Here is a 57,063-nt window from a genome sequence, read left to right as displayed (position 1 = left end):
GGTGACCGGCGGGGTCGGCGTAGACCCAGAAGGAGTTATGGGACTTGTCCAGCAGCCGGGCGCCCAGCCCGAAGGCGCGCTCGTGCGCCGCTTGGAGGTCGGCGACGTCGAAGTCCAGGTGGGCCATCTGCGGCAACTCCGGGGACGGCCAGGTCGGCGGGCGGTAGTCCGCGGCCTGCTGGAAGTCGAGGCGGGCGCCATCGCCCTTGATGGTGGCCCAGGAGTTGTCCGCGTTGACGTCGGTGTCCGACCAGTCGAGGAGGGCGGCGTAGAAGCCCGCGAGGGCGCGTGGGTCAGGGCAGTCCAGCACGGTCGTGCCCCACTTCGGGATGGCGGCGGTCATGGTCGTCCTCCTGTAACCAGTGAAAGGAGTATGAAGGTTAGTTCGACACGGAACAACCGGTATTCGCCCTACAGTGGTGTTGTGGTCAACACCGACCGGGATGTGGATCTGGTCCTCGACTTCCTCAACACCGTGGACGTCGAGTTGGCCACGGACATCCTGGGCGACCCGATCGGGTGGTCCAGGTGGCTGGCCGACCGCGGGCTCGGCGACGAGGACATGGTCCACGTCCGCGCGGTGCGCGACGGTCTGCGAGCGGTGGTCGGCGGCGCGCCCGCGCCCGCGCCACCTCCGGTTCCGGTGCGGGTCGAGCTTGTCGACGCCGCGCCGACGCTGGTGGCCGCCGAGGTCACCGGCGCGGTCCTGGCCGCCGCGTCCCGGCTGGTGGTGCTGGGCGAGTGGGCGCGGATGAAGATCTGCCCGGCCGACGCCTGCCAGTGGACCTTCTTCGACCGGTCACGCAACCGCTCGCGCACCTGGTGCTCGATGCGGGTCTGCGGCAACCGCGAGAAAGCCCGCACCTGGCGCGAGCGCGCCAAGGTCGTCGACTGACTCCCGTCGGCGGTTCGAAGTCGTGGGCTCGCGGCGACCGCCGCGGACGGGGTGAGTCTGGATGGCGGCGGGCTTGCGGCTGTCGCATGCCAGTGGAAGTCGTAAGCCGTGGGCATGGCGTGCTGTTGGACGACGCGCTGTTGGGACCGTGGCGGAGCCGTGGCCTGGCAGCGGCTGTCCGGCGGGTGGTGGCGACCGTTGGGGCGCCACCACCCGGTTGGGCGGCCTTGGGTGGCTGGCGGGGTCAGGCGATGAGTTGGGCGATGGTGTAGATCAGCAGGCCCGCGAGGGCACCGACGACGGTGCCGTTGATCCGGATGAACTGCAGGTCGCGGCCGACCTGGAGTTCGATCTTGCGGGAGGTCTCCTCAGCGTCCCAGCGCTGGACCGTGTCGGTGATCAGGGTGGTGATCTCGTCGCGGTAGTTGAGCACCAGGTAGGCAGCGGCGCCCTCGACCCAGGTGTCGGCCTTGGTGCGGGTGGCCTCGTCGGTGGCCAGGCGGTCGCCCAGGGTGGTCAGGCCCGCGCGGACGCGGGTGCGCAGTTCGCTGGACGGGTCCTCGGCCGCGTCGAGGAGCATCTTCTTGGCCGACGACCAGGCCGAGCCGATGACGGTCTTGACCTCGGGGTGCTCCAGGACCTGGTGCTTGACCTCCTCGGCGCGCGCCATGACCTTCGGGTCGTGCTGCAGGTCGGCGGCGAACTCGCCGAGGAACTTGTCCAGGGCGAGGCGCATGGGGTGGTTGACGTCGGTCTTGACTGCCCAGGCGAAGGACAGGACCTCGCCGTAGACCTTGTCGGCGACCAGGGAGTCGAAGAACTTCGGCGACCAGGACGGCGCGCGGTTGGACACGACCGACATGACCTGGTCGTAGTTCTCCTTGACCCAGTCGTAGCCGCGGTCGCACATCACGTCGACCAGCTTGTGGTGCGAGCCATCGGCGAAGACGCGTTCCAGCAGCTTGCCCAGCGGCGGGCCCCACGGCACGGCCATGACCCGGGAGACGACGGCCTGTTCGACGACGGCCTGCACGTCCTCGTCGCGCAGCACCGTCACCGCGCCGCGCACAACGGTGGCCAGCTCGGAGGTGACGCGTTCGGCGTTGTCCGGTTCGCGCAGCCAGGCGCCGAGCCGGGCGGAGACGCCGATCCGGCGCAGGCGCTCCCGCACCACCCCCTCGGAGAGGAAGTTGGCGCCGACGAACTCGCCGAGGCTGTCGCCCAGCACGTCCTTCTTAGTCGGGATGATCGCCGTGTGCGGGATGGGCAGGCCGAGCGGGCGGCGGAACAGCGCGGTCACGGCGAACCAGTCGGCCAGCGCGCCGACCATGCCCGCCTCGGCGGCGGCCTTGACGTAGCCGACCCAGCCCGGCGCGCCCGCCGACTGCCAGAGGGTGGTGGCCAGGAAGAGCGCGGTCGCCGCGCCGAGGAAGGCCAGGGCGACCAGCTTCATCCGCCGCAGCGCCCGCTGCTTCTGCTCCTGTCCGGGGACCGGTCCTAGTTGCTCCACGGTGCCATTCTCCGTGAGGATGCGAAGCCGTGCCCCCAACCAACCTCGTGCCGCGCCTCCAGCCGTTCACCTCGACGATCTTCGCGGAGATGACCGCGCTCGCCGTCCAGGCCGATGCCGTCAACCTGGGCCAGGGTTTCCCGGACACCGATGGCCCCGACGGCATGCTCGCCGCCGCCCGGGACGCCATCTCGGCCGGGGCGAACCAGTACCCGCCGGGTCCCGGGCTGCCGGAGCTGCGGGCGGCCATCGCGCGGCGGCGGACGAGGTTCGACACCGAGTTCGACCCGGACTCCGAGGTCCTGGTGACCGTCGGCGCCACCGAGGCCATCGCCGCGTCGCTGCTGGCGCTGGTCGAGGCCGGTGACGAGGTGGTCCTGTTCGAGCCGTACTACGACTCGTACGCCGCGTGCGTCGCGCTCGCGGGCGCGACCCGCAGGGTGGTGCCGCTGGCCGAGGAGGCGTCCGGTCGGTTCGGGCTCGACGTCGACGCCTTCCGCGCCGCGATCACGCCCCGGACCAAGGTGGTTCTGGTGAACACCCCGCACAACCCGACCGGCACCGTCTTCAGCCGCGCCGAGCTGACCGCGGTCGCCGAGGTGTGCCGGGAGCACGACCTGATCGCGATCACCGACGAGGTCTACGAGGACCTGCTGTTCGACGACCGCGAGCACGTGCCGCTGGGCTCGCTGCCGGGCATGGCCGAGCGGACGCTGACCATCTCCAGCGCGGGCAAGAGCTTCAACTGCACCGGCTGGAAGATCGGCTGGGTGTGCGGGCCCGCCGGACTGGTGGCCGCGGTGCGCGCCGCGAAGCAGTTCCTCACCTTCGCGGGCGGTACCCCCTTCCAGTCCGCCGTCGCGTACGCGCTGCGCGAGGAGGACGTCTGGGTCGAGGGGCTGCGGGCCTCGCTGGCGGACAAGCGGACCCGGCTCTCGGAAGGGCTGGCGAAGGCCGGGTTCGGGGTCCGCGCGGCCGAGGGCACCTACTTCGTGTGCGCGGACGTGCGCCCGCTCGGGTTCACCGACGGGCACGAGTTCTGCCGCGCGCTGCCGGGGCGGATCGGCGTGGCCGCCGTGCCGGTGCAGGTGTTCACCGACGACCCGGACCGCTGGCGCCACCTCGTGCGCTTCGCCTTCTGCAAGCGCGACGAGGTCCTGGACGAGGCGATCACCCGCCTGCACCGCCTGGCCTGAACCCGCCCCACCATCGAGCAAGGAGGCGCTACCCGACAGCGTTGTCGAGCCCCCGCGCCGCGAGCCGGCGGCCGCCGATCGGCAGTCCGGACAGGGCCCGCCTGACCGAGGCGGCCGATTCGGCAACGGCCGTCCTCGACCAGCACCCCGAGCTCGTCACGGGCAACGGTCCGGATCAGGGGTGGCAAAGCGCGGTACCGGCACGGCCGGACTCGTCCTCGACCCACACTCACCACGGGCAACGATCCGGACCTGGGTGGCAAAGCGCGGTTCGGCACGGCCGGAGTCGTCCTCGACCCGCACCCGAACCGATCACGGGCGACGGTCCGGATCGGCGTGGCAAATCGCGGTTCGACGCCGCCGAACTTGCCCTCGACCAGCACCCCGAACTCATCGCGGGCGACGGTCCGGTTCGGCGTGGCGAAGCGCGGTCCCGGCACGGCCGGTTGTCGCGGGACGGGGCGGTAGCGGGCGAGTCGTCACTCCTTCGAGGGGCGCTGGGAGCGCTCTTTCCGTCGACGTCGTCTGACGCGGCGGAAGGGGGCTCAGCGAGGAGGAGTTATGGGGACGGAAGCGGAGTTGTTGGGCCGAGCTGTGGCCGGGGACCAACAGGCCTGGCGGGCGCTGGTGCAGCGGTACTCGCGGCTGGTGTGGCGGGTGGCGCGGGCACACCGGCTGGACGCGGCGGACGCGGCCGATGTCAGTCAGAACACGTGGATCGCGTTGACCGAGCACGCCGCGGCCATCCGCATGCCCGACCGGTTGGCCGGGTGGCTGGCGACGACGGCGCGGCGGGAGTGCCTGCGGGTGCTGGAGCGGCGTGGTCGTGAGGTGCCCGTCGACCGGCCGGGTGAGCTCGACCTGGCGCCGGACGACAGTTGGCCGGAGGTCGCGGTGCTGCGCAGTGACCGCGACGATCTGCTGTGGAGCGCGCTCACCGCGCTGTCGGAGCGCTGCCGCAAGCTGCTGGGCCTGCTCGCCTTCGCCCCGGAGCTGACCTACCCGCGGCTCGCGCGGGCCCTGGGCCTCTCGCCCGCGAGCGTGGGCCGCACGCGGGGTCGGTGCCTGGGCGACCTGCGCCGCAAGCTGGCCCTGCTGGGCATGCCCGAGGGGGCGGTGGGATGACCGACGCCGAACTGCTCGCCGAGCTGGCCGACCTGCTCGACCGCGCGGATCCCGTGCCGGAGCGGGTGTTCGCCGCCGCCGTGGCGGCCGGGGCGCTGCTGGGCATCGACTGGCTGCCGCTGGAGCTCGTGGCGCACGCCGGGGTCGCGGTGCGCGGGGCACGTGCGGTGTGGCGCGGTGACGACGTCTTGGTGGAGCTGGGGCCGCGGATCACCGGCCTGGTCGCGCCGGGTCTGGGCGTGACGCACGCGGAGGTCCACTCGCGGGACGGGGCCGAGGTGCTGCCGGTCGACGGGCTGGGGTGCTTCGACGCGCCGGTCCCGGATGGGCGGGTGCGGGTGGTGCTGCACCGCGAGGCCGCGGCGCCCCTGGTTTCGGACTGGTTGCGCGGGAGTGCGCGGTGACGTGGGCCGCGTTGCACGGCGAGGCCGTCGAGCTGCATGAACACGGGTCCACCCGGCGGGCGCGGTTCACCGCCGAGCGCGCTGTCGCCGCCGCGGGGGCGCCGGAGGAGGAGGCGGAGTCCCGGCTGGCGCTGGCCTGGTTCTGCCATCTGCTGGGCAATCCCGACCGGGCCCGGGCGCTGATCGCCGCGGCCCGGCCCGTGTGGCGGGAGCGCGCCGACGCGCTCACCGGCGTGCTCCTCTGCCACGACGGCGACCACGCGGCCGCGCTCCCCCGGTTGGAGGCGGCGGTCGACGCGCTGGTGGACCGCCCGCGCGAGGCGGCCAACGCGCTGGTCGCGCTCGGGGTTGCCACGACCCACCTGCGTCGGTTCGACACCGCGGGCGCGGCGCTGGCCCGCGCCCAGTCCCTCTACAGTGGACTCGGCGAGACCGGGCGGGCCGCGACGTGCACGCACAACCGAGGGTTCGTCGCAGCCCAAACGGGTGATTTCGCGGGTGCTCTGGCGCTCTACACCGAGGCGGGAATCGACGGGCGGCGCCATCCGGACGCGGTGGTCGACCGGGCGATGGCCCTGCTCGGCGCCGGTCTGCACCGTGAGGCGAATGCCGAGCTGACCAGGGCGAGCGCGCTGTTGGGTGCTACAGGCCGCGCACCCGGCTACGCGGACGCGGTGCTCACGCAGGGCTGGTGCGCGCTGCGCGCGGGTCGTCCGAGCGGCGCCCGGGCCGCGGTTCGGTTGGCGGCCACGTCGTCCCCGGAGGCGCTGGCGTTGGACGCGCACGCGCGCCTCGCGTCGGGAGAAGCGGTTCCGGAGGCGTCCACGCTCGCTGAAGGTTGCCAACCCGTGGTCGCCGCTCGATTGAGAATCGCCGCCGGTCGCCCGGAACTCGTTGCCCGGGAACGGTTCGACGGGGCGCCGGAACTGCGGGCGCTCGGTTGGCTCGCCCAGGCGCGGATAGCGTCGACCCCGCGTGCGGCGCTTACCGCGTGCCGGATTGGGCTGACGCTGGATCCTCGGGCTACCGAGCTTGCCGACACCGGTGTGGCTGTCGCGCTCGCGACCGGTCGCCCGCGTGCGGTGTTCCGATGGGTTGAACGGCAACGGGTGGCCACAACGCCTCCGCGCGCCATCTGGGATCCGGTAGCGCTATCCAAGCTGCGGACGGACTCTTCCAGCGACTGGACAACCCCATGTGGCGTTGTGGCACTGGAACGGCACAACGCGCACCCTGCGCGTCCCGAAGAGTTCTCGGAGGTACTCACGGATAGGGCCGCCCTGAACTTCTTCCTCCACAACGGACGAACCTGGGCGGTCTCGATCGTCGATCACCGATTCCGACTACACGACCTGGGATCGGTGAACGACGACACCGTGTACCGCGCTTTCCTCTTGGCGGCCACAACCGGAGACAGCGCAGTCGCGCGCCGGGCAGCGGCAGGGCTGGACGAGGCCATCTTCGCCAATGTCGGCAAGACAATCGGTGACCGCCCATTGGTGGTACTGCCCAGCCGCAACCTCACTCGGCTGCCATGGGCCGCGCTACCGAGCATGAGGGGTAGATCGGTGACGGTGGCGCCGTCGGCCGTGCATTGGCTTCAGGCGCAATCCGCCACCCGTAGACGCATGAATCAGGTCTGGGTGGCGGGCCCAAGACTCGACCACGCCGAGTCGGAGGTGGTGGCGCTGCACCGACGCCACGGCGGCACCCTGCTCACCGGCCAAGACGCAACCGTGGCCGCCGTTCTCGCCGCCATGGCCGACGCCGACACGCTGCACATCGCGGCGCATTGCGCGCACCGACCGGACGCGCCGCTGTTCTCCGCCATCGAGTTGGCCGACGGCCCGCTGTTCGGCCACGACCTGCTGCGCGTACCGGACCTGGTCGTGCTGTCGGCCTGCGAGTCGGGCCTGGACCTGCCCGCCGCGCTGCTCGACCGGGGTGCCCGCTCAGTCGTGGCGAGCACCCTCCCGGTGCCCGACGCGCGCTGCGCCCGCCTGGTCCGGGACCTGCACGACCACCTCGCCGACGGCCTCGACCCGGGTGCCGCCCTCGCCGCGGCACAACTGGCCAACGGCGACCTCGGCTTCGTCGCCTTCGGCGGCTGAGCGGGCCAACTCGGCGGCGACCCGGGGCGCGGCGAACGACGTGCCGCTCCACCGGGCCGCGCCGTGGACCCGCCGGTCACCCTCGACGCGCACGTGCGAGCTGACGACGTCCACCCCTGGTGCGTACCGGTCGACCCAGGAACCCCCGTTGCTGAAGGGAGCCACCGTGCCATCGGGACACAATGCGCCCACCGCGACGACCCCCGGCAGGGCGGCGGGCCAGAAGGGGCGCGTGGTGCCGAAGTTGCCCGCGGCCGCGACCGCCGTCGGCCAGTGGGCCAGTTCGCGGCTGAGGATCGTTGGGCAACGGTCGTCGACGGTGTGGCACCCGGCGGTCAGCAGGAGGACGTCGATCCGCTCTCCCCTGGCCGCCGCGAGGAAACGTGCACGTCGCAACGTGCTCGCGACCGTGCGGTCATCGGTCAACCCGTGGGACGACAGCACGGGGTGCTGGCGCAGCGTGACGCCCGGGGCGTGTCGCAGGAGGACGCCCGCGACGAACGTGCCGTGGCCCGCCTGGCGGTCGGTCACCCCGTCACCGTCGGCGTCCAGCACCTCGAGACCCCACTGGCCGAACCACGGACGGCCCACGAACCACGGGTGCGGGTCGAGACCGGTGTCGAGCATGAGGACGGTCGCGGGCCGTGACCACACTTCGCGCGGTGGCTCCGGTGGCAGCGGTACGGGTACAGGGCTCCTACCGGTGCCGTGCAGGATCGGCGAGCCCTCCATGACGGTGTGGACGTGGTTGACCGACACCGGGACGCGGTCGGCCATGTCCGCGGCCACTTCGACGCAGTCGACGCCCGCGCGCAACCGCAGCGTGGCGTGCTCGGCGGGGTCTACGGATTCGATCCAGCGGTCGAGCGCGCGCACCGCGGCGGGCAGGTCCGCGCGCGGTACGACCAGTTGGCCGCGACGGACCAGGCACTCGCCGTTGCCACCGTTGTCGTGCAGGAGGAGGTCCGGGTGGCGATCGGCCAGAGGGGACAGTGGACTCGTCCGGCCGAGCGCTTCATCGGTGTGCACAACGGACACCGTGGCGCCGTGCGCGCGCACTCGCTCGGAAGCGGCAACAGAATCACCCGGTCCAGCGGTTTCCACACACGGTGATCATCGTCATGGTGGTGCCTACTCACGCGGCACCGAGCGCCGTCTTTCCGGGTGGAACACACGCGGTTAGGGTGCGCAAGGGTGGCCGGGTCCTGGATAGTGGCCTGGTCACACCGGTCGGTGGCGGCTCGACGAGGTAACCGGGATGGCGGTGAGAACGTGGCACGGACATCGAACGCGTCGCGCCTGCTGCTCCGGTTCGCCGTCACCGCCGGGCTGGTGGTGGTCGCGTGGGTGATCGGGGTGCTGACCGCGGACTCCGCGTCCGCCGACACCGGCATCACCACCCAGCCCATTCCAGTGGTCCAAGACAGCGCCGTAGTCGCACAGGCAGAACTTGTCGGTACTACGACCAACCGGCTCATCAAGGTCACTGCGGTCACGGTTAGCGCTATCCACAACCTGGTACCCACAACGCACTCAGAGCCTGTCTACACGCTCGCCGGGCCATCGCCCGCCGCAGCGACCATGCAGGCGGCTCCGGAGCAGTCAGCGGCCCACGGGACCAACAGCGGGCCCGCGTCGGCGTCAGTGCACAACGCGGTCCCAGTCGTCGAGGTAGTCCTCGAAGTCGTTCCCGTCGTCGAGGTGCCCGAGCCCCAGCCGGTCCCGGCACCCGAGCCCAAGGTCGAGCAGCCGGTCAAGCACGTCCGGCAGGCCGTAGTGGCCAAAGCACCGCGCACGGTCCCCCCGACGCCCCAAAGACCCAACCTGACGGTGCCCGAGCAGGTAGCCCCATCCGTGCCGTCGACCGTCCCCGACGACGGTCCGCAGGCAGGTACGGAAAAGGCACCGAAATCGCCCACCGCACCGTCCGCACCCGTCTGCCCGGCGACCTCTGCGAGCACCGCGTCGCCCACGCACGACAACAGCGGCAACGCGCGCGCCTTCTCCGGCGCGATGACGGGCCGCCACCGGCTCATCCCGCCCCTCGCGCTCGGCGCGGCCGGGGACAGAGCGGTCGAGCCACCCGGTCATGAGGCCGGGCTGCCCACGTCGACACCCGACTGACCGGGTTCCGCGGGACCACTGTGCCCGCACACCGGCCAGTTTGCGCCGGACAACCGCACCCAGGTGCGCTGATACCCCTTTGAGCCATTCCCCCACCCCGATCAGCCGACCGCGCCCGGTCTGATCGGGACCTGGCCCCGGCGCCGCGATGCCCCCGCGGCGCCGGGGCTCCCCCTCGGTCCACCCGGTCGGCACAACGAGGGGCTGTGCCGGCGCGCGGGGTGGCACGCCGAGGCCGACGTGCGCTGGGTGGCGAAAGGTCCAAACCTCTACGCCATCCAGCGCACTGGCTTTCTACCGCCTCGGAACCGGTAAAGCCAGCTAGGCGACCGGGATTAGACCGTCGGAACCGAGCGTTCCAGACGATCCGGTGACCCCGGCGGCCACGCCCGCGACCCTCCGCACGCCCTCCACGAGCAGCGGCGGCGGCAACGTGAACGGCAGCCGCAGCCTGCGCTCCAGCCCGCCGTGCACGCTGAACCGGGCCGCGGGCGCCACCCGGACCCCCACGTTCTGCGCGGCGACCGCGATCCGCGTGCCGATCGGCGCGGGCAGCCCGCACCACAGGCTCAGCCCGCCGCGCGGCACCTCGAACGTCCAGTCCGGGCAGTGCGCGCGCACGGCGTCGACCAGCACGGACCTGGTGTGCGCCATCTCCGCGCGGCGCTGCCGCAGCATCGGCTCGGGGTCGGCGTAGAGCTCGGCGAGCACCAGCTGTTCGAAGACCGGCGAGCCGAGGTCGAAGGCGCGGCGGGAGGCGGCGAGCCTGCCGATGACCTCTTCGGTCGCCCGGACCCACCCCAGCCGCAGCCCGCCCCAGTGGGATTTGCTGGCCGAGCCGACGGTGATGACCTGGTTGGGCGCGAAAGCGGCCATGGGGGGTGGGCCGTCGAGGGGGTCGCCGTCGAGGTCCAGTTCGACCAGGGTTTCGTCTACGACCGCGTGGGTGCGTGCGCGCCGTAGTAGCGCGGCCAAGCGTTCACGGCCGGGGGCGTCGAGACGGCGTCCGGTCGGGTTGTGGAAGTCCACGATGAGGTAGGCCAACCGGGGCGCGGCTTGGCGCAGGACGGCCTCCATGCCGTCCAGGTCCCACCCCTCCTCCGGCATGGTGACCGGCACGGGGGTGACGTGCGCGGCGCGGATGGTCTCGAGAGCGTTTGTGTAGGTGGGCTGCTCTACGAGCACACGGTCGCCGGGGCCGGTCATGGCGCTGAGGACGAGCGCGAGGCCGTGGTGGGCGCCGTTGACGACCAGGATCTGGTCCGGGGTGGTCGGCAGTCCTCGGACGGTGAAGCGCGCGGCCAGGCGTTCGCGGAGAACGTCCAGACCGAAGCCCAGGTAGCCGTGTCCGGCCAGTTCCAGTGCGAAGGCACCCCGGACGGCGTCTACGGCCAATCCGACGCCGGGTAGCGCTGCCGGGGCCGCGGTGGCGAAGTCGATCGGCTGGTTGCGTTCGGGGAAGGGTGTGTGCGGGGGCGCGGCGGGGAGGGTCGTGCGGGAGCCGGAGCCGCGCCTGCTGACGATCAGGCCGTCGTCGCGCAGCAGGTCCCAGGCGGCGGCGACCAGCGTCCGGCTCACGCCGAGGGCGGCGGCCAGTTCGCGTTCGGCGGGCAGCGTGGTGCCCGGTGGGAGCTGGCCGTCGAACATCAGCAGGCGGATGCCCGCGGCGAGGGCGGCGGAGCCCTGTCGGCCGCCTTGATCCCGCCACTGGCCCAGCAGGCTGACCAATCGGCCACCAGAGACTCGTCCAGCCAGGGGAATCATGAGGCCAATCATTGCAGATTGGCTGTCGATTGAAAGCCAATCCCGGGTGACGATAGGGGCATGGCCGGTCCAATGTTGCACCCAGTTCCCGTTCGCCTCAGCCCCGGCAGACGGCTGACCCAGTTGACGGCGGGCCTCGCGCTCTACGGCGTGAGCGTCGGCATGCAGATCGAGGCGGCGCTGGGGCTCGCGCCGTGGGACGTGCTGCACGAGGCGCTGCACAAGATCACCGGGTGGAGCTTCGGCATCGTCACCGCGTTGACGAGCGTCACCGTGCTGCTGTGCTGGATCCCGATCAAGCAGAAGCTCGGTGTGGGCACGGTGGCCAACGTGGTGATCGTCGCCGGGTCGGTAGACCTGACGTTGGCGGTCTTACCGACGCCGGACAACCTCGTAGTGCGTTTGGTGCTCTTGGTAAGCGGTGTGGTGCTCAACGGGCTCGCGACGGCCGCTTACATCGGGGTCCGCCTCGGCCCCGGACCGCGCGACGGGTTGATGACTGGCGTCTCCGGCCGGACCGGGTGGGCGATCCGCTGGGTGCGGACCGCGATCGAGGTCACGGTGCTCGTGGTCGGGTGGCTGCTCGGCGGCACCGTCGGCGTGGGAACCGTGTTGTACGCCTTGGGGATCGGGCCGCTGGCGCAGGCGTTCCTGCCGTTCGTGACCTGGCGGCCACGGGTCGAGGGCGACGTCGGCGCGGGTGGCGGGGCGCGAACCGGACATTAGGGTCGGTGTATGACCACCGCCCTCGCCCTTCCCCGCTGGAGTCTGGCCGTCCCACCGATCGCGTTGGTAGTGCTGCTCATGTCCTACGGCCGCGACCTGGGGACCGTGCTGCTGATACTGGTCTGCCTCGGGCTCGCGGGCGCGGTCACCGCCGCGGTGCACCACGCCGAGGTGGTCGCGCACCGCGTCGGTGAGCCCTTCGGCACGCTGATCCTGGCGATCGCGGTGACCGTGATCGAGGTGGCGCTGATCGTCACGCTGATGGCGTCGGGCGGCGCGAAGGCGTCGTCGCTGGCGCGGGACACGGTGTTCGCCGCGATCATGATCACCACCAACGGGATCGTCGGGCTGGCGCTGCTGCTCGGCTCGCTGCGACACCGGGTGCAGGAGTTCCGCGCGCACGCCTCCGGCGGGGCGCTGGCGGTGATCACCGCGCTGGTGACGCTGAGCCTCGTGCTGCCGACGTTCACCGAGTCGACGCCGGGGCCGACGTTCTCGGGGGCGCAACTGGCGTTCGCGGGCGTGGCGTCGCTGGTGCTGTACGGGGTTTTCGTGTTCGTGCAGACCGTACGGCACCGCGACTACTTCCTGCCGAAGGACGGCACGGGCGACGACGACCACGCCGCCGCGCCCGCCAACCGGACCGCGCTGCTGAGCCTGGGGCTGCTGCTGGCGTGCCTGGTCGCGGTGGTCGGGCTGGCGAAGACCGTGTCGCCCACGCTGGAATCCGCCGTGGAGTCGGTGGGCGCGCCGGTGTCCTTCGTGGGTGTCCTCATCGCGTTGCTGGTCCTCCTCCCGGAGACGGTCGCGGCGGTGCGCGCCGCGTTGCGCAACCGGCTGCAGGTGAGCCTCAACCTGGCGCTCGGGTCGGCCTTGGCCAGCATCGGGCTGACCATCCCCGCCATCGCGGTGGCGTCGATCTGGCTGACCGGCCCGCTGACGCTCGGGTTGGGGGCCAAGGAACTCGTGATGCTGGTGCTGACGGTCGTGACGAGCATGCTGACCCTGGTCACCGGCCGGGCCACGCTGCTGCAGGGCTCGGTGCACCTCACCCTGTTCAGCGCGTTCCTGTTCCTCGCGGTCACCCCATAGGGGCTGTGGACAACTTCGTGCGGGCTTGACACGGGACGAGGAGACTGGGTCAAGACGAAAGGAGATCGCGATGTTCGCGAACACCAAAGCCTTCAGCGGGTTCTCTGTGGACGATGTCCCGGCCGCGAAGAAGTTCTACGGCGACACCCTCGGGCTCCGCGTGTCCGAGGCGAACGGCATGCTCACCTTGCACATCGCGGGCGACCGGGACACGTTGGTGTACCCCAAGCCGAACCACACGCCCGCCGAGTTCACGATCCTGAACTTCCCGGTGCCGGACGTGGAGTCCGCAGTGGACGGTCTGGTGGCGCTCGGGGTCCGGTTCGAGCGGTACCCGGGCACGGACGAGAAGGGGATCATGCGGGCGGTCGGTCCGCCGATAGCGTGGTTCCGCGACCCGGCGGGGAACATCTTGTCGGTGATTGAGGTGTGAGCCGCGCGCTGAGGTGACTGACCGAGACAGGTGCCTGCCACGCACCTTGGCCTTTTGGCCGAGGTGAGGTGCCTGCTTGTGGGCAGCCGCTTGGGCGAGGTAAGTGCGCACGCGGTTGATCGGCCAAGCCAGTCGACCACGCACATCGCCGCATCGGAAATTGTGCCGGCAGCGGGGATCGACACCTTGGGATCGACGACCTCGGGTCGCCGTCGCTTTGGTGTGCCGGTGGCGAGCTGAAACGGTGTCGTTCCCCCGCGTCCCTGAGCGTTCCCGCCTGACCTCGACGAGGGCCGGGCCTGGTTACGAGGCCGCGGCGAGGTAGGTGCGGACGCCGTGGTGGGTGACGCCGAGGGAGGCGAGGGCGTCGGCGGCGACGCCGCCCACGGTCAGGATCGCCAGCAGCAGGTGGTGGTCGCCGATCGACCGGTCGCCCAGGTCCAGGGCTTCGCGGAGACTGGTGGACAGGACACGCTTGGAATCGGAGGAGATCGGTACCCGCCAGCGGGGGCGGGTGGTGCGCGGGCGCTTGGGTTCGTTCCCCAGGGCTCCTGGGCCGTGGGCCTGTTCGACCGCGGTGACGATGGCGTCCACGTCGATGCCGAACTCGCTCAGCGCGGCGGCGTCGGCGTCGTTGAGGCCGCCGCGCCTGCGTACGGCCGCGATGGCGTCGCGGGCCGCGGCGGTGGTGACGGCGTGGTGTGCCAGCGCCGCGGTGGCGGGGGTGCCGTCTTGGCGGAGCATGCCCAGGAGCAGGTGCTCGGGCTCGATGCGTGCCGCGTGGTCCTGCTCGGCGATGTGCACGCCGTCGCGGACGGCGACGCGGGCTTGCTTGGTGAACCGCTCGAACATGTCACTGCCTCCCGTGTTTCTTGTGCACGGCCTGCCTGCTCACACCGAGCTCGGCCGCGATCTCCTGCCATGACCATCCGTTGACGCGCGCGCTGCGCACCTGCACCGACTCCAACTGCTCCAGGAGCTTGCGCAGTGCGGCGACCGCTCGGAGCCCCACCTGGGGGTCCTGGTCGCCCGCGGCGCTGGCCAACTGCGTTGCCTCGACCATGCCGTCAACATAGGTTGACATTGCCCCGGTTGTCAACCGGGGTTGACGCGAGGCAGGATCGACCCCATGCCGGAGATCACCTTCGCCGAGGCGGCGGGCCTCGGCGTGGACGGGAAGCCACGCCCCAGCGAGGACATCGTCGTGGTCCTCCCCGACGCCGTCGTCGTACTCGACGGCGCCACCTCGCTGCGCCCGGACCTGCCGAGCGGGGGTGCGTACGCGGCGGAGTTGGCGGCCCAGTTGGCGGGCAGGCTCAGCGCCGCCCCGGAACTGGACCTGGCCGACCACCTCGCCGCCTCGATCCGCTCGGTGGCCAGGGGCAACGGCTTCACACCGGGCGACAGCCCGGCCAGCACGGTGGCGATCGTCCGCTGGAACGCGGCCGAGGTCGAGGCCCTGGTCTTGGCCGACACCCCCGTCGTCGCCTTCACCCCGGAACCCCAGGTCGTCGCCGACCTCCGCCTCAGCCAACTCCCCAAGGGCAGCTACCGGGACCGCCTCCGCCAAGGCGGCGGCTATTCACCGGAGCACTTAGCCGCACTCCGCGCGTCATCGCGGAAAACCTCGGCCCTGCGCAACAAGGAAGGCGGCTACTGGGTCGCCGAAGCCGTCCCGGCGGCGGCCCGCCAAGCCATCCGCGCCACCTGGCCCCGCGATTCCGTCACCGCCACCCTCATAGCCACCGACGGCGTCGCCTGTGGCATAGACCAATACAACCTGTTCGACTGGCCGGAAGCCCTGCGGCTGTGCCAAACCACCGGCCCCCAATCCGTCCTGGACGCCGTCCGCGCAGCGGAATCCACCGACCCCCACGGCATCCGCTGGCCCCGCCCCAAACCTCACGACGACCAAGCCCTGGTCCTGATCACCTTCTAGCCACCCGTCGCGGTGCCGACTCACTCAATTCGGCCACGCCGACACACCAAAGCGCCGCACCCTGCCCAAGGCCAGGCGCACAAACCCTTGCCCACAAGCCAATCTTCACACCGCCAAGCCCCCGAGCGCCCGCCGGCCCCGCCGCGCGGAGCGCCCTGCCACGACACGACAGCCGTTCCCCACCCACCAGAGACCCGAACACCTGCTGACCTCCACGCCAGCTCACCCAAGTCGGCCACGCCGACTCACTGAGAGCGTGTTTGAGATCTTGGTCGGCGTGGCTGCTTGATCTTGCCCGGGTGGTCGGTCAGGGTGGGTGGGGTGGCGCGTGAGCAGCGGTATCCGTCGGATCTGTCCGATGCCGAGTGGGCGGTGGTGGAGCCGTTGTTACCGGCGCCGTCGGCGCATCCGCGGGGTGGTCGGCGCGAGAAGCATCCTCGTCGGGAGATCGTGGACGCGATCCTCTACGTGGTGCGCACGGGCTGTGCGTGGCGGGCGTTGCCCGTGGATTTCCCGCCGTGGGAGACGGTGTACTGGTACTTCACCAGGTGGGAGCAGCAGAAGCTGACCTTCCGGATGGTCGACGCCCTGCGAGCTCGGGTCCGGGATGACGCGGGACGAGACCCGGAACCGAGCGCGGGACTGATGGACTCCCAGTCGGTCAAGGGCTCCGACACCGTCGGTGTCGACACCCGAGGCTACGACGCGGGCAAGAAGGTCAACGGCCGCAAGCGGTTCATCGTGACCGACACCCTCGGCCTGCTGCTGGTGGCGCTGGTGCTGCCCGCCAGTGCGCAGGACCGCGACGGCGGCAGAAAGCTCGTGCTGGAACTGCGCCACCGCCAGATCATGACCAAGACGACTCGTCGTGTCCGACACCTGTTCGCCGATGCCGGGTTCGCCGGCGCCTTCGTCGACTGGGCCCGCACACTGCGGACCACGATCGAGATCGTACGCAAACCCCCAGGGCAGAAAGGATTCGCGGTCATCCCAAGACGCTGGGCCGTCGAACGCACCTTCGCCTGGCTCACCGCACACCGACGCCTCGCCCGCGACCACGAACGCCACCCCGCCACCTCCGAGGCCATCATCCGCTGGGCCGCTATCACCACCATGACCCGCCGCATCACCCGAGGACACGCCGCAACCCGCCCCGGACCACACCCACTCACCACACGGTAGATCTCAAACACGCTCTGAGGCGCCACGCACTGCCACAACACCCGGCACCGCAGCCCCTACACGCTTCGCCAAGCCCCTGAACGTCCCGCCGCCAACCCACCTCACGCGGCCGCACCAACTCGCCAACACAACGCGCCCTGCCACGGGATCAAGCGCCACACTTCAGCAAGCCGCACTCGCCAAGCCAACATGCCCCGCCACAACGCTTGGCCCGCAACTCTTACCACCCCGCCAAGCCGCGCCCACCAGACCCCGAACGTCTGCCCCCCGCGAACTCATCGCGCACGCCATTCCTGCTCGATCGGGCGCATCTTCTTTGTGTGGAGGTGCGAGTCTGCTCAAGCTTGCCCGCGGGGAAGGCGGCTTGCCCATCCCCACCGCTTTGCCCACCGCAGGCTCGCAGAGGCCCCGCGCAAAGAAAATGCGCCCAATCGAGCTTCGTACGCAATTCGCGTGGGGAGCCGCAGTGAAATCGACCGCCAGCCCAGTCCGCCGAGGCAACCAGAGAGGGCAAGGCGCCAAAAAACGATCTTGGGTGGCCGTCGGCCCCCCGTTTTCCATTCTAGTGGTGGGCACCGACAGTTCTGGGCGAAGGTGATCATGCCTGTGGATAACTCGGGCGGACGAAAAACGGCCCGGGGCGGAACGAGTCCGCCCCGGGCCATGGGGGTCTACGCGGCGCCGGTCAGGGCTTGCCGATGCCGATCCACTCGAATCCGGCGCGGCGGGCGACGGCCGGGTCGAGGAGGTTCCGGGTGTCCACGACGATGGGGTTGCGGACCGACTCGGCCAGGCGGGGCCAGTCGAGGGTGCGGAACTCGGGCCACTCGGTGAGGACGATGACGGCTTCGGCGTCCTTCGCGGCCTGGTACGGGTCGTCGGTGACGGTTACCGGGGCCAGGTCTGGGTGCTGGGAGTCCGGGCGCAGGGCCGGGTCGTAGCCGACCAGGTCCGCCCCCGCCTGCCGCAGCAGGGCCGCCACGGCCAGGGCCGGGGAGTCGCGCAGGTCGTCCGTGCCCGCCTTGAAGGTCAGGCCGAACAGGGCCAGGCGGCGGCGCGACAGGGAACCGTTGCGCTTGCCGGTAACCGCGAGGCGGACCTTCTCCACCATGCGCTGGCGCTGGCGGGTGTTCGTGTCAATCGTGGCCCTGATCAGGCGGAACTCGAAGTCCGCCGCGTCGGCCAGTTGGACCATCGCCGACGTGTCCTTCGGCAGGCAGGAGCCGCCCCAGCCTGGACCGGGCTGGAGGAACGCCTGGCCGATGCGCTTGTCGTAGCCCATGCCCTCGGTGACGTCGCTGATGTTCGCGCCGAGGCGGTCGCACAGCTCGGCCACGGCGTTGACGTACGACAGCTTCATCGCCAGGAAGCAGTTCGCCGCGTACTTGACCAGCTCGGCGCTCGGCGCGTCGGTCAGCACGGTGGGGGCGCCCAGCTTGGCGTACAGGGCCGCGACGCGCTCGGCGGCGTCCTGCTTGCTGCCGCCGACCACGATCCGGTCGGGGTTGAGGAAGTCGTAGACCGCGCTGCCCTCGCGGAGGAACTCCGGGTTCGACACGACGCCCACGTCCGGGCGGTCGAGCAGCTCGGCGGTGCGCTCGGCGGTGCCGACCGGGACCGTCGACTTGTTGACCACGACGCAGTCCGCGGGCAGCAGCTCCCGGACCTCCTCGACGACCGACTCGACGATGCTCAGGTCCGCCACGCCGCCCACGCCCATCGGCGTCGGCACGCACAGGAACATGACCTCCGGGCCGTGCTGCACGGCCGCCGCGGCACCCAGCACGAACGTGAGCCTGCCCGCGGCGATGCCCTCCGCCACCAGCTCGGCCAGGCCCGGCTCCAGGATGTCGACCTCACCGCGCGACAGGCGCGCGACCTTCGCGGCGTCCACGTCCGCGCACACCACGTCGTGGCCGAGCGAGGCCAGGCAGGCCCCCGTGGTCAAGCCCACGTACCCGGTGCCGACAACGGCGATCCGTCGTACGAACATCGTTCCCTCTCCCCTGCGTACGGAATTCAGCTCGCCGTCGGACCGGTTGCCCGCTCCGACTCGTCCTGGAGCGTCAAGGCGCGAGTGGCGGCGAACTCGCGCAGCGCCGCGTCGTCGCGAAGGTCGACCAGCCGGTTGCCCCACTGGTCGACGAGCTTCTCCGCCTGCTGGTCCGCCGACCGGCGGTCGACCGCGGGCCACCCGTCCGGGAACGGACCGGCCGAGGCGAAGCCGAGCAGCTCGTCGTAGACACCCACGTAGGCCTGGGCCTGCGGACGCCAGTCAAGCACCTGCTCGGCCCGGCGGCGACCGGCGGCACCCAGCTCGGCGCGCTTGGCCGGGTCGTCGGACAGCGCGACCACGGCGTCGGCCAGGCCGTCGCTGTCGCCGGGCTCGACGTAGACGGCGCACTCGCCGCCGGAGACCACGGTCTCGGTGAGCCGGTAGGCGACCACGGGCAGCGCGTACGCCATGTACTCCATGGTCTTGTTCATGGTCGACACGTCGTTGAGCGGGCTGCGCGGGTCCGGGGACAGACCCACCGACGCCGCCGACAGGTACCGCGAGATCTGCTCGGGCCCGACCCGGCCGGTGAACTCGACGTAGTCGTCGAGGCCCAGGTCGGTGCACTGCTTCTTCAGGTCGTCGAGGCAGTCGCCGAAGCCGAGCAGCACGAACCGGAAGTCGGTGCGGCCGTGGTGGTGCACGATCCGGTCGGCGGCCAGCAGCACGCCGTCCACGCCGTCCTGCGGGCCCATGATGCCCAGGTACGCGACCAGGTGCTTGCCGCCGCGGCGCAGGTCGGCGTCGGCGTGCGTGGGGCGCATGACGGAGGTGTCCGGGCCGGAGCGCACGACCGTGGTGTGCTCGCGCGGCACGCCACCGCGGCGGACCGCGATGTCCTGGTACGAGGTGTTGGTCGAGATGACGCGGTCGGCGGTGCGGAACGTGCGCCGCTCCAGCCACTTGAGGATGGCCAGCTGCACCTTGCCGCCGAGCTCCTTCGGCTCGCCGAAGCGGGACCTGAACACCTCGGGGTTGAGGTCGTGGTGGTCGAAGATGAACTTCACCCCGTCGAGCAGCTTCCACGGCAGGGCGAGCGCCCAGTAGGTGTCCGGGGGGTTGCACGCCTGCATCACGTGGAACCGGGCGCGCTTGCGGACCTTGAGGGTCAACGCGGCGGTGCGCAGCCAGCAGTAGACGAACTCCCACGCGTACCCGGCCAGGCCCTCGGCCTGCTTGGGCGGGGCGTACTTGTAGAGGTGGACGCCGTCCAGCACCGCGTAGGCGGGATCACCGGGCCCCTTCGGGCAGATGACCGACACCTCGTAACCCGCGGCCCTGAGCGCCTTGCACTCCAGCCAGACCCGCCGGTCGAGCGGGACTGGCAGGTTCTGCACGATGATCAGGACATGCGGGGCCCTCTGACGGCTCACGGGGACCTCTTCCTGGCCGAAGACAACTGTTGACGTAGTCGCTCGAACGGGCACTTCGGTTACCGGCAGTAGGAGTGAGCCGGTAAGCGTGCGCGAGTACCCACCAAAGATTCGGTCGAGTTCGCCAGCTTGTTACACACCGTGGTCATTTGCCGATACTCAGGCCGGTACCGGTTAATGCAGCGCCGCGGTAGGCGGTCTACCTGCGGAGGTGTTCGGTGTACGTCGCGTCGACCAGGCGTTCCAAGGCCGAGCGGAAGGCGTCCAGGGCGGGCGATCCGGCCCTGCGCAGCCGCGTTTCGACGACGGTCGTGCTCCTGGGCACGGTGAGTCTGCTCACAGACATCTCCTCGGAGATGGTGACCGCGTTCATGCCGGTCTACGTGCTGTTCTCCCTGCAGATGACCTACGTCCAACTCGGCCTGCTGGACGGCATCTACACCGGCGCGACCGCGCTGCTGCGCCTGGTGGGCGGCTACGTCGCCGACCGGATCCGCAGGCACAAAGGCGTCGCGGTCGCCGGGTACGGCCTGTCCACCGTGACCAAGCTCGCCTTCATCCCGGTCGGCGCCTCCGCGCTGGGCCTGGGCGGGGTGCAGACGCTGGACCGGGCGGGCAAGGGCCTGCGCACCGGCCCGCGCGACGCGCTGATCTCGCTGGTCACCCCGACGGCGGACCTGGGTCGGGCGTTCGGTGTGCACCGGACCATGGACACCATCGGCGCCCTGCTCGGCCCGCTCGTCACCTTCGCGGTGCTGACCTGGCTGACCTTCCGCCCCGGCCCGATCTTCATGATCAGCTTCGTGTTCGGCCTGCTGGGCGTGATCGTGCTGGTGTGCTTCGTGCGCCAGCCCCGGCTGGAGCGGGTGCCGGGCAAGGTCGTCACGGTCAAGGCGATCTTCGGGCTGCTGCGCAACCGCGGCATGCGCCGGACCACGATCGCCGCCGCGCTGCTGGGCCTGGCCACCATCTCCGACGCGTTCGTCTTCGTCGTGCTGCAGAAGACCGCCGACGTGCCGCCGAACTGGCTGGCGCTGATGCCGGTCGGCACCGCGCTGACCTTCCTGCTGTTCGCCACCCCGTTCGGCAGGCTCGCCGACCGGGTCGGCCGGTGGACGGTGTTCTTCGCCGGGCACGTGGTGCTGCTCGTGGTGTACCTGCTGCTGCTCGGCCCGTTCGGCGGCGTCCCGCTGGTCATCGTGACCGTGGCGCTGCACGGCCTGTTCTACGCGGCCACCGACGGCGTGCTGATGGCGCACGGCGCGACGCTGGTCCCCGATCACCTGCGCGCGGGCGGCCTCTCCATCGTGCAGACCGGTCAGGCGCTGGCCCGGTTCGCCTCGTCCGTCGTGTTCGGACTGCTGTTGCAGAACCTCGAGTTCGGCGCGGCGGTCACCATCGTCATCTGCGCGCTCGCGGCCGCGTTGGCCGGTGTCTACCTGCTCATCCGCCCGGAGGTTTCGCGGTGATCGACTGGCTTGCCCGCAACCGGATCGTCGTCGGCGTGGTCGCCATCGTCCTGGTGCTCGCCGCCGGGGTGTTCTACGTGGTGGCCGAACTGCGCGACCAGGCGGACGCCGCGACCAGACCGGGGCAGCCCGTGGCGACCGGGCTCACCTTCATCGACAACGCGGGCGGGCAGAACCTGGTGTCCACCATGGACGCTTCGGGGAACCGCAAGCCCGGGTCGCTCAAGTGCCTGCGCGTCTACACCGCGGGTGGGACGACGGTGTGCCTGCGGCTGAGCCTGCCGGGTGCGTACGAGGCCGCGGTGTTCGACTCGACCGGCAAGCAGGTGCGCACGATCCAGTTGCCGGGCACGCCGTCGCGGGCCCGCGTGTCGGCCTCGGGCAAGATCGTGTCGTGGACGGTGTTCGTCACCGGTGACTCCTACCTGGCACCGGGCGGTTTCTCGACCCGCACCGGCGTGCTGGACCTGCGCACCGACACGTTCATCGAGTCCCTGGAATCGTTCTCGATGACCATCGAGGGCGTTCCGGACAAGCGCCAGAACGAGAACTACTGGGGCGTCACGGTCGCCGACGACGACAACACCTTCTACGCGACCCTCGGCTCCGGCGACAAGACCTGGCTGGTGAAGGGCGACCTGAAGGCCCGGTCCATGGTGACCGTGCGGCAGTCCGCGGAGTGCCCGTCGCTGTCACCGGACCAGACGCGCGTGGCGTACAAGAAGCGCGGCGGGAAGCTGGGCAGCTGGCAGCTGTTCGTGCTGGACCTGGCTTCCGGCAAGGAAACCCTGCTGCCCGACTCCGACGGCGTCGACGACCAGGCGGCCTGGCTGGACAACTCGACGCTGGCCTACGCGAAGGTGCGGGACGGGCAGGCGACGATCTTCGAGTCGCGGTCGGACGGCAGCGGCGACCCCCGGGAGCTGGTCGTCGGCGCTTCCTCACCGGGCCCCGCCGCGACCGTCCCTTCCGGAACGTAGGCGGCGGCCGCTCACCGGGTCGCCGGTGAGCGGCCGCCGCTACCTCACCTCAGGTGCCGGGCGAAGAACCGCACCGCCGAGTCCCCCTCGAACGAGGGGACGCCGGTGTGCCCGCCCATGTTGGCGTGCAACGTCTTCTCCTCGGACCCGAACGCGTCGAACAGGTCCAGGGCCAGTTGCCGGTCGTTCCCCGCGTCGTCCCACTGCAGCAGGACCAGGAGCGGGGTGGTGACCCGCCGGGCCTCCTCGAACATCGCGCGGGGCACGTAGCTCCCGGCGAACAGGAGGGCGGCCGCGACGCGCGGCTCGACCGCCGCCAGCCGCAGACCGATGGCGATCACCCCGCCCGAGTAGCCGACCGGGCCGCGGACCTCGGGGAGCGCGAGGGTGGCGTCCATCGCCGCCTGCCACTCCGGGACCGCCGCGTCGACCAGCGGGCGGACGAGCCGCTCGACGATGTCGTCGCTGACGGGTTCGCCCGCCTGCAACGCACCGCGCAGGTCGGCGCGGGCCTGCTCGGCATCGGCGGACCGGGGCCGGTCGCCCGCCCAGGGCAGTTCGATGGTGACGGAGGCGAACCCCGCCGCCGCGGCGTGCCTGGCCCGGCCGACCAGCCGGGGGTACATCTTGTCCAGTCCGCCGGGGTGGCCGACCAGGATCAGCGGCGCGGGCGCGGAGGTGTCGGCGGGTGTCCACAGGATGCCGGGGACGTCGCCGAGGGTGAACCGGCGTTCGAGGACGCCGTCGTCGAAGCGCTGTTCGGAAGTGAAACGCATGGTCGTGCCCTTCGGGAGTGCTCGCGGCGCTCCCGGACGACCTATCGCCCGGCCGTGACCCCTGAGGGGAGCACCCATGTCGATGTGTTCACGGGTACCACCTCCTCGGTCTCCTGCACGGCTCACGACAAGGTAGCAGTGCTCAGCATCGGCCCACCAACGGGTTTTCGCCGGACGCGCGAACGGCCGCCGTCACCGGGGGAAATGACGGCGGCCGTTCGGGTGGGGGGTTACAGGGTTGCCCTGTGCGCCCTACTGCCTACTTCGGTTGGTTCAGCTGCTTGTTGGCGGAGCTCACGTTGTTGTTCCACGAGGTGAAGGTCGCCCCGTCGTCCACGGTGAACTCGCCGAAACCGCCCGCGGTGGTGCCGAACTTGTTGTCCGTCATGATCGCTCCCCTGGCGGAGGCGCCGATGCGGACGATGTAGCCGCCACCCGCGAGGTAGTTGCCGACGATCTGCAGGCCGCTGGTCGGCGAGCCGTCGCTGGTCATGATGAAGACCGCGGCGTTCTGGTGCGTGCCGTCGTAGGCCTTGCCGTCGGCGCTGATGTCGATCCGGTTGTACCGGATGACCGTGTTCGGGCCGCCGTAGGACTGGATGCCGTCGTTGTGGGTGTTGTTCGGGTACGTACCCGCACGGAGCATGTCGTGGATGTAGTTCTGCTCGATCGTGCTGTTGCCGGGTCCGTTCTGGATCCCGTCCGGGGTACCCGAGATGTCACACCGGATGACGGTCACCGTGGCGTCGCCGTGGATGGCGCCGTTGCCCCATTCCTTGCCGGGCCACTGGTCGTCCTTGTAGGTGATCGTGGTGTCGCGAACGTCGATGTGCCCGCTGTTGCCGAGCAGCGGCGCCCAGCTGTTGTGGTTGCCCTCGATCACCGAGTTGCGGATCGTGAGCGTGCCCTTGCCGTTGTACTCGATGCCGCCCTTGACGTAGACGCCGTCGAGGGTGACGTTGCCGCCGCCGAAGCGGAGGGCACCCGAGTTCCACGTGGTGCCGGGGGGCGCGGAGCCGGGGCCGTCGACGACCTTCAGCGCGGCCCGGTCGCCGCGGAAGCCGACCTGGCCGGGCTGTGGGGCGGAACCGTTCGCGGGGGGACCGCCGGGCGCCGGTGGCTGCTGCGCCGTGGGCTTGGTGGCGGTGGGCTTGATGGTCGACGAGGCCGACTGCTGCGTGCTCGACGCCGATGTGGGCGGAGCTGAGGTGGGGGTCTCGGTCGAGGGTGGCGCCTCGGTCGGCGCGGGCGGGACGGTGGTGGTCGTGGTCACGATGGGAGGGTTCGGCGCAGGTTTGCCCGCTACGGGCTTGCAGCCCGCCACGAGCACCAGGGCTCCGACGGCCACTCCGGTCGCGAGCACGGTGTGCACCCGTCTGGACCGGCGGCTCTGGCCTAACTCCGCAGACGTTTGAGGTCGAGCGGACATGAGATCCTTCCGGTTGGCAGTAAGTCGCCCCCGTTGCAGGACAAGGGTTTTCGGCCGCGGCACATCGGGGTTGCCCGCGAACCGGGGGCAGCCTATGCACAACCGCCGCCAGATCACAATGGAGTCACGACGCGACGGAGTTTCCGATTACCAAGAGTGGGATCCGTCACCCGTTGGAGCGAAGCGACTCTGCGTAACGATTCCGCCCGCAGCGCGATCCCTGTCGCGAGCACTTCTCTACGGCAGCCGGGAGCAGGGATGCGCACGAGCGCACGACCGACACCCGCCCCCGGACGGCCTGCCGCCGTCGCGGGCGCGGCGGGCAGACCGCGGGTCTGGCTGACGGCGACGCTGGTAGCCGCCGTCATCGCGATCATCAGACTGGCGATGGTGGTGTTCTCGGACTACCCCAGGGCCGTCGGTTTGTTCGATGACGACGCCTTCTACTACTTCGGCGTAGCCGGACACATCGCCGCGGGCGACGGGTCCACCTTCAACGGTTTGGACCCGACCAACGGATATCACCCTCTGTGGCTACTGCTACTCGTTCCGGTCTTTTCGATCACGAACGGTAAAGCCGCGCTGGTTGCTGTGACGCTCGTCTCATCGGTCCTGGCGATCGCGTCCGGACGGCAGATTGACCGGATCGGCACGATCACCGGCCGTCCGGTCCTGGTAACGCTGTGTGCCGCACCGCTCCTGGTCGTCGGCGCCGCAGGCCCCTCGTTCTGGTACTCGGGTATGGAGACGGGCGTCCTGCTGTTCGGGTTGCTCTGGCTCGCCGCGATTTATCTGCGGACCGACGGCTTCACCGCACCGGGCTTCGGCACCACCCAGGCCCGCGCGGTCGGCGCGCTCATCGCCATCGCCGTGCTCGCCCGGCTCGACACCGTCTTCCCGGTCGCCGTCCTGGCGGTGGTCGCCATCGCGACCTGGGTGCGCGCGGGCAAGCCGTGGCTGCGGCTGACGCTGTCCATGGCGACGTTCCCCGTTCTCGCGCTGGCCGCCTACCTCGTGGTGAACCAACTCCTCTTCAACACCCCGCTGCCGGTCTCCGGTCAGGCCAAGGCGCTCGGCGGCGGCGGGTTCAACACCGACACGATCGGACAGTTCCTCACCTCGCCGGTCCTGTTCGGCCAGTCGACCTGGCTGGGCACCGTCGCGCTGGTCGTCGTCGTGGGCGCGCTGCTGGCCAGGGCGACCGGTGGTCTGGGCCACGCGGCCCGGTTCGGTGGAGTGGTCCTGGCGGGTGGCGTACTCACCGTCGGTTACTACGCGTTTACCTCTTCTTGGCAGCTGTGGCCCTGGTACTTCTCCTCCGCGCCCCTGGCCATCGCCCTCGCCGGGCCCGCCCTGCTGAGCCGCTGGGCCGACCGGGTGCCCGCCCGTGCGGTGCTCGCGGGCGCGGGCGTGGTCGTCCTGGTGGCCGCGGTCGCGTTCAACGGGGTGCGGTCGACGACCAAGACCGTGGCCCGTTCGGCCTTCATCGAGGCCGGTCCGGCGGTGGCCGCGCAGATCGACGCGCTGGTGCCGGGCGAGGAGCCGATCGCGATGGGTGACCGGGCGGGCAGCCTGGGCTACCACCTGCGCAGACCCGTCGTGCACCTGGAGGGCCTGGTGAACTCGGCCGAGTACCTCGACGCGCTCAAGAACGGCACGGTGCACGAGTTTCTCGCCCGCCGAGGCGTCGCCCTCTACGCCCGCGGCGACAACGACCCCGGCAAACCGGACCCGGCGAACCCGGGTTGTGAACGTTTTGTGGAACCGCAGCAGGGCGGCGGCACAAAGGTCAACATTGTGGTGTGCGAGAAGGACCTGCTGCTCTCAACCCCGGTGTCGGACGGGACGTCATACCGGGTGTGGCGATACCGGACCAACCTCAATCGATAGAGACCCCGCTACTCCGGACGGCCCAGCGTGCCAGCGCGTAGGATCACATGGAGTAACGACATTCGTTCGAAACCGATGAATCCACAAGTAGGCGGCCGGACCTGTTGCTCGGCGTCACGTCGTGTGTTGGGGCGCAGATGATGGATTTCTTCAAAACCCTGCTCGTGCTGCTCAAGCGGTGGTACGTCGCCCTGCCGGTGTTCGCCGTCACGGTGGGCAGCGCGGCGGGGGTCTACGTCGCCATGCCACTGCACTACGAGTCCACGGCGGTCGTGGTGCTGACCTCACCCGCGGGCGGTGCCACCACCACCGCGGACAAGGTCAACGGTCAGACCAACCCGCTGCTGGCGTTCGAGAGCAGCTTGTCGATCACGGCGTCCGTGGTCATCCAGAGCATCAACACCCCCCAGGTGGTCAAGTCGCTCGGGGCGGACCAGCCGGACCACACCTTCGTGCTGACCGGCGGCTCCGACGGCGGCCCGTTCATCACCATCAAGACCGACAGCGCCTCCGAGCCGGGCTCCCGGGAGCTGGTGATCCAGGTGCTGGACAAGGTCAAGGACGAGCTGACCAAGCGCCAGCAGACCCTCGGCGCCGCGCCGAGCACCTACATCCGCGTCGACGACGTCGTCTCGCCGACCGTCCCCGAGCCGCTGCGCGGCGGCAAGCTGCGCGCCGCGGCCGTGGCGCTGGTGCTCGGCCTGATCGCCAGCCTCGCCGCGGTCTACGGGGTGGAGACCATGCAGGCGCGCAAGCGCAGGCGGGAGAACCCCGACGAGGACGACCTCGACGAGTTCGACGAGCAGGACGACCGGGACGACGTCCGGCGCGACGACCGCCGCGGTGACCTGGCCCGGGAGGAGACCCGCCGGGCCGAGGACCCGCAGCGGCCGGTCCCGCCGCCCGCCGCGCCCCGCGCCCCGCAGCCGCTGCGCGGCGACAGCCCGTCCGAGCGCACCCAGCGCGTGCGGCCCGCGCAGGTGGAGCAGCTGCGGCAGCAGCAGCCCGCGGCCGCGAAGTCGGACGGCAAGCAGGCCACCGGCACACCGGCCGCGCCCGCCAACGGCGCCCCGGTGAACGGCACCAAGAGCGGCCAGCTCCCGCCGTCGGGCAACCGCACCCGGCAGAGCGGCCAGCTCAACCGGCCGCAGGGGCAGGGCAACCGCTCCCCCGACGAGTACCGCGAGCCCCCGACGGTGCGGGTCAAGCCCGCCCAGGCGCCGCAAGAACCGCGCAGCTAGCCGTGGTGGGCAAGACCGCCGACAAGAAGTCCGGGGCAGGCGCCAAGCCCGGGGTGGACGGCGAGTTCATCGCGGGCGGCAAGTCCAAGGCCGACGGCGCGACCATCGCCTGCGTCTACGCGCTGGCCATGACGGTCATCCCGGCCGCCCTGGTCATCAAGGGGCTGCCCATGGCCCTGGCCCCGGGTGTGGCGATCGGCCTGGTCATGGGCGTGCTGTGGTTCTGCGCGCAGATGGTGACCACGCTCGGCGTGGCCAAGGGCCGCAACGCGGCGCGGACCGCGCTGTTCCTGTTCACCACCTCGCAGCTGGCCACCTACGGCTACGCCACCTACGGCTACCTGCCCGCCGACGAGCTCGCCGCCGCCGACCGGACGCTGATCACGGTCATGGCCGTGGTCGCGGTCGGCATCGCGGTGATCGACGGCGTGCGCGGCCTGGACCGCATCGACAAGCTGCTCAAGACCATGGTCGTCGGCGCCACCTTCATGGCGTTCGTCGGCATCCTGCAGTTCCAGTTCGCCCTGGACCTCACCGAGTACCTGGTGCTGCCCGGGCTGCGGCCCAACGGCACGATGTCCTACGTCCTGGAGCGCTCCAACTTCCGCAGGCCGGCGGGCACCTCCGGCCACCCGATCGAGTTCGGCGTGGTCTGCGCGATGACCGTGCCGATCGCCCTGCACTACGCGCTGCGCGGGGTCGACTTCGGCGGGCAGAAGAAGCGGTGGTGGCTGTGCCTGGCCATCCTGGCCGTGGCCTCGATGCAGTCGCTGTCGCGCTCGGCGATCCTCGGCCTGGCCATCGCGGCGATCTTCATCGTCCCGGCCATGGCGCCCAAGCGCCGGGTCAGGGCGCTGTGGGGCATCCTCGGCTTCGTGGTGGCCATGCGGGTCATGGTCCCCGGCCTGGTCGGCACCCTGCTGAGCCTGTTCACCAGCATCAGCGTCGACCCGAGCGCGGAGAGCAGGCGCCGGGCGGTGGAGCGGGCGGGCAAGGAGATCCCCGAGCACCTGCTGCTCGGCCGGGGCCTGGGCACCTACCTGCCGGAGAAGTACGGCTGGCTGGACAACCAGTACCTGGGCACGCTGGTGCAGAACGGCGCCATCGGGCTGGCCCTGCTGATCTTCATCTACCTGGCGGGCATGTACTGCGCCTTCCGCGCGCGGCTGGCCAGCAAGGACCCGCGGATCCGCGACCTGGGCGTGACGCTCGCCGCCTGCATCGCGGTGCCGGGCATCTCCTCGGCCACCTTCGACCTGATCGGCTTCGCGGTGGCCACCGGCTACACCTTCCTGCTCATCGGCGCGGCCGGTGCGCTGTGGCGGACGGTCCAGGAGCAGCCCGGGGGTATTCCGCGACTGTTGCCCACTACGGCGCAACGCCCGAGGCGGTTACAACGACGACAACACCGGGGCTCCTCCTCGGCGCGGTCCGGGAAGGCCTCCGACGGGTCCGGGAAACCGGGCGAGCGCGCCGGGTCCGCCACGGACGCGCGCCGTTCCACCAGGTCAAGCAGCACCGCCCAGTAAGTCCACGTCGGCCACGAAACCGAGGTCCCCGCGTGTCCGCAGACGCCCCCCAGGCGCCGCAGCGGTCGAGCGCGCCCACCGAGGGCCCGCTAGACCCGCCAACCGAACGGGTGCACCCGCTGCCCCCGGCCGCCGGGCTGACCGAGGTGCCCGACCCGGCACCCGCGCCCGCCGCGGCGGGTGTGGGCGGCAAGGTCGGCCGCGGCTTGGCGTGGAGCATGCTCAACACCGTCGTGCTGCGGTTGGGCATCTTCCTGTCCGGGATCATCATGGCCCGGCTGCTCACCACCGCCGACTACGGCGTGTTCGCCCTCGCGGTGACCGCGCTGACCGTGCTCCAGGCGTTCAACGAGCTGGGGGTCAGCCTGGCGCTGGTGCGCTGGGAGCGGGACGTGCGCGAGTTCGCGGGCACCGCGATGACCATCGCCATCGCCAACTCGGCGCTGCTCTACGCCGCGGTCTGGGCGTTGACCCCGAAGTACTGCGAGTTGATGGGCAGCCCGGAGGCGGTGACCGTCGTGCGCGTGCTGTGCGCGGCGGTGCTCGTCGACGGCATCGCGGTCGTGCCCGCGACTATCCTCAACCGCGAGTTCCTGCAGCGCACCCGGTTCTTCTGCGACGCGGCGTCGTTCGTCGTGGTGACCGGGCTGACCATCACCCTCGGCGCGTCCGGCGCGGGCGCGATCAGCTTCTCGGTCGGCCAGCTGTCCGGGTCGATCGTGTCGATGACCTGCTACCTGCTGCTGTGCCCGGTGCGGGTGCGCCCGGGGTGGGACCGGGCGACGGCGCGGGAGCTGATCCGCTTCGGCCTGCCGCTGGCCGCGGCCAGCGTGCTGACGCTGTCGGTCACCCAGATCGACAAGATCATCGTCGGCGGGTTCACCGACGCGGCGGCGCTCGGGCTGTACCTGATGGTGTTCAACCAGTCGAGCCTGCCGCTGCAGATCTTCTCCGAGGCCGGGCGGCGGGTGTCGCTGGCCGGGTTCGCCCGCATGGCCGACAACAAGCCGCAGCTGGAACTGGCGGTGGCCCGCGGCGTGGGGCTGATGGTGGCCGCGGCGCTGCCCGTGTGCGCGCTGCTGGCCTGCTACTCCGCGCCGATGCTGCACGCGGTCTACGGCGACCAGTGGGTGCCCGGCGCGCAGGCGCTGCGGTTCCTGGCGATCCTCGGTCTGGCCCGCATCCTGCTGTTCATCGGCTACGACCTGCTGGTGGCGCTGGACGGCAACCGGGTGCTGATCTGGTTGCAGGGCCTGTGGTTGGTGGTGACCGTCGGCGGCCTGTTCGCGGGCGTCCTGCTCGACGGCATCCGCGGCGCGGCGATCGCCCAAGCCGCGGTGACCGCCCTCATCGTGCTGCCCGTCTTCGGCGCGGTCGTGGTCCGGCGCGGCATCCGGTTGGCGCCCGCGCTGCGGGCCTGCGGCAGACCGGTGCTCGGCGGCGCGCTGGTGGTCGCCTCGTCCTTCCTGGTCCGCGCCGTGTTCGAGAACTCGTGGTTGCAACTGTTGGTCGGCGGTCTGGTGGCCGTCGTTGTCTACCTCCCGGTGGTGTACCCGATGCGTTCGATGCTTCCCGGTCGATCGGGGGCGGCCGCGTGACCGCCCCGCTGAAGGACCGCAACGGCGCCTCCGCCGCCGTCCGCCGCGCCCTGCGGGACGCGTTCGGGCTGTGGCCGATGCACGAGGCCAAGACCAAGCTGCAACTCGGGCGGTACGTGCCCGAGCTGACCAGGTTCGAGGACGGCGAGGTGGCGCGGCTCGACCGCGAACTGGGCCCGCGACCGGAGACCCTGGTGGCGACGGTCATGCCGACGTTCAAGCGGCCCGGCCTGCTGCCCGCCGCGGTGGAGTCGGCGCTCGCCCAGACCGTCACCGACCAGCAGGTAATCGTGGTCGACGACGGCGGCGGCGGGCTGCCGACCCTGCCGGACGACCCGCGGCTGAGCGTGGTGAGCCTGTCGCGCAACTCCAAGGTGCTCGGCCTGGTGCGCAACGTCGGCATCCGGCTGACCCGCTCCAGGTACCTGGCCTTCCTCGACGACGACAACACCTGGCGCGAAGACCACTTGGAACAGACATTGGCTGTCCTGGGCCGCGGCGCCGACCTGGTGTACTCGGCCGTCGAGCGCCGCCGCGCGGACGGCACGGTCCTCGACGTGCTGTCGGAACCCTTCGACCGCAAGACGATGGTCGACGACTCGCCCTATGTGGACTCCAACTCGATCGTCCTGCGGCGCGCCGACGACGTGCTGTTCAGCCGGATCCCGAGGGTGAAGGCGACGCTGCCCAAGGAGGACTGGGAGTTCGTGCACCGCATGTCGCGCACCCGCGTCGTGCAGCACGTGCCGCACCCGACGGTCAGGTACCTGGTGAACGAGGACAGCTACTACACGGCCTGGAAGCAGGACTGAGCGGAAGGGGCCACCGACTCCGGGTCGGTGGCCCCTTCGCTATTTCCGGGCGATGTCCGACTTGGTGGCGAACCGCGTCATGTCGTCGACGGTCAGCGGGCGCTGGCCGAGCGGGGGCAGGTCGTTGCCCAGGTCGGTGCGCTGGCCGATCACGACGACCACGCCGTTGTCGTGCCGGTGGGCCACCCACTGCTGCACTCTGTCGTTCACCAGCACAACGGCCTTGCTGCCGACGTCCGCCACCGCGCAGTTGGCCCCGCCGTGGGAGATGACGTCCTTGACCACCGCGCACAGGTCCCTGGCCGCGCCGTCGACGACGTGCGCCTCCACCCCGCCCCACCGACCCGATTTGCCGATGGGGGCGGTCGCCCAGTAGTCGCGCGCGCCGCTGTCCAGCAGCTCGCTGCCGTGGGAGAAGGCGTTGTGGCCGTTGGGCAGCATGATGTTGACGTTCGTGGCGTTGTAGCCGTCGGGCACCGCGTCCAGCAAGTCCGCCAGCAGCGCGGAGGAGCGGGCCGCCGCCGGGTCGGCCGGACGGCTCGGCGACGAGGTGCGGCTGGTCGGCCGCGGCGAACTCGTGCCCCCTGTGGCGGCGTTGATCGGCCCTGGGGCCTGGTCGGTACCGCCCATGCCGGGCAGGAACACGGCCCCGACGGCGATCAGGGCGACCGCGACGGCGCTACCCGCCCCGGCGATCCGCGCCCGGCGCACCTGCTGGGCCGCCTTGGCCTCGGCCAACACGGCCCCCGCGTGCATCGCGGGCGGCGGGGTCGCGGTCTCCACGGTGCCGCGCAGAGCGCCGCGCAGCTCGAACTCGTCCATTGGTCCTTCCCTACAGAGTCACGGAGGCGGGGAGTTCGTCGCGCAGCAGGGCCAACCCGCGAGAGGCCTGGCTCTTCACGGTCCCGGTCGAACACCGGAGCACCCGCGCGCTCTCCTCCAGCGAGAGGTCTTCCCAGTACCGCAGGACCAGCGCGGCACGCTGCCTGGCGGGCACCCTGGTCAGTGCCCGCAGGAGAACGACCCGGTCCTCGACGGCGCCGGTCGAGGAGGGCAGGGAGGTGTCACCGGGGTCCTCGGTGACGGTCTCCCGGCGGAAGAAGCCGCGGCGGGCCTCGTCCAGGAAGGTGCGCACGAGGATCTTGCGCACGTAGCCGTCGAGCTTGCCCCGCTCGGCGACCCGGTTCCACACGCGGTAGAGCTTGATGAAGGTGGTCTGCACGAGGTCCTCGGCACGGTGCCAGTCCCCGCACAACAAGAAGGCGGTGCTGCGGAGGGTGGATGAACGAGCGGCGAAGTACTCGGTAAAACCGGTATCCCGGTCGTCCATCGGACCCCCTGCTGGTGCGGTAGCTACGGGGTACTCACGCTCGGGGGGTGGGGAAAGGTTGCACGGCAGTTCTCAGCTGCCTACCCAAGCCGCGCTCGCCCTGCCCACCCAGGCCATCTCGTAACCCGTCCCCACCCCGCCAAGCAGAACCCGCCACCCGCCGACGTGTGCCAGCCCGACCCACCACCTGACTCTTCGCGCCCCCGCCTTCTGCTCGATGGGGTGGAACGTCTTTGTGCGGGGGGACGGACCTGCCAAGCTCGCCCGCGGGTGGGGTGGCTTGCCCCTCCCCCACCGCTCTTCCCCACCGCAGGTTCGTAGGGGCCCTTGACCTCAAGGGGTCGTTGCGTTCGGGCGGGGGCTGGGCTCAAGCGGCGGTTGTGGGGGTGGCTGGGGGAAGAGAGAAGTGCGTTGGTGGAGCTAGGGACTCGGGCGGCGGTTGCGCGGGTGTTGGCGAGAGAAGTGCGATGGGTGGAGTAGGTGCGCGGCTTGGGCGAGGTGGTCTGGGAAGCGGCGCTGGGGAACTGGTCAGGCGGGTGGGGAGATGACCAGGCCCCGCCTGCTCCGAGAAGCCGGCGGGGCCTGATCGATCTATTCGCTGGTCAGATGCCTTCGCGCTGCCATTTCAGGACTCGGACGTGGTGGCGGACTCGGCGGGCTGGGGCGGTGAGGACCAGGGGGGAGAGGGCTCGGGCTCGTTTGGGGCCGAGGCGCTTGCGCAGTTGCAGCGTGTGCCACTCCGGGAGGTTCTCGATGTCCCCGTACGACTCGCGGGCGAACTCCACCAGTTCCTCTACCGGGTCGACCTCCGAGCGGCCCTTGTCGAACGCCCGACCCGCCCGCCTCAGCGCGTCGCGGGACAGGACCCGGCGGACTCGGCGGTCCAGGTCCGTCTTGTCCGCCAGGTGGTTGTCTTCGCGGTCGGTGATGGCCGTGTAGGCCGCGAGCCGTTGGCGGAGGTCGGCCACCACGGACGCGTAGTAGGCCGCCGACATGTTCTGGCCGTGCACCCGGTAGTACGCCTGGTCCACCCCGCGCAGGTAGCCGACGTCGGCGTGGAGGGCGAAGCGCATCCACATCTCGATGTCGCCCGTGTGGCGCAGTTCCGGGTTGTAGCCGCCGTACTTCTGCTGCATCGACGTCCGGACCACGACCTCCGGTGACGTGATGCACCCGTCACCGAGGGCGAACCGCCTGCGCAACCACGAGGGTCCGTTGTAGACGGTCCAGCCATTGTCCTCGGTGCGGGCCGTCGGTAGCGGCTCGCTGCCGTCCCAGTGCAGGGGGCGGCCGTAGACGAACCCGACCTCCGGGTGCGTGTCGAGCAGGCGGGTAGCCCGTCGCAACGCACCCGGGGTCAGGGCGTCGTCGGCGCTGAGCAGGGCGCAGTAGTCAGCGCTCGCCCAGTCCAGCAGGCCCTCGTTGTAGGTGGCGATGTGTCCCTTGTTCTGCTTGTGCTCAACCACGGTCACCCGGCTGTCCTGTTCGGACAACCCCCGGGCGACGTCGGCGCTGCCGTCACCGGAGCAGTCGTCGATCACGAGCACCCGGACGTCCACGCCCGGCTGGTCGAGCACGCTGCGCACGGCGGTCGGCAGGACCGACCCGTACTTGTAGCACGGGATCACCACATCAACGCTGGCCACTGGTCGCCCCCTAGGTCAGTCGGAGTTCGCTACGAAACGCTCGTCGCGAACACTGCGTCGACCCAGTAGTTCGTTCCGTTACCGGCGCCGCTGGGGAAGGCCCCGCCGGTGCCGTAGCGGTACACGCCGTTGGGGGCGCCCTCAGCGGTCGCGGGAGCCGTGAGCGGCCCGTTGACGTGGGGGTTGTTGAAGAAGCCCGCCGTGTACCCGTAGTGACCCGTGGAACCCCAGTAGGAGACGACGTAGGTCTGGTTCGCCGTGACCTGGATCGGGGTGCTGAAGGTCAGCGTCTGCCAACCGCTGCTCGTCTCGTTGCTGAACGAGCCGGTGGCCAGCAGGGCGCCCGCGCCGCTCCACAGGGTGCCGGTGTGGGTACCGGTGTCACCCGCGGTCTTGTAGAAGCGGACACCGGTGATGTACCCGTCCGCCGTCGGCGTGAGCCGCATGCCCAGCTCGACGGGCGAGTCGACCGTGGTGGTGGCCGGGGTGTCCGTCGGGCGGAACACGGTGCACGGGCACTGGCCCGTCGCGCCGGTGGTGAACGAGAACGTGTGCGCCGCGGGCATCAGGTTGCCCCACGCGTCCGCCGCCCGCACCGTGACCGTGAACTGGGCGTTGCCCGGCAGCACGTCGGTGGAGACGAAGGTCACGCTCTGGTTGTCCGGGGCGAACTGCGTGGTGCCCGGGACGGAGCTGCCGTTGCGGTTCAGGGTGAACTGCAGCGAGGACGGGTTGATCGCCTCGGAGAAGTTGACCGTGACGCCGTTGCCGGTCGGCACACCCGTGGCGCCGCTGGTCGGGGTGGTCGAGGTCACCGTCGGCGGGACGGAGTCCGCGCCGAAGGTGTCGACGATCGGGTCGACCCAGTAGTTGTTGGCGTTGTAGGTGCTGTTCGGGAAGCCGCCGCCGTAGACGTACACGCCGTTGCCGTTCACCGCGCCGGAGGCCGGGGCGGTCAGGATGCCGCGACCGGCGCCCTGGGAGGCGAAGTAGGCGTTGTCCACCGAGTAGTGCCCGTTGGGCGCCCGGTAGGAGGCGATGTAGGTCTGGCCCGCCTGGAGCTGCACGGGCGCGCTGAAGGTCAGCGACTGCCAACCCGAAGCGGTCTCGTTGGTGAACGTGCCGGTCGCGATGCGCTGGCCGCTCGAGGTCCAGATCGAGCCGGTGTGGGTGCCGGTGTTGTTGAAGTTCTTGTAGAAGCGGACGCCGGTGACCTTGGCGCTGACCCCCACGGTGAACTTGCCGCCCAGCTCGACGTCGCTGGCGTCCCCGGAGTCCAGGGTCCCCGGGGTGCGGGTGCCGAACAGGTTGCACGGGCACGGCTGGAGCGCGGTGCCGGTGGTGAAGTTCCACGTCTGGGTCGCGGCCAGTGCGTTGCCGAACCCGTCGGTCGCGAACGCGGACGCGGTGTGCAGCGTGTTGGCCGCCAGCAGGTCGTTCGGGGTGAACGTGACCTTCTTGTCGTCCGTGCTGACCACACCGGCGACCGGGGAGCCGTTGCTGCCGCCCGCCTTGAGCGTGAAGACCACGCTCTGCGGGTCGACGGCCTCGTTGAACGTGACCGTCACGCTGCCGTCGAGGTAGGCGCCGGTGGCACCGCTCGTGGGCGAGGTGTTGCTGACCAGCGGGGCCGTGTTGTCCGCGGTGTCGGTGGTGATGACCGGGTCGACCCAGTAGTTGCCGCCGTTGAACGAGCTGTTGGGGAAGCCCACCCCGTAGCGGAACACGCCGTTGCCGCCGGGCGTGGCCCCGGTCGCGGGCGCGGTCAGCGGGACGATGCCCGCCCCCTTGCCGACGAAGTAGCCCGCGTCGACCGAGTAGTGGCCGTTGGGCGCCGTGTAGGACGCGACGTAGGTCTGGCCGGACCGGATCTGCACCGGCGAGCTGAAGGTCAGCTTCTGCCAGCCCGACCCCGTCTCGTTGGTGAAGGTGCCGGTGGCCAGCTGCTGGCCCGCCGAGGTCCACAGCGTGCCGGTGTGCGTGCCGGTGTTGGCGGTCGCCTTGTAGAACCGGACACCGGTGACGGTCGCGTTCACCGAGGTGGTGAACTTGGTGCCGACCTCGATCTGCGCGGCGTCGCCGCCGTCCACGGAGGCCGGGGTCTGGGTGCCGAACAGGGTGCACGGGCACTGCTGGGCGCCCACGGTCAGGTTGCGCGTGAGGGTGGCGCCGAGGGTGGCGCCGTCGTCGGACGAGCGGACCTGGATGGAGACCGCGCCGAGCGTGCTCGGCGTCCACTTGTAGGTCCAGTTGTCCAGGCCGGTGGCCCGGTGGAAGGTCTGGCCGCCGTCGACGGAGACCTCGACCGAACCGACCTTGCCGCCGCCCGCGTCGACCGCGGTACCGGAGATGGTGACCTCGGTGCCCGCGGGGACGGTGCTACCGGCCGCCGGGGACGCGACGGTCACGGTCGGGCCGACGGTGTCGGTCGACTTGGTGGCCGTGATGAGGTTCGACATCTTCGTGGTCGGCTGCGCGCCCATGTCGGCGAGCAGGTTGACCGTGGCCTGCTGCATCGCCTGGCTCGGCGCCGGGCTGCTGGTCGGGCCGCCGTAGGGCAGCGAGTGGTGGTCGTCCAGACCCCAGGCCCACTGCACGGTGGCCGCGCTGAAGACCAGCGCCTTGCTGGCCGGGTCCCGGTACATGATCAGCTTGTGGTTGGCCGACCCGGCGCCGTAGAGGTAGCCGTAGTCGAGCAGCAGCTGGCCGTCGGCGACGTTGACGGTGGTGTCCGACAGCGGCACGGAGCCCGCCGGGCGGTAGCCGTTGTCCGGGTCGCCGTCCCACTCGTAGCCCAGGGTGCCCGTGGGCAGCGTGGTCGTGGTGGTGGCGGTGGCGATCGAGGTGTTGCGCCAGAACCGGTTGCGGCCGTAGGAGGCCGGGACCTGGATGGAGTCGGCGCGGTAGCCGTTGACGTTGAACAGCGTGCCGAGCAGCGCGTTCTCCGGGCGGCCGCCGTCGGAGGGCGGGGACTGCCGGGGGTCGCGCCAGGTGCCGGTCCAGGCCGGGTTCGGGTCGATCTTGGCGCCGCCGGGGGCCTTGGTCTCCTTGTAGCAGGCCATCGTGCGCAGCGCGGTGTTCGAACCGTCGATCGAGTTCTCGAACCGGGTCTTCCAGAACATGGTGTTGCCGGTCGAGAAGAACAGGTTCACGCCCGCGGCCTTGGCCGCCTCGATGCCCGCGCGCTGGGTCGCGTTGACGTACTCGTCGTGGCCCGAGGAGAGGTAGACCTTGTGGTTCTTGAGCAGGTTCGGGTTTCGCGTGATGTCGACCCCGGTGAGGTACGTGACGTCGTACCCGTTGCGCTCCAGGAACCGGATCATCGGGTACTCGGCGTTGAGCCAGTTCGAGGTACCCGCGTTGCGGTACGGCCGGTTGTAGCTGACCTTGAACGCGCGGCCGTCGGGGGAACCGGAGAAGCCGCCCTCGTAGAGGTTGAACTCGTTGATGCCCTCGCGGTCGCCGTACTTGTTGTAGGCCTGCCAGGTCTGGTCCGAGGTCTGCACGACGATGTCGGAGGTCGACGAGTCGTTGCGGACCACGAACGGGTACTGGGACGCGCCGTGGCCGTCGTTGCTGATGAAGTTCGCCACGTAGAAGCCGGGCACCGCGTTGGTCGCGGTCCAGGACGCCGAGACACCCCAGTTGCCGCAGTCGACCAGGCCGGTGTTGCCGTCGTAGGCGCACTGCGGCTGGTTCTGCGGGCGGGGCGCGGACGGCAGGACCGTGCTGATCCTGCGGGCGCCGCCGCCGTTGTAGTAGCCGACGCGGATGATGTCGATCTGGTAGTCGACGCTCGGCGTCTTGATCTTGAAGTAGAGCGTCTGGCCCGGCTGCACACTCGACTGGGTCGCGAAGCCCTCAATGTCGCCGTACGGGCTCTCGATCTTCCAATCGGTGTCGTCCGCGTACACGTCCGCCGTCTGCTGGTTCTCACAGGCGACGGCGCTCAGTCCGACGCAAGACGCGGCCGAAGCCGGTGACGCGGCGAACACGGGTAGTCCGACACTGGCCAATATTCCAACGAGGAGGACCCGCATACCGCGCGTTCTCCATCCCCGACCGCGTGCGTCCTGCATCGCACGGTCCATCCGAGCCTCCACGGTAAGTAACCGTATGTAGGGAATCAACTGCTGTTGGGCACCGAATAGGGGACGCGCGACAGGGTCCGCGGTTCCTATTTACCTCCACATCGTTACAGCGCCCCACCCCGTTACCCCGGTCAGGGGAGTGGGGTACAGCCCCTTGCCGGTAACGAAATGGTGACCGTCCCTACTGGACCACCCGCATTTGCGAAAGCCATTCCAGCCTTACTACGGTGCGTGACCGCCGATGTACCAGCCACTTGCCGGCTGACAAGCACCACGACCGGGATCCCGCCCGCTCCCGAAGGGGATTCGTATAGCGGCGACCAACAGTCCACACGCGACTCATTTACCGGTTGCCCCGGTTTGTGAGTGCGGTCACCAACAGCCGGTCAAGGGTTGGGAATCACCTGTTCGGCGCAGGGCGGGAACGTGGGAAACATGAAAAAGAACGCTGGGGAGTACACCTGAATCCGACCGACTAGCCGCATGGGGAACGCTTCTTGCCCCACAGCGCCCTACCCCGGACAAGCGGATGGCCGCCGCCCCGAAAGGGGCGACGGCCATCCGGAACGCTCTCAGGCCCGGGTGAGGCCCTTGTCCGCGCCGATCTCGACGAAGTCCAGCCCGCAGGCCGGGCAGTGCAGCGCCTCGTCGAGGCGCTCGGCGCACTCGCAGACCCAGCCCTTGCGCCGGGCCGGGTTGCCCGCCACGAAGGCGTGCGCGGGCACGTCCTTGGTCACCACGGAGCCCGCACCCGCGAAGGCGAAGCCGCCCACCTCGACGCCGCACACGACGACCGTGCCCGCGCCCAGCGTGGCGCCCCGGCGCACCACGGTGTCCACCAGCGCCCCGGGGCCCTTGCGGATCGCCGCGCGCGGCCGGAAGTCGTTGGTGAACAGCACGTTGGGCCCCAGGAAGACCTCGTCCTCGCAGGTGACCCCGGAGAACACCAGGGTGCCGTTCTTGACCGTCACCCGGTCGCCCAGCACCGCGCCGGTCTCCACGAACGCGCCGTCGCAGATGTTGCAGTCGCGACCGACCTTGGCGCCGGGGAGCACGTGCGCGAACGCCCAGACCCGGGTGCCGTCACCGACCTCGTCGCTCTCGCAGAGGGCCTTCTCGTGCACGAACACGCCGCTCATGCGCGGACCGCGTCCGCCAGCACCGACACCACGCGCTGCTGCTGCGCCTCGGTGATCTCGGGGAACAGCGGCAGCGACAGGATCTCGCCCGCCACCAGCTCGCTGTTCGGGAAGGCGCCCGCGCCCAGGCCGAGGTCGGCGAAGGCGCCGGTGAGGTGCAGCGGGGTCGGGTAGTGGATGCCCGCGCCGATGCCCTCAGCGTGCAGCTTGCCCAGCACGGTGTCGCGGTCGGCGACTCGGACCACGTACAGGTGCCACACCGGCACGTTGCCGTCGGCCACCACGGGGGTGGTCACGCCGTCGACGTCGGCGAGCAGCGCGGTGTAGCGGTCGGCGGCGGCGCGGCGGGCCGCGTTCCAGTCCGCGAGCCTGCGCAGCTTGGCCGACAGGACGACGGCCTGGAGGGTGTCGAGCCGGGAGTTGAAGCCCAGCACCGGGTGCTCGTACTTGCGCGGCGAGCCGTGCGCGCCCAGCAGTCGCACCCGCTCGGCCAGCTCGGCGTTGCCGGTGGTGACCGCGCCCGCGTCGCCGTAGGCGCCGAGGTTCTTGCCGGGGTAGAAGCTGGTGGCGGCGACGTCGCCGAAGGAGCCCGCGGTCTGGCCGTGCCGGGTGGCGCCCTGCGACTGGGCGGCGTCCTCCAGGATGGCGACCCGCTCGGGCAGCACCGCGCGCAGCTCCGGGATCGGCGCGACCTGGCCGTAGAGGTCGACCGGGATCACCACGCGGGTGCGGTCGGTGACCGCGGCGGCCGCCGCGTCGACGTTGATCAGCATGGTGTCGACGTCGCAGTCGACCAGGACCGTGGTGGCACCGGTGCGGGCCACGGCCTCGGCGGTCGCGATGAAGGTGTTGGCGGGGACGACGCACTCGTCACCGGGGCCGACCCCCAACGCGCGCAGCGCCAGCTCCAGCGCGTCGGTGCCGTTGCCGACGCCGACGCAGTTCGCCACTCCGGCGAACGCGGCGTACTCGGCCTCGAACGCGGCGACCTGCGGTCCGCCGACGAAAGCGGTCTTGGCGAGTACCTGGGCCCAGCCCTCGGCCACCTCATCCGCCACGGCGGCGTGCTGGGCGGCCAGGTCGACCAGGGGAATGTGGCCGGTCATGCGGCTCTCCTCAAATGGGCGTGACGACTTGATCGGTCTTATCGACTTCGAAGAACTCATCGCAACAAGGGACGACTTTGCTGCGCCTGAGTGGGTACGACCACTCGATCACTTGTCGAGCGGCCTCGCGGGCACTCCGGCCCAGGTCTGCCCGTCGGGCACGTCGGACAGCACGACGGCCCCCATGCCGATGACGGCGCACGCGCCGATCCGCAGGCCCTGGCGCACGAGCGAGCCCGCCCCGAGGTACGCGGACTCGCCGACGACCACCCCGCCCGCGAGCGCGGCCCGCCCCGCGCAGGTGGCGAAATCGCCGACGACGTCGTCGTGGGTGAACAGCACGTGCGGCATCGCCAGCACGTGCCTGCCGACCCGCTGGGGCGCGGTGATCACGGCGCCTGCCAGCAGGACCGTGCCCTCACCCAGCTCCACCCCCTGGGCCGCGGAGGCCAGGGGGTGGACGAGGGTGGCGTAGCGCTCGGGTGCCAGGCCGAGCCGCTCGACCACCGCGGCCCGGGCACCGGGGCGCGCGGGCGAGGCGACGCAGACCAGCACGAGCGCGTCGGTGTGCTCGTGCACCAGCTCGGACGGGCCGAGGACGGTCAGACCGTCCACATCGGCACCGTGCCGGGCCGGGTCGTCGTCGAGCAGGCCCAGCGGCTTGAACTCCGCGGGCAGCGCGCGCGCCGCCGCGAGCACCTCCCGAGCCAGACCGCCCGCGCCGACCAGCAGCAGCGGGGTGCTCACGCGTCGACTCGCAGCGACTTCACGAACTCGCGGTGCCAGACCTCCAACGACAGCAGCGTCCACAGCCGCGGCTGCTCGTTGCGGGTGCCCGCGTCGTGCTCGGCGAGCAGCCTGCGCACCGCGACCGCGTCCAGCGTCTGCGCGACGAAGGACGACGGGCCGGTCAGCAGGTCGTTGGCCATCTCCCGCAGGCCGCCGCGGAACCAGGCGTCCAGCGGCACCTTGAAGCCGGACTTGGCCCGGTCGACCACGTCGTCGGGCAGGTACCGGCGGGCGACCTCCTTGACCACCCACTTGGTCACGCCGTTGCGCACCTTGACCGCGCTGGGCAGCGAGAACGCGAGCTCGACCAGCCGGTGGTCGAGGAACGGCGGGCGCAGCTCCAGCGAGGCGGCCATGGACATCCGGTCGCCGCGCTCCAGCAGGTTGTCGGCCAGCCAGGCGTGCGAGTCGGCGTAGAGCATCCGGCTCAGCGCGTCGCCGCGACCGCGCTCGTACGGCGCGATGGCGCTGCGCACGGCGGGGCCGCCGAGCAGGCCGTCGCGCTCGCGCTCGGTGAACGGGGCGAACCAGCCGCGCATCCGCTCGGCCGAGCTGCCCTCGCCCATGGCCCGTACGGCCACGCCCAGCCGGGCCCGCGAGGCGGGCAGCGCGCGCTCCAACCGGGGCAGGAGGCGACCGCGCAGCGGCGCGGGCACCAGCCCGGCCCAGCGGGTGGCCTGGGCGAAGCGGTACTTGGGGTAGCCGCCGAACAGCTCGTCGCTGCCCTCGCCGGAGAGCACGACCTTGACCTGCCTGCGGGCCAGTTCGGCCAGCTTGAACACGGCCACGTCGGCGGGCTCGGACAGCGGCGCGTCCCGGTGCCAGCTCAGCTTGGACCAGGAGTCCTTGAAGTCGTCGGCGGTGACGATGACCTCGTGGTGCTCGCTGCCGACGATGCCGGACACCTTGCGCGCCCAGTCCAGCTCGTCGACCCGGGGGTCGCCGAACCCGGCGGAGAAGGTGTGCAGGCCGCCCTCGCCCTTGGCCCGCGCGGCCAACGCGGAGATCAGGCTGGAGTCGATGCCGCCGGACAGGTACGCGCCGACCGGCACGTCCGCGACCAGCGCGTCGTCGATCGAGGCGTCGAGCCCGTCGGCGACCAGCCGGACGGCCTCCTCCGGGGTGACGTCGCGGTGCGCCGCGTTGGCCGGGATCTGCCAGTACGCGCGCAGCCGCACCTGGCCGTCGCGGCCCAGCGTCAGCCGGTGCCCCTGCGGCACCTTCCGCACGCCCTCGACCAGGGTGTACGGCGCGGGGACCGAGCGGTGCGCCAGGTAGTCGTGCAGGCTGGCGGTGTCCACCCCCCGGTCGCCGATGGCGGGCAGCAGCGCCTTGATCTCCGAGGCGAACGCGAAGACCTCGGCGTCGAGGTAGTAGTACAGCGGCAGGATGCCGAGCCGGTCGCGGACCAGGTGCAGCTCACCGCTGTCCTCGTCGTGCAGGGCCAGGGCGAACTGCCCGCGCGCCTTGGTGATCGCGTCGATGCCGTCGCGCTCGAACAGCGCGAGCAGCGTCTCCGTGTCGCCGTTGGTGCGGAACGGGTAGTCGAGCTGCCCGCGCAGCTGCCGGTAGTTCAGGATCTCGCCGTTGAACGCGATCACCCGGCGCCGGTCCGGGGTCAGCATCGGCTGGACCGAGGCGTCCAGGTCGATGATGGACAGCCGGGTGTGCGCGAACCCGGTCGAGCCCTCGATCCAGGTCCCGGCGTCGTCGGGGCCGCGGTGGTGCAGCCGCCTGGCCATCTCCACCAGCACGGCCGGGTCGACCGGCGCCCCGTCGAGCCTGCGCACTCCGGCGATTCCACACATGGCTACCGCTGCCCTTCGGCCAGGTCCATCAACTGCCGGGCCCGAGAGTCCCAGGACGCGGGCAGCACCGCCTGCCGCCGTCCCTCCACAGTGGAGAGACCGCCGTCCTCGATGGTCGCCCGCACCGCCTCGACGAACGCGTCGTGGCCGCGCGCGATCCGGATGAGCTCGGGGTACTGGTGCACCTCGGGGAAGTCGGTGCTGACCACGGCGAGGCCGAGGGCCAGGTACTCCTTCATCTTGATCGGGTTGGCGTGCTTGATCCAGTCGTTGTCCAGCCACGGCATGATCGCCACGTCGAAGCCGGTGCCGTAGGCCGGGATCTCGGCGTACGGGCGGAAGTCCAGCCAGTGCACGTTCGGGTACTTCGCGAAGCGCTCCATGGACAGCGTCGCGTCGCCGATGAGCACCAGCGAGGCCTCGGGGAACTCCTGCGCCAGCCGCTCCAGCAGGTCGAAGTCGACCAGGTAGTCGTCGAGGCTGCCGAAGAACCCGATGCGCGGGCCGGGGATGCTCGCGATGTCCGCGGGCAGCCGGTCGCGGCGCTGGAAGTGCCGCAGGTCGACCCCGTGGTCGAGGAAGTGCGCCCGGTCCTGGGTGAGCCCGGACTCCTCGCCCTGCAGCTGGCGGCTGACGTAGAGGACGTGGTCGCTGCCGCCGAGCAGCTTGTCCTCGAGCGCGGCGATGGTGGTCTGGTCGGCCTCGGGGAACGCCGAGTGCCGGTCGGACCGGTTGAACACCAGCTTGCGGTGCGGCATGCCCTGCACCACGTCCCACGCGGTGGGGATGGTGGCGACCACGATCGGGTTGGGCATCCGCAGCACCGCGCACACGGCCCGAACCTGCGCGCGGACCAGCTTGGCGCCCAGCGCGCGCACCCGCTCGCTGCCGTAGAAGGGCAGCGGCAGCGGGGTCATCACGTAGTAGCCGGGCACGTCCGGCAGCGGGCGGCGCACCAGCTTGGCGACGCTACCCGCCTTGCGCAGGATGCGGCGCAGGAACTGGGTGCTCTTGCCCGGCGTGGGCATGCGCAGCCCGATGCTGTTGACCAGCAGCACCTTGCGGTGCTCGGCGACCCGGGTCATCAGCTGGAAGTCCGAGTGCGCCTGGTTGTGGTACCACCAGTCCTGCGCGGAGAAGCACACGTACGGCGGGGCGTCCTTGGCCTTCTTGTCCACACCGGACTTGGAGTCCAGCGGAGCGGGCCAGCGGCGGTACGACAGCAGCGCCTTGACCGCGGCCTTGTGCGTCTCGGCGCCGCGCAGCGCGCGGGGCGCGCTGTTGACCAGCACCGCGCCCCACATGGCGGCGGCGGCGACCTTGCCGTGCCGCTCGCGGTGCAGCCGGACCTTGTTGGTGACCACAAGGGACCACAGCCGCGGCGACGTGCCGGACTCGCCACCCAGGTGGACGGCCTGCGCGGAGGGCTCGTAGACGGTCGCGTACCCGCGCGCGCCCGCCCGCAGCATGAACTCGGTCTCCTCCGAGTACAGCAGGTAGCGCTCTTCGATCGGGCCGATCTCGTCGATGCACTCGCGGGTGACCAGCCAGGCCGCGCCGGTCGCCCAGTCCACCCGGCCCGGGCGCTCGTAGGCGCCGGGGCTGGTGACGGTCTCGCCGAGCGCGCCGAAGCGGCCCGCGCGCCTGCCGCCGAGCACGGCCTCGCCCAGGGTGCGCAGCACGCTGGGGGTGCGGCGCAGCGAGTGCTGCACCCGGCCGTCCGGCTCGGTCAGCTTCGGCGCCACGATGCCGACCCCGGGCCGCACGGCCGCGCGCAGCGCCGCGACGGCGCCGGGGGCCAACCGGATGTCGGCGTTGAGCACCAGCACGTCGCAGCCGTCGGCGTGCGCGAAGCCGGTGTTGACGCCCGCGGCGAAACCGTCGTTGCCGGGTCGGTGCACGACCTTGGCCTCGGTGTCGGCCGCCGCCACCGCGCCCGCGGTGTCGTCGGTCGACGCGTTGTCGACCACGATCACGCGCGCCTCGCCCGCGCCCTCGAGGGCGGCGGGCAGGGCGCGCAGGCAGTCGCCGATCACGTCGGCGCTGTTGTAGGTCACGATCACGATGGCGACCGGACGCTGGTACCGCTGTCCCCCGACCCCGGTGGTCACTTGGCCACCAACCCCAGCGCCTCGGCGAGGGCGCCGACCACGTGCTTCTGGTCGGCGTCGGTCAGCTCGTGGTGCAGCGGCAGGATGAGCGAGCGCCTGGCCAGCTCCTCGGTGCCGGGCAGCGCCGGGTGCGGGTGGCCGTCGTACGCGGGCTCCAGGTGCGCGGCCATGATGCCCCGGCGGGCCGAGACACCGGCCGCGGCCAGGCTCGACAGCACGTCCAGCAGCGGTGGCGCGTCCTCGGGCAGCGCGACCCAGAACGACTGGTAGTTCGTGGTGCCGTGCGCCGGGTCGGTGACCGCGCGCAGGCCCAGCGGGGCCAGCAGCTCGTGGTACCGCGCGGCGAGCGCCCGGCGCTGCTCGACGATGCCGTCGAGGCGGCCGAGCTGCACCAGGCCGACGGCGGCCTGGATGTCGGTCAGCCGGTAGTTGAACGCGGTCTCCACATAGGACTCGACGACCGCGCCGCCCGCCGCGTGCCGGTCCGCGGCCGACATGCTCATGCCGTGCTCGCGGAGCCTGCGCAGGCGGGTGGCCCACTCGGCGTTGTCGGTGGTCACCATGCCGCCCTCACCGGTGGTGAGCAGCTTGCGCGGGTGGAACGACCAGGCGGCCAGCAGCGCGCCGCTGCCGACCGGCTTGCCGTCCAAGGTGGACCCGGCGGCGCAGGCGGCGTCCTCCACGACCGGGATGTCCCCGGCCGCGGCGACGATCGACTTGACGTCCGCGGGCACACCGCCCTGGTGCACGACCAGCACGGCCTTGGTGGCCGGGGTGATGGCCGCGGCGACGGTCTCGGCGGTGAGGTTGCCGGTCAGCGGGTCGACGTCGGCGAACACCGGGGTGCCGCCGCAGTAGCGCACGGCGTTGGCGGTCGCGATGAACGACAGCGACGGCACGACGACCTCGTCACCGGCCTGGACACCCAGCAGGTGCAGGCACAGGTGCAGCGCGGTGGTGCAGCTGGACACGGCGATGCCGTGCTCGGCGCCGACGCGCGCGGCGAACTCCTGCTCGAACTTCGCCACCCGGGGACCCTGCGCCACCCAGCCGGAGCGCACGGCCTCCGCCGCGGCGAGGGCTTCCTCCTCGCCGAGCAGCGGCTTCATGACGGGGATCGCCATCAGAGCGCGCCCTCCCCGGCGCCGGCCTTCGCGGCGATTTCTTTCTCAGCGCGCCACCAGTCGACCAGGCCGCGCAGACCGTCGTGCAGACCGATCTCCGGCTTCCAGCCCAGGTCGCGCTCGACGGCGGTGATGTCGGCCAGGCGACGGGTGACACCGTTGACCTTGCGCTCGGGGCCGTGCTCGACGCCGAGGTCGGAGTCCATCGCGCCGAGCAGCGCCTTGGCCAGGCCGAGCAGGCTGGTCTCGCTGGAGCTGGCGATGTTGTAGACGGTGTCGGTGACGTCCGCCTTGGCGGCCAGCAGGTTGGCCCGGGCGATGTCGTGCACGTGCACGAAGTCCATCGTCTGCGCGCCGTCGCCGAAGATCAGCGGCGGCTTGCCCTCGACGATGCGCTCCATCCAGCGGATGAGGACCTCGGTGTAGAGGCCGTGCACGTCCATACGCGGACCGTAGACGTTGAAGTAGCGCAGCGCGACGTAGTCCAGGTCGTACATGGCCTTGAAGCTGCGCAGCATGCCCTCGTTGAACGCCTTCGCGGCGCCGTAGAAGGTGTCGTTGTTGTACGGGTGGTGCCGCTCGGTCGTCGGGAACGACTCGGCCAGGCCGTACACCGACGCCGACGAGGACGCGATGACCTTCTTGACGCCGTGCTCCGCCGCCGCCTCGATGACGGTGAAGGTGCCGTCGACCAGGCTCTCCAGCGCCAGCCGGGGCTCCTCGGCGCACTGCGTGATGCGGATGGCGGCCAGGTGGAACACCAGGTCCCGGCCCTTGGTCAGGTCGTGCACCAGCGCGCGGTCGTTGATGTCGCCCTCGACCAGGCGCACCCGGTCGCCACCGGCGGCGACCGCGTCGGCCAGGTTCTCCCGGCGGCCGCGGACCAGGTTGTCCAGCACGGTCACCTCGGCGGCGCCCGCGGCGATCAGCTGGTCCACGACGGAGGACCCGATGGTCCCGGCACCGCCGGTGACCAGGATGCGCTGGCCCTCGATCGGCTGCGCGCTCATGCGTTGGCTCCCTCGGTGCTGCTGTCGGTGTTCGAGGCGGCGAACTCGCCGCCGAGGATGGGTAGGAAGGCGCCGCCCTGGGCCAGGCTCGCGGACGCGGCCTCCAGGATGGACAGCACCTGCAGGCCGGAGCGGCCGTCGGTCAGCGGCGGGCGGCTCTCGGTGATCGAGGCGTGGAACTCGGCCATGACCGAGCGCAGCGCCTCCTTCTCCGGCAGCGCGGGGGCGACCATGTCGCCGGTCCGGTAGGAGATCAGGGTCTGGGCGCGCTCACCGGCGCCGACCTCCCCCGCCTCCTTGCGGTCCACGCCGCGGTCGTAGATGGCGACGCGCTGGGCCGGGTTCAGGTCGTCGAAGACCACGGTGCGCGCGGAGCCACCGATGATCATCGTGCGGACCTTGGTCGGGGACAGCCAGTTGACGTGCACGTGGGCCATGGCCCCGCCGGTCAGCTCGATGGTCAGATGGGCGACGCACGCGCGCCCCGCGCCGATCGGGTCCGAGCCGTGCGCGGCGACCGCGATCGGCTGCACGCCCTCCGGCAGGATCGACAGGAAGATCGACAGGTCGTGCGGGGCCAGGTCCCAGAGCACGTCCACGTCGGGCTGGACAAGGCCGAGGTTGATCCGCACCGAGTCCAGGTACTGCACTGAGCCGATGCCGCCGCCGCGGACCAGGTCGCGCAGGTGCTGCACGGCCGCGGTGTAGCAGTAGGTGTGGTCGAGCATCAGGGTCAGGCCGCGCCGGTCGGCGGCCTCGACGAGCTGGCGGCCCTCGGCGTAGGTCGCGGCGAGGGGCTTCTCCACCAGCACGTGCTTGCCCGCCTCCAGCGCGGCCATGGCGACCGGCAGGTGGGTGGCCGCCGGGGTGGCGATGGCCACCGCGTCGACCGACGGGTCGGCCAGCACCTCGTCGAGCGAGTCCGAGACCGCGACGGTGGAGTACTCGCCGAGCACCCGGCGGGCCCGGTCGGCGTCGAGGTCGCACAGGTACCGCAGCCGCAGCCCCGGCGTGGCCTGCGCGTTGCGCACCAGGTTCGGCCCCCAGTACCCCGCGCCGATGACGGCTAGCCCGATCGTTCCCACGCTGAATCCCCTTATGTGTTGCCTGTGGTTCCCGCCCGGGCCGGCCCCTGCGCCGATCCGGGGGTTTCGATTGCTTCCCCCCAGAAGCAGAACGCGCCTAGTACGCGCCCTGACCGGTGAACACCGCGCGGAACGTCTTCCACAGGATGACCGCGTCGAGCGCGAGCGACCAGTCCTCGACGTAGCGCAGGTCGAGCCGGACCGCTTCCTCCCACGGGAGGTCGCTGCGGCCGCTGACCTGCCACAGGCCGGTGAGGCCGGGCTTGACCAGCAGGCGGCGGCGCACGTCCGGGGCGTAGCGGGCGCTCTCCTCGGGCAGCGGCGGCCGGGGGCCGACCAGCGACATCGGGCCCGCGATCACGTTGAACAGCTGCGGCAGCTCATCGATCGAGTAGCGGCGCAGAATCGCACCCACCCGGGTGACGCGCGGGTCCTTGCGCATCTTGAACAGCAGGCCGTGGCCCTCGTTCTGCTCGGCGAGCTGGTTGACCATCTTGTGCGCGTCGACCACCATCGTGCGGAACTTGACGATGGTGAACTCGCGGCCGTCCTTGCCCACGCGGCGCTGCTTGTAGAACACCGGTCCGCGGTTGTCGACCGCGATGGCGATCGAGACCGCGATCATGACCGGGGCCAGCAGGGTCAGCAGGATGGCGGCGCCGACCTTGTCGAAGACGTCCTTGACCACGCGGCGCACACCGGTGAACGAGGGCGCGGAGACCCGCAGCAGCGGCATGCCGAGCACGGCGTCGACGTGCAGCCGGGGCCCGGCCACCTCCATCAGCACCGGCGCGACGACCATCTCGGCACCGGAGCCCTCGAGCTTCCACGCCAGCTGCTGCAGGCGCTTGGGCGTCCAGTAGGCGTCCGGGGTGACCGCGACGATCCGGTACCCGCCGCGGCGGGCGTGGGTGGCCAGGTCGCGCAGCTGCCCGACCACCGGGATGCCGTCGATCTCGGTGACGCCCTCGCCGAGGCCGTCGGTGGTGCACACCGCGTCCACGCGCCAGCCCAGGTGCGCGGCGCCGCGGGTGCGGGTGATGAGGTCGCGGACGGTGTCCAGGTTGCCCGCGGCCATCACCGGCAGCAGGCAGCGGCCCTCGCGGCGAGCGCGGTGCAGCAGCTGGCGCAGCACGTAGCGCATCGGGAAGACCAGCAGCGCGGTCGCGGGCACGACCACGAACACCCAGGGGCGGATGCGGGTGATGTCGAACAGCAGCCCGCCCAGCGCCAGCACCACCGCCGCCGCCACGAACGCGCGGCCTAACCGGCGGAACTCCTCGGCGCCCTGACCGAGCACTGCGAGATTCCACACCCGGAAAACCATCAGGGAGGCGACCAGCACGCCGAAGGTGACGATGCCGGTCGGGGTGACGAGCGGGCTGGACGGGTCCACCCGGTTCGCGACGAAACCGCCGACGACCAGGACGCCGAACAGCACGGAGATCAGGTCCGAGAGCAGCACCCCGGTGCGGTAGCGCGGCTCCCACCCCGCGACCGGCGGGAACGACGGCTCACCCGCGGGCAGGCGACGGACACCTGCGGGCGCGGGCCACATGGTCGTTCTCCGGCGCGGCAGGCCAACTTGGTCACGCATCGTGTATCCCCCGGTTCGGGTGGATTGGGCATGCACGGTCACGGGCCGTCCCCGAGTGCCCTCGCCGTGGACAAAAGTGGTGCTGAGCCAACTCCCGAGCTGCGGCGGTCGGACCCTGGCTGCGATAGCTCATTCGCTTGGTTACCCGGGCTCGTTACACGGAGGGTTAGTTCCTATGTAACCCACTCGGAGACCACGACGGTGTGAAGGCAACCGAGTACACACTGGGTAACTCTCGATGATGCACAGACGTGACCAACCCAAGGCCGACCGCGCTGGTGACACCTGGTGCGGCGCACACTGTGGACGGTCCGGCTCGACGGGCGGGCCAGGTGACAGAGCGTATAACTTAAGGCCGGCTAGTCACCGTATTCAGTGAGCGCGGGCTAGATCACAGCGCCGGTGAGCCCACCAGACTGTCACATCAGGCGGCGCTCGCCTGCCCCCGTACGGAGCCATCGGGATTGCGCCGGGAGCGGCGGAAGATATCCACCAATACCCAATTTATGGCGTCCGACCAGCGGAACTTCACCTGATATGCATCTCCGGGCATAGATCACGCAGGGTGGTATGACCCGCGAGCCGGGGCGGGCGTTCCATATCACGGCATGTATATGCATCACCTATCTGTGTCTCGCCTCACACATCAACTTCGACCACCTCTACCAACGCCCGTGCCGCCGGGCGGAGCCTCCTCTGGACGGCCGAGAGAGGTGGCGGATGCGCGCCACCGGACCAGTCGCCGGGGCCGGACGGCGCAACACCCTCGTCCCCACCCCAACGACCCCGTGTAGGCGAGGTCACCGGTGAACCTCGAACCAGCTCGCTCCACACGCCGCCAACCGTGACCACAGTGGTACGCAAAGCCACTTTGTTGTCTGTATAGGTGTCCCACGAACAGGTCATGCCACCATTCGCGCGTGCTAGCAGTGACCGATTCGCCGGAAGAGCCGCCACAGAAGAGTGGCCGGTGGGCCACCTGGGTGGTCGCACTGGTCGTCGCCGTACCGGTAGGGCTGACCGTGGCGTGGACCGGCCTCAACCACGACGTCCGCTACGTACTGGGCGGCCTGCGGGGTGGCAGGCGCAGGCGGCCTGTCGGCCGCGGAAACCTTCATCCACCGCCCCTTGGCCTACCGCCTGCTGATGTCAGGCCTGGACACCGCGTCCCCCGAAGGCCTCCGGCTACACGAGGGCGCGATACGCGCCATCGTCCTGCTCATCACCGCGGCCCTCTGCTGGTGGCTGGCCAAAGCGCTACGCGCACACCTCCCACGCACCCAGGCCAAACGCCGTAGCCGCGGCAGCCTGCGTAGCCCTGGCCCTCGCACCCAACTGGGGCTTCCTACAACCGGAGTGGACAGCCGCCCTGGCCGCCGTCGGCGCCGTCGCAGGCGCGCTGTCATTCCGCCGAACACTCCCAGCCGCCCTGGTAGGCGGCACATTCCTGGCCTTGGTCGTCCTGGTGAAGTTCGCGACCGCCCCCACCGCGATCGTCACCTTCGCCGCCATCGCCGCCCTCTCCTGGCGCCGAGCCTGGTGGACCCTGGCCGCGGCGATCCCCATCGGAGCCGGACTGTTCGGTCTCTCGGTACTGATCGAACCCCGCGAATGGCGCTGCTGTTCGAACTCCCCTACCTGAACCCACCCAACCCGATCACCACCGGCCACTTCGGCACCGACGAGCTGCGCGCCCTGGCCCTGACCACCGCCAACGAGGCCCTACTCGGCCCGATCATCGCCGCCCTACCCATAGCCCTGGTAGCCCTGGCCAAAACCGCCCCCACCCGCCGCAGCGCCACGGCCTGGATCGCCTTCCCCCTCTTGGCCGTGGCCACTCTCCTCGCAGGCCTGGCCGCCCAAGCCCAGTGGTTCCAGTACCACATCGTCGCCCTGGCCATCCTCGCCGCGACCACTTGGTCCCTAGCCGTCACCAGATGGCACGCCCACTACGGCCGACTCCCCTGGACCCTGGTGACCACCACAGCCATCCTCGGCATCGCGACCCCACTAGCGGTCGCCCCACCCCTCCCCTGGCGCCTGGCCCACGCCAAAGAGGTCTTCCTGGTCGCAGCCCTACTGGTCTTGGCCGCCACCGCCCTGACCGCAGTAGCCCGCACCGGCCTACGCCGCACCAGCCTCCGCCCACCCACCGCCACCGTCGTCGCCTCGGTAGCCGCCACTGCCGCCCTGGCAGTCCCCACCTGGCCGCAAAGCCCCTACTCCTACAGCAACGTCCATTCCGCCTACACCAACACCGAGCGAGTAACCACAACCCAAACCCGGCTAGCGAACATGGCCGAAGCCCACACCCTCATCGGCCCGGACACCCAAGTCATGTACCTGGCCTTCGGCGACCTGGACTACCTCCTGAACAACCCCACCACCTGCACCTACCCCTCCCCGGTCTTCCTCCAGCGCAGCACCTACCTCCCCAAAGCCGCCACCCTGGAGAGCTACCGCGAAGCCCTGGCTTGCCTGGACGACCCCAACATCCACTACCTCGTCTGGCAACCCTCCTGGTTCACCCCCAGCGCCCTCCCCCAAGACGCCCAAACCAAACTCACCACCACCTGGACCTGCCCCCCCCCCCCCCCCCCCCCCCCCCCCGAACTCATCTACTGCCCCCGCAAGTAACCCACCCCGCACCCAGGGCAAGAAGAGGAAGAACAAGGCAAGAGGAACACGCAAGAGGAACACGGGAGCACCCCAGCCACGCTGGTTCGGCCACCAGCCGCACCGTGGGGGTCTGGGGGGTCGCCCCCCAGAAACGAAAACGGGCGACCCGGCCTGCACTTTCCGCAGGCACGGGTCGCCCGAGCACGTGGCCAGGGGCGGGGTCGAACCGCCGACCTACCGCTTTTCAGGCGGTCGCTCGTACCAACTGAGCTACCTGGCCAAGTCACACACAACCAACATCGCACTTACAACTTACACACCACAGTCCGGGGAACCATCCGCCCCCACCTACACAAAACCCCCATCCGTGCTGGTCACCTACCAGCGTATCCACGCTGGTTCCGGTGAAGCTCGCACCGTGGGGGTCTGGGGGTTCGCCCCCCAGAAGCTTCCGAGAGTTTCCCATGTCTGCGCTCTCCGCAGACATGGGACACCCAGGAAACTCGCGACCCTGACGGGACTCGAACCCGCGACCTTCGCCGTGACAGGGCGACGCGCTAACCAACTGCGCCACAGGGCCTTGCGTACTGCTCGTCTTGCCGGTCCAACCGTACTACATGGTACTTCCGTGCTCCCAACGGGATTCGAACCCGCGCTGCCGCCTTGAAAGGGCGGAGTCCTAGGCCGCTAGACGATGGGAGCCCGACCAACCAATTCCGGGCGAACCGATCGACCGCGCTTCCCGGTTCCGCTTGGGACCGCTGGGGCCCGTCCGCTTCCCTGGGAGCAACGATAGCTTAGGGCACACCCCCTGGGTCTTCCAAAACGGGTTACCCACATGGGTCCCCACCTGCGAAAACGCCGTCCGCCGCGGCCGTCGGGTGTCGATCTCGGCCCGGCCGGTCCCCCGGCGGGCCCGACGGGTGCCGGGGCGGGCCCGTCCGCGGCTGCCGCGGGCCGCTTTTCGGGGGTGATTACCCGGCCGCGAAAAAGCGCTGCGATCCCTTCCCGCGGCACCGGGCGGGGATCGCAGCGCTTCCCATTTTCGGTTGTTTTCCCGGTCTGCTGGGAATCCGTTCGCCTTCGATTGTCCCGCCCTGCCCCCAGGCCGGTGGAAATGATCTTCGAAGTCTGCGCGCAGGATTGCGTCCGGCGGCGGGACCTGGCGGTGGATCACCCGGCGCGACCGGTTCGGTCAACATCGGATGGTCGTGCCCCGATCACCTCCGGACAGCGGGAATCCCGTCCTCACCATCGATCAGACCGAGCATCTCGAGCAGTTCGCGACAGTCCTCAGCGGACTGCGCGCCCATCGCGACCGCAAGGCGGGCGCGGCGGACCTGCTCGTCGGAGACCCGGGAGCTTTCCCCGGACCGGGGTGCGGGCACGCCGGTCGAGAACGGGCCGGACCCCCCAAGACTGTCTTGCTGGAGAAGGAAACTGCGCACCTCGAGTGAACCGCTCATGGCTGCCTCCCCGGCTTTTGTTTGGCGTGAGGCTATGAGACAAGTCCCCGCGCACACAGCCCCCCGCAGAGTGAAACGCACCCCACGCTCAGTAGCCGTGCGTGATCGGTTTTCCGATCCGGGAGTCGGGATTGCCAGGAGTTCACCGATCATGCGCTCACCCGTTCGGACGGCCGCGCGGGTGATCGACACCGTCCGCACGCCGAACTCTTACCCCGTAGGGGTATCATCGCCGGTATGTCGCACACCCCGGGACCCGCGTACAGCGCCAAGAAGGACGCCCACCAGCGCAGATTACGCCGCGTGGAGGGCCAGGTGCGCGGGCTGCAGCGGATGGTCGACGAGGACTCGTACTGCATCGACGTGCTCACGCAGGTCTCCGCGGCGACCAAGGCCCTGCAGGCCTTCGCCCTGGAGCTGCTGGAGGAGCACATGGCGCACTGCGTGGTCGACGCCGCGCGCACCAGCGACGAGGCGGCCGCGGCGAAGGTCCGCGAGGCGGCCGAGGCGATCGCGCGACTGGTCAAGTCGTAGTGGCCGTGGCAACCGGTGAACCGGTTGGCAGCAGCGCCCGGGAGAACGGCACCCGGTAGACAACAGCACTACGTCAAGTCCCCACCCAGGACGAGGCGAGCACCCCACGAGAGGAAGACCCGTGTCCCTGCAGACCGTCTACACCATCTCGGGCATGACCTGCGGCCACTGCGCCGCCTCGGTGACCGAGGAGCTCTCCGGCATCACCGGCGTCTCCGACGTCGCGGTCGACCTGGCCTCCGGCGCGGTCACCGTGACCAGTTCGGACAGCCTGGACCGCGCGGACGTGGCCGCCGCCGTCACGGAGGCGGGCTACGTGCTGGCGGGCTGAGCGGCGTTCGCGCTGCTCATAGCGGTGGGAAGGCCACAGGGCAAGACGAACATCAGGTGAACATTACCGACAAGTTTTCCGCCGCAGGCTCTCCCGCGAGACGCGTGCGCGTGCAACAATCGACGGGCTGACACACCCCCGGTCAGCGCCTGTGGAGATCCCCTCCGGCCCCCGCGTTCCTCCCCCTGGCGCGGGGGCCTCTCCATTTCCGCAGGTCGGCGCGGTGCGGGCGATCAGGTTGCTATGAGCGCGATCACATCGGTCGCGACGGCGTGGCCGAACCGTTATCGTGTCCCGGTGCCTTTTCCCTCTTTTGGACGCAGCCGCACCGACCTGAAGGCGGTCGGCACCAACACGGGGCGCCACCGCACCGTCGGTCGCGAGCAGGCCGAGGAAGCCGTGCCCGACGACGAGCTCGTGTCCTACCTGGCCGCCCTGGCCCCGGACGTCGACAACGAGACCACCGCTCCCGGCCGCCGCTTCGGCAGCGCCGAGGTCTTCCAGCTCCGGCTGTCCCTCGCGGCCACCGAGCAGCTGCGCGAACTGGCCGCGTACCGCCAGACCTCCCCGATGGCCCTGGCCCAGGAATGGATCATGCAGCGGCTGGAATGGGAAGCCCAGCAGTTGCAGCGTTCCTGACCCACCGACGCCGAAAGCGCCGTCGCGTTCCCGCGCGGCTTTCCCGGCGCCCGCAGCCCACCACATCCGCACCAGTGAGCCCCGGCCAGGCGTGGCCGGGGCTCACTGGCGTTGTACGGCTTTTACAGCGGGACGACGTTCGTCGCCTGCGGGCCCTTGGTGCCCTGCCCGACCTCGAACTCGACCCGCTGGTTCTCCTCAAGGGTGCGGAAGCCCTTGCTCTGAATCTCCGAGTAGTGCACGAAGACATCGGCGCCGCCGTTGTCCTGCGCGATAAAGCCGAAGCCCTTCTCGGAGTTGAACCACTTGACAGTGCCCTGTGCCATAAACCTGCCTCCATCGCAGGAGCATGGGGTTGCACCGTGCAACCCCGGGCCGCCCCTCGGGCGATACTTCCGCCCACTGCAGCGGAAAAGCAGCGCGCCCGCGTCGTCGTTCCGCGAGCGTGAATAAAAGCACGAACACAGAAACCACGGCCTGCAACCGAAAGCGTATCGGCTCGCCCCTGGCCGCACTACTGCCTGACGGGCGCTCGGCTAGCCCAAGCGGGTGATCTCCTCAGGTACGCTCCGGAGTGGCCGCATCGCTCTCCGGAATCCTCGCGAAATCCAGCGAACGTGACATGAGTCACAAAGTACGTGGCCAACGTCCCGATGCGCCACAGCGTCGTTATGGGTGTCGGATGGCTTGTGGGGGAAGGAAACGCAGATGATCAGGCGCGGGTTCGGGGGACGGCGGCGGGTGTACCCGGTGGCACTGCTCGGCGCCGGGTTGGTCGCGGTGCTCGCGCTGAGCGGCTGCACCTCCGGTGAGACGGCGGCGGCGACGAGCGCGAGTGGCGGTGGCGGCGGCGGGAAGACCGCCGAGGCGCCGCGCAGCCAGGAGGCCAAGCTGGTCGCCACGCCCGCGGTCGACGCCAAGGACGCCAGCCCGGCCGGGCCGATCACCATGGCGGTCACCGACGGCGCGCTGCAGGCGGTCACG

At 70.7% G+C, this 57,063-nt stretch carries 49 protein-coding genes, 3 tRNA genes and 1 pseudogene (2 of these 53 only partly in view); 24 read left to right on the top strand and 29 right to left on the bottom strand.

The features are described from left to right. Positions 1–343 carry the 5' portion of a VOC family protein gene (locus tag CLV40_RS27600; protein WP_104481911.1) on the bottom strand. It extends 20 nt beyond the left edge of the window, so 343 of the gene's 363 nt are visible here — the first part of the coding sequence; its start codon is at positions 341–343; its stop codon lies beyond the left edge, outside the window. Positions 344–424: 81 nt separating this feature from the next. Here CLV40_RS27600 and CLV40_RS27595 point away from each other — a divergent pair, with 81 nt between their 5' ends. Beyond that, positions 425–895, top strand: a complete 471-nt coding sequence (locus tag CLV40_RS27595; protein ID WP_245931606.1) for a CGNR zinc finger domain-containing protein — start codon at positions 425–427, stop codon at positions 893–895. A gap of 244 nt (positions 896–1,139) precedes the next feature. On the opposite strand, the gene CLV40_RS27590 is transcribed toward CLV40_RS27595, so the two are convergent. Further along, positions 1,140–2,348 (bottom strand): DUF445 domain-containing protein, encoded by a 1,209-nt coding sequence (locus CLV40_RS27590; RefSeq protein ID WP_104481909.1) that lies wholly within the window; start codon positions 2,346–2,348, stop codon positions 1,140–1,142. An 86-nt stretch (positions 2,349–2,434) separates the two neighbouring features. Here CLV40_RS27590 and CLV40_RS27585 point away from each other — a divergent pair, with 86 nt between their 5' ends. The 4 genes and pseudogenes from CLV40_RS27585 to CLV40_RS27570 form a co-directional block, all read left to right on the top strand. Further along, entirely contained in the window at positions 2,435–3,601 is a 1,167-nt protein-coding gene (locus tag CLV40_RS27585) for a pyridoxal phosphate-dependent aminotransferase (protein ID WP_281261694.1), read from the top strand. A 561-nt stretch (positions 3,602–4,162) separates the two neighbouring features. After that, on the top strand, positions 4,163–4,726 hold the full coding sequence (locus CLV40_RS27580; RefSeq protein ID WP_104481908.1) for an RNA polymerase sigma factor: 564 nt from the start codon (positions 4,163–4,165) through the stop codon (positions 4,724–4,726). Further along, positions 4,723–5,130: a hypothetical protein gene (locus CLV40_RS27575; protein ID WP_104481907.1), complete on the top strand. Its 408-nt coding sequence runs from the start codon at positions 4,723–4,725 to the stop codon at positions 5,128–5,130. Before CLV40_RS27580 ends, CLV40_RS27575 begins: the two co-directional genes overlap by 4 nt. A gap of 569 nt (positions 5,131–5,699) precedes the next feature. Next, positions 5,700–7,145 (top strand): annotated as a pseudogene (locus CLV40_RS27570) (CHAT domain-containing protein); the annotation flags it as partial. Here CLV40_RS27570 and CLV40_RS27565 read toward each other — a convergent pair. Further along, complete coding sequence (locus CLV40_RS27565) at positions 7,083–8,270, bottom strand: S8 family peptidase (protein WP_245931605.1); 1,188 nt, start codon at positions 8,268–8,270, stop codon at positions 7,083–7,085. The pseudogene CLV40_RS27570 and the gene CLV40_RS27565 sit on opposite strands and share 63 nt — an antisense overlap. A gap of 243 nt (positions 8,271–8,513) precedes the next feature. Here CLV40_RS27565 and CLV40_RS37490 point away from each other — a divergent pair, with 243 nt between their 5' ends. Further along, positions 8,514–9,365, top strand: coding sequence for a hypothetical protein (locus CLV40_RS37490; protein WP_146108270.1), 852 nt, complete (start codon positions 8,514–8,516; stop codon positions 9,363–9,365). A gap of 321 nt (positions 9,366–9,686) precedes the next feature. On the opposite strand, the gene yczR is transcribed toward CLV40_RS37490, so the two are convergent. Continuing rightward, complete coding sequence (gene yczR, locus CLV40_RS27555) at positions 9,687–11,129, bottom strand: MocR-like transcription factor YczR (protein WP_104481905.1); 1,443 nt, start codon at positions 11,127–11,129, stop codon at positions 9,687–9,689. 60 nt (positions 11,130–11,189) lie between these two features. Here yczR and yczE point away from each other — a divergent pair, with 60 nt between their 5' ends. The 3 genes from yczE to CLV40_RS27540 all read left to right on the top strand — a co-directional run bounded on the left by yczE (position 11,190) and on the right by CLV40_RS27540 (position 13,380). Beyond that, positions 11,190–11,855, top strand: coding sequence for a membrane protein YczE (gene yczE, locus CLV40_RS27550; protein ID WP_104481904.1), 666 nt, complete (start codon positions 11,190–11,192; stop codon positions 11,853–11,855). Positions 11,856–11,864: 9 nt separating this feature from the next. Beyond that, positions 11,865–12,947, top strand: a complete 1,083-nt coding sequence (locus CLV40_RS27545) for a calcium:cation antiporter (RefSeq protein WP_104481903.1) — start codon at positions 11,865–11,867, stop codon at positions 12,945–12,947. Positions 12,948–13,017: 70 nt separating this feature from the next. Beyond that, positions 13,018–13,380 carry a VOC family protein gene (locus CLV40_RS27540; protein WP_104481902.1) on the top strand — a complete coding sequence of 121 codons (363 nt, stop codon included), beginning with the start codon at positions 13,018–13,020 and terminating at the stop codon, positions 13,378–13,380. Between the two features lie 303 nt (positions 13,381–13,683). On the opposite strand, the gene CLV40_RS27535 is transcribed toward CLV40_RS27540, so the two are convergent. Then, entirely contained in the window at positions 13,684–14,232 is a 549-nt protein-coding gene (locus tag CLV40_RS27535; RefSeq protein WP_104481901.1) for a Clp protease N-terminal domain-containing protein, read from the bottom strand. 1 nt (position 14,233) lies between these two features. Then, positions 14,234–14,443 (bottom strand): RNA polymerase sigma factor sigma-70 region 4 domain-containing protein, encoded by a 210-nt coding sequence (locus CLV40_RS27530; protein WP_104481950.1) that lies wholly within the window; start codon positions 14,441–14,443, stop codon positions 14,234–14,236. A 66-nt stretch (positions 14,444–14,509) separates the two neighbouring features. Here CLV40_RS27530 and CLV40_RS27525 point away from each other — a divergent pair, with 66 nt between their 5' ends. Continuing rightward, positions 14,510–15,319, top strand: a complete 810-nt coding sequence (locus CLV40_RS27525; RefSeq protein ID WP_104481900.1) for a hypothetical protein — start codon at positions 14,510–14,512, stop codon at positions 15,317–15,319. 321 nt (positions 15,320–15,640) lie between these two features. Beyond that, positions 15,641–16,501: an IS5 family transposase gene (locus CLV40_RS27520; RefSeq protein WP_245931603.1), complete on the top strand. Its 861-nt coding sequence runs from the start codon at positions 15,641–15,643 to the stop codon at positions 16,499–16,501. Between the two features lie 685 nt (positions 16,502–17,186). Here the strand turns inward: CLV40_RS27520 and CLV40_RS27515 are convergent. From CLV40_RS27515 to CLV40_RS39915, 3 genes are all read right to left on the bottom strand, one after another. Next, positions 17,187–18,494: a UDP-glucose dehydrogenase family protein gene (locus CLV40_RS27515; RefSeq protein ID WP_104481898.1), complete on the bottom strand. Its 1,308-nt coding sequence runs from the start codon at positions 18,492–18,494 to the stop codon at positions 17,187–17,189. Between the two features lie 26 nt (positions 18,495–18,520). Continuing rightward, on the bottom strand, positions 18,521–19,930 hold the full coding sequence (locus tag CLV40_RS27510) for a glycosyltransferase family 4 protein (RefSeq protein WP_104481897.1): 1,410 nt from the start codon (positions 19,928–19,930) through the stop codon (positions 18,521–18,523). A 199-nt stretch (positions 19,931–20,129) separates the two neighbouring features. Then, positions 20,130–20,270 (bottom strand): hypothetical protein, encoded by a 141-nt coding sequence (locus CLV40_RS39915; protein ID WP_181043773.1) that lies wholly within the window; start codon positions 20,268–20,270, stop codon positions 20,130–20,132. Between CLV40_RS39915 and CLV40_RS27505 the strand changes: the two genes are divergently transcribed. Both CLV40_RS27505 and CLV40_RS27500 read left to right on the top strand, forming a co-directional pair. After that, complete coding sequence (locus CLV40_RS27505; RefSeq protein WP_245931602.1) at positions 20,257–21,399, top strand: MFS transporter; 1,143 nt, start codon at positions 20,257–20,259, stop codon at positions 21,397–21,399. The genes CLV40_RS39915 and CLV40_RS27505 overlap by 14 nt on opposite strands. Continuing rightward, positions 21,396–22,379, top strand: a complete 984-nt coding sequence (locus CLV40_RS27500; RefSeq protein WP_104481896.1) for a TolB family protein — start codon at positions 21,396–21,398, stop codon at positions 22,377–22,379. Before CLV40_RS27505 ends, CLV40_RS27500 begins: the two co-directional genes overlap by 4 nt. Before the next feature lie 44 nt (positions 22,380–22,423). On the opposite strand, the gene CLV40_RS27495 is transcribed toward CLV40_RS27500, so the two are convergent. After that, complete coding sequence (locus CLV40_RS27495) at positions 22,424–23,155, bottom strand: dienelactone hydrolase family protein (protein ID WP_104481895.1); 732 nt, start codon at positions 23,153–23,155, stop codon at positions 22,424–22,426. Between the two features lie 259 nt (positions 23,156–23,414). Beyond that, positions 23,415–24,428 (bottom strand): right-handed parallel beta-helix repeat-containing protein, encoded by a 1,014-nt coding sequence (locus CLV40_RS27490; RefSeq protein ID WP_146108269.1) that lies wholly within the window; start codon positions 24,426–24,428, stop codon positions 23,415–23,417. Positions 24,429–24,842: 414 nt separating this feature from the next. On the opposite strand from CLV40_RS27490, the gene CLV40_RS27485 reads away from it, so the two are divergent. The 5 genes from CLV40_RS27485 to CLV40_RS27465 all read left to right on the top strand — a co-directional run bounded on the left by CLV40_RS27485 (position 24,843) and on the right by CLV40_RS27465 (position 31,654). After that, positions 24,843–26,474, top strand: coding sequence for a hypothetical protein (locus tag CLV40_RS27485; protein ID WP_104481893.1), 1,632 nt, complete (start codon positions 24,843–24,845; stop codon positions 26,472–26,474). Between the two features lie 137 nt (positions 26,475–26,611). Beyond that, complete coding sequence (locus CLV40_RS27480; RefSeq protein WP_104481892.1) at positions 26,612–27,715, top strand: YveK family protein; 1,104 nt, start codon at positions 26,612–26,614, stop codon at positions 27,713–27,715. Positions 27,716–27,720: 5 nt separating this feature from the next. Beyond that, positions 27,721–29,244 (top strand): O-antigen ligase family protein, encoded by a 1,524-nt coding sequence (locus CLV40_RS27475; RefSeq protein ID WP_245931601.1) that lies wholly within the window; start codon positions 27,721–27,723, stop codon positions 29,242–29,244. A 32-nt stretch (positions 29,245–29,276) separates the two neighbouring features. Further along, positions 29,277–30,842 (top strand): oligosaccharide flippase family protein, encoded by a 1,566-nt coding sequence (locus CLV40_RS27470; protein ID WP_104481891.1) that lies wholly within the window; start codon positions 29,277–29,279, stop codon positions 30,840–30,842. Beyond that, positions 30,839–31,654: a glycosyltransferase family 2 protein gene (locus tag CLV40_RS27465; protein WP_104481890.1), complete on the top strand. Its 816-nt coding sequence runs from the start codon at positions 30,839–30,841 to the stop codon at positions 31,652–31,654. The genes CLV40_RS27470 and CLV40_RS27465 overlap by 4 nt, the downstream gene beginning before the upstream one ends. 39 nt (positions 31,655–31,693) lie before the next feature. Here CLV40_RS27465 and CLV40_RS27460 read toward each other — a convergent pair whose 3' ends face one another. The 13 genes from CLV40_RS27460 to CLV40_RS27400 all read right to left on the bottom strand — a co-directional run bounded on the left by CLV40_RS27460 (position 31,694) and on the right by CLV40_RS27400 (position 50,451). Beyond that, entirely contained in the window at positions 31,694–32,476 is a 783-nt protein-coding gene (locus CLV40_RS27460; protein ID WP_104481889.1) for a hypothetical protein, read from the bottom strand. 10 nt (positions 32,477–32,486) lie between these two features. Further along, the gene (locus CLV40_RS27455) at positions 32,487–32,984 is read right to left on the bottom strand and encodes a SigE family RNA polymerase sigma factor (protein ID WP_104481888.1); all 498 of its coding nucleotides are present in this window, start codon (positions 32,982–32,984) and stop codon (positions 32,487–32,489) included. Between the two features lie 602 nt (positions 32,985–33,586). Beyond that, a complete protein-coding gene (locus tag CLV40_RS27450; RefSeq protein WP_104481887.1) occupies positions 33,587–34,630 on the bottom strand; it encodes a glycosyltransferase family 2 protein in 1,044 nt (347 codons plus the stop codon). A gap of 29 nt (positions 34,631–34,659) precedes the next feature. Continuing rightward, the gene (locus CLV40_RS27445; protein WP_104481886.1) at positions 34,660–38,625 is read right to left on the bottom strand and encodes a DUF4082 domain-containing protein; all 3,966 of its coding nucleotides are present in this window, start codon (positions 38,623–38,625) and stop codon (positions 34,660–34,662) included. 668 nt (positions 38,626–39,293) lie between these two features. After that, the gene (locus CLV40_RS27440; RefSeq protein WP_104481885.1) at positions 39,294–39,860 is read right to left on the bottom strand and encodes an acyltransferase; all 567 of its coding nucleotides are present in this window, start codon (positions 39,858–39,860) and stop codon (positions 39,294–39,296) included. Further along, a complete protein-coding gene (locus tag CLV40_RS27435) occupies positions 39,857–40,966 on the bottom strand; it encodes a DegT/DnrJ/EryC1/StrS family aminotransferase (protein WP_104481884.1) in 1,110 nt (369 codons plus the stop codon). The genes CLV40_RS27440 and CLV40_RS27435 overlap by 4 nt, the downstream gene beginning before the upstream one ends. A gap of 108 nt (positions 40,967–41,074) precedes the next feature. Beyond that, entirely contained in the window at positions 41,075–41,713 is a 639-nt protein-coding gene (locus CLV40_RS27430) for an acetyltransferase (protein WP_104481883.1), read from the bottom strand. Further along, a complete protein-coding gene (asnB, locus tag CLV40_RS27425) occupies positions 41,710–43,563 on the bottom strand; it encodes an asparagine synthase (glutamine-hydrolyzing) (RefSeq protein ID WP_181043769.1) in 1,854 nt (617 codons plus the stop codon). Before asnB ends, CLV40_RS27430 begins: the two co-directional genes overlap by 4 nt. A gap of 2 nt (positions 43,564–43,565) precedes the next feature. Further along, positions 43,566–45,674 carry a glycosyltransferase gene (locus tag CLV40_RS27420; RefSeq protein ID WP_104481881.1) on the bottom strand — a complete coding sequence of 703 codons (2,109 nt, stop codon included), beginning with the start codon at positions 45,672–45,674 and terminating at the stop codon, positions 43,566–43,568. Continuing rightward, on the bottom strand, positions 45,671–46,798 hold the full coding sequence (locus CLV40_RS27415; protein WP_245931600.1) for a DegT/DnrJ/EryC1/StrS family aminotransferase: 1,128 nt from the start codon (positions 46,796–46,798) through the stop codon (positions 45,671–45,673). Before CLV40_RS27415 ends, CLV40_RS27420 begins: the two co-directional genes overlap by 4 nt. Next, the gene (locus tag CLV40_RS27410; protein ID WP_104481880.1) at positions 46,798–47,808 is read right to left on the bottom strand and encodes an NAD-dependent epimerase/dehydratase family protein; all 1,011 of its coding nucleotides are present in this window, start codon (positions 47,806–47,808) and stop codon (positions 46,798–46,800) included. The genes CLV40_RS27415 and CLV40_RS27410 overlap by 1 nt, the downstream gene beginning before the upstream one ends. After that, complete coding sequence (locus CLV40_RS27405) at positions 47,805–48,893, bottom strand: Gfo/Idh/MocA family protein (RefSeq protein WP_104481879.1); 1,089 nt, start codon at positions 48,891–48,893, stop codon at positions 47,805–47,807. Before CLV40_RS27405 ends, CLV40_RS27410 begins: the two co-directional genes overlap by 4 nt. Before the next feature lie 97 nt (positions 48,894–48,990). After that, positions 48,991–50,451 (bottom strand): sugar transferase, encoded by a 1,461-nt coding sequence (locus tag CLV40_RS27400; RefSeq protein WP_104481878.1) that lies wholly within the window; start codon positions 50,449–50,451, stop codon positions 48,991–48,993. 1,492 nt (positions 50,452–51,943) lie between these two features. Between CLV40_RS27400 and CLV40_RS27395 the strand changes: the two genes are divergently transcribed. Together CLV40_RS27395 and CLV40_RS40430 are read left to right on the top strand one after the other, a co-directional pair. Then, positions 51,944–52,132: a hypothetical protein gene (locus tag CLV40_RS27395; RefSeq protein WP_104481877.1), complete on the top strand. Its 189-nt coding sequence runs from the start codon at positions 51,944–51,946 to the stop codon at positions 52,130–52,132. Continuing rightward, positions 52,102–53,127, top strand: a complete 1,026-nt coding sequence (locus CLV40_RS40430) for a hypothetical protein (RefSeq protein WP_104481876.1) — start codon at positions 52,102–52,104, stop codon at positions 53,125–53,127. The genes CLV40_RS27395 and CLV40_RS40430 overlap by 31 nt, the downstream gene beginning before the upstream one ends. Before the next feature lie 188 nt (positions 53,128–53,315). On the opposite strand, the gene CLV40_RS27385 is transcribed toward CLV40_RS40430, so the two are convergent. From CLV40_RS27385 to CLV40_RS27370, 4 genes are all read right to left on the bottom strand, one after another. Beyond that, positions 53,316–53,389: transfer RNA gene (locus CLV40_RS27385), tRNA-Phe, on the bottom strand. Between the two features lie 226 nt (positions 53,390–53,615). Then, positions 53,616–53,689, bottom strand: a tRNA-Asp gene (locus tag CLV40_RS27380). 49 nt (positions 53,690–53,738) lie between these two features. After that, a tRNA-Glu gene (locus CLV40_RS27375) sits at positions 53,739–53,811 on the bottom strand. 518 nt (positions 53,812–54,329) lie between these two features. Then, a complete protein-coding gene (locus CLV40_RS27370; protein ID WP_104481875.1) occupies positions 54,330–54,575 on the bottom strand; it encodes a hypothetical protein in 246 nt (81 codons plus the stop codon). Positions 54,576–54,812: 237 nt separating this feature from the next. Here CLV40_RS27370 and CLV40_RS27365 point away from each other — a divergent pair, with 237 nt between their 5' ends. The 3 genes from CLV40_RS27365 to CLV40_RS27355 all read left to right on the top strand — a co-directional run bounded on the left by CLV40_RS27365 (position 54,813) and on the right by CLV40_RS27355 (position 56,079). Then, positions 54,813–55,109 (top strand): metal-sensitive transcriptional regulator, encoded by a 297-nt coding sequence (locus tag CLV40_RS27365; RefSeq protein ID WP_104481874.1) that lies wholly within the window; start codon positions 54,813–54,815, stop codon positions 55,107–55,109. Positions 55,110–55,230: 121 nt separating this feature from the next. Beyond that, positions 55,231–55,440: a heavy-metal-associated domain-containing protein gene (locus CLV40_RS27360; RefSeq protein ID WP_181043768.1), complete on the top strand. Its 210-nt coding sequence runs from the start codon at positions 55,231–55,233 to the stop codon at positions 55,438–55,440. Between the two features lie 297 nt (positions 55,441–55,737). Continuing rightward, positions 55,738–56,079 carry a hypothetical protein gene (locus CLV40_RS27355; protein ID WP_104481945.1) on the top strand — a complete coding sequence of 114 codons (342 nt, stop codon included), beginning with the start codon at positions 55,738–55,740 and terminating at the stop codon, positions 56,077–56,079. 122 nt (positions 56,080–56,201) lie between these two features. Here the strand turns inward: CLV40_RS27355 and CLV40_RS27350 are convergent, their stop codons facing one another. Further along, positions 56,202–56,405, bottom strand: coding sequence for a cold-shock protein (locus CLV40_RS27350; RefSeq protein ID WP_026425160.1), 204 nt, complete (start codon positions 56,403–56,405; stop codon positions 56,202–56,204). A 382-nt stretch (positions 56,406–56,787) separates the two neighbouring features. Here CLV40_RS27350 and CLV40_RS27345 point away from each other — a divergent pair, with 382 nt between their 5' ends. Next, positions 56,788–57,063: the 5' end (the start) of a L,D-transpeptidase gene (locus CLV40_RS27345; protein WP_104481873.1), read on the top strand. The gene runs 945 nt beyond the window's last position; 276 of the gene's 1,221 nt are visible here — the first part of the coding sequence; it begins with the start codon at positions 56,788–56,790; its stop codon lies off the right edge, out of view.

Origin of the sequence: Actinokineospora auranticolor, assembly GCF_002934265.1 — a bacterium.
Lineage (GTDB): Bacteria > Actinomycetota > Actinomycetes > Mycobacteriales > Pseudonocardiaceae > Actinokineospora > Actinokineospora auranticolor.
This window is presented reverse-complemented; position numbering and strand designations above follow the sequence as displayed.

What these genes read in the sequence shown, in the direction of transcription:
- CLV40_RS27485 (WP_104481893.1), top strand. Translation starts at nt 24,843, where the DNA reads ATGCGCACGAGCGCACGACCGACACCCGCCCCCGGACGGCCTGCCGCC.
- CLV40_RS27400 (WP_104481878.1), bottom strand. Translation starts at nt 50,451, where the DNA reads ATGTGGCCCGCGCCCGCAGGTGTCCGTCGCCTGCCCGCGGGTGAGCCG.
- CLV40_RS27370 (WP_104481875.1), bottom strand. Translation starts at nt 54,575, where the DNA reads ATGAGCGGTTCACTCGAGGTGCGCAGTTTCCTTCTCCAGCAAGACAGT.
- CLV40_RS27530 (WP_104481950.1), bottom strand. Translation starts at nt 14,443, where the DNA reads ATGGTCGAGGCAACGCAGTTGGCCAGCGCCGCGGGCGACCAGGACCCC.
- CLV40_RS27575 (WP_104481907.1), top strand. Translation starts at nt 4,723, where the DNA reads ATGACCGACGCCGAACTGCTCGCCGAGCTGGCCGACCTGCTCGACCGC.
- CLV40_RS27535 (WP_104481901.1), bottom strand. Translation starts at nt 14,232, where the DNA reads ATGTTCGAGCGGTTCACCAAGCAAGCCCGCGTCGCCGTCCGCGACGGC.
- yczE (WP_104481904.1), top strand. Translation starts at nt 11,190, where the DNA reads ATGGCCGGTCCAATGTTGCACCCAGTTCCCGTTCGCCTCAGCCCCGGC.
- CLV40_RS40430 (WP_104481876.1), top strand. Translation starts at nt 52,102, where the DNA reads ATGGCGCTGCTGTTCGAACTCCCCTACCTGAACCCACCCAACCCGATC.
- CLV40_RS27455 (WP_104481888.1), bottom strand. Translation starts at nt 32,984, where the DNA reads ATGGACGACCGGGATACCGGTTTTACCGAGTACTTCGCCGCTCGTTCA.
- CLV40_RS27410 (WP_104481880.1), bottom strand. Translation starts at nt 47,808, where the DNA reads ATGAGCGCGCAGCCGATCGAGGGCCAGCGCATCCTGGTCACCGGCGGT.
- CLV40_RS27590 (WP_104481909.1), bottom strand. Translation starts at nt 2,348, where the DNA reads ATGAAGCTGGTCGCCCTGGCCTTCCTCGGCGCGGCGACCGCGCTCTTC.
- CLV40_RS27480 (WP_104481892.1), top strand. Translation starts at nt 26,612, where the DNA reads ATGATGGATTTCTTCAAAACCCTGCTCGTGCTGCTCAAGCGGTGGTAC.
- CLV40_RS27350 (WP_026425160.1), bottom strand. Translation starts at nt 56,405, where the DNA reads ATGGCACAGGGCACTGTCAAGTGGTTCAACTCCGAGAAGGGCTTCGGC.
- CLV40_RS27545 (WP_104481903.1), top strand. Translation starts at nt 11,865, where the DNA reads ATGACCACCGCCCTCGCCCTTCCCCGCTGGAGTCTGGCCGTCCCACCG.
- asnB (WP_181043769.1), bottom strand. Translation starts at nt 43,563, where the DNA reads ATGTGTGGAATCGCCGGAGTGCGCAGGCTCGACGGGGCGCCGGTCGAC.
- CLV40_RS27495 (WP_104481895.1), bottom strand. Translation starts at nt 23,155, where the DNA reads ATGCGTTTCACTTCCGAACAGCGCTTCGACGACGGCGTCCTCGAACGC.
- CLV40_RS27580 (WP_104481908.1), top strand. Translation starts at nt 4,163, where the DNA reads ATGGGGACGGAAGCGGAGTTGTTGGGCCGAGCTGTGGCCGGGGACCAA.
- CLV40_RS27415 (WP_245931600.1), bottom strand. Translation starts at nt 46,798, where the DNA reads ATGGCGATCCCCGTCATGAAGCCGCTGCTCGGCGAGGAGGAAGCCCTC.
- CLV40_RS27435 (WP_104481884.1), bottom strand. Translation starts at nt 40,966, where the DNA reads ATGACCGGCCACATTCCCCTGGTCGACCTGGCCGCCCAGCACGCCGCC.
- CLV40_RS27515 (WP_104481898.1), bottom strand. Translation starts at nt 18,494, where the DNA reads ATGTTCGTACGACGGATCGCCGTTGTCGGCACCGGGTACGTGGGCTTG.
- CLV40_RS27460 (WP_104481889.1), bottom strand. Translation starts at nt 32,476, where the DNA reads ATGGACGAGTTCGAGCTGCGCGGCGCTCTGCGCGGCACCGTGGAGACC.
- CLV40_RS27440 (WP_104481885.1), bottom strand. Translation starts at nt 39,860, where the DNA reads ATGAGCGGCGTGTTCGTGCACGAGAAGGCCCTCTGCGAGAGCGACGAG.
- yczR (WP_104481905.1), bottom strand. Translation starts at nt 11,129, where the DNA reads ATGATTCCCCTGGCTGGACGAGTCTCTGGTGGCCGATTGGTCAGCCTG.
- CLV40_RS27365 (WP_104481874.1), top strand. Translation starts at nt 54,813, where the DNA reads ATGTCGCACACCCCGGGACCCGCGTACAGCGCCAAGAAGGACGCCCAC.
- CLV40_RS27525 (WP_104481900.1), top strand. Translation starts at nt 14,510, where the DNA reads ATGCCGGAGATCACCTTCGCCGAGGCGGCGGGCCTCGGCGTGGACGGG.
- CLV40_RS27540 (WP_104481902.1), top strand. Translation starts at nt 13,018, where the DNA reads ATGTTCGCGAACACCAAAGCCTTCAGCGGGTTCTCTGTGGACGATGTC.